The 57,671-nt window shown below is 37.2% G+C and carries 55 protein-coding genes and 2 pseudogenes (2 of these 57 only partly in view); 38 read left to right on the plus strand and 19 right to left on the minus strand.

Annotated elements, in window-relative coordinates; translation table 11 throughout:
- The 3 genes and pseudogenes from QUF94_RS12295 to QUF94_RS12305 form a co-directional block, all read left to right on the plus strand.
- On the plus strand, window positions 1–79 hold the end of the coding sequence (locus tag QUF94_RS12295) for a YolD-like family protein (protein WP_137020992.1). The gene continues 104 nt to the left of window position 1, outside the view; only the last 79 of its 183 coding nucleotides appear in the window; its start codon lies off the left edge, out of view; it ends in the stop codon at window positions 77–79.
- A 427-nt stretch (window positions 80–506) separates the two neighbouring features.
- A pseudogene (locus tag QUF94_RS12300) lies at window positions 507–881 on the plus strand (MFS transporter); the annotation flags it as partial.
- Window positions 882–916: 35 nt separating this feature from the next.
- Window positions 917–1,624: an SDR family oxidoreductase gene (locus QUF94_RS12305; protein ID WP_289316109.1), complete on the plus strand. Its 708-nt coding sequence runs from the start codon at window positions 917–919 to the stop codon at window positions 1,622–1,624.
- Window positions 1,625–2,000: 376 nt separating this feature from the next.
- Here the strand turns inward: QUF94_RS12305 and QUF94_RS12310 are convergent, their stop codons facing one another.
- Window positions 2,001–2,156, minus strand: coding sequence for a hypothetical protein (locus QUF94_RS12310; RefSeq protein ID WP_164468797.1), 156 nt, complete (start codon window positions 2,154–2,156; stop codon window positions 2,001–2,003).
- Between the two features lie 412 nt (window positions 2,157–2,568).
- Between QUF94_RS12310 and QUF94_RS12315 the strand changes: the two genes are divergently transcribed.
- Window positions 2,569–3,957: a M28 family peptidase gene (locus tag QUF94_RS12315; protein WP_289316110.1), complete on the plus strand. Its 1,389-nt coding sequence runs from the start codon at window positions 2,569–2,571 to the stop codon at window positions 3,955–3,957.
- Window positions 3,958–5,575: 1,618 nt separating this feature from the next.
- Window positions 5,576–6,778, plus strand: coding sequence for an IS110 family RNA-guided transposase (locus tag QUF94_RS12320; RefSeq protein ID WP_289314851.1), 1,203 nt, complete (start codon window positions 5,576–5,578; stop codon window positions 6,776–6,778).
- Between the two features lie 284 nt (window positions 6,779–7,062).
- Here the strand turns inward: QUF94_RS12320 and QUF94_RS12325 are convergent, their stop codons facing one another.
- Together QUF94_RS12325 and QUF94_RS12330 are read right to left on the minus strand one after the other, a co-directional pair.
- Window positions 7,063–7,410 (minus strand): hypothetical protein, encoded by a 348-nt coding sequence (locus QUF94_RS12325; RefSeq protein ID WP_289316111.1) that lies wholly within the window; start codon window positions 7,408–7,410, stop codon window positions 7,063–7,065.
- Between the two features lie 342 nt (window positions 7,411–7,752).
- Window positions 7,753–8,520 carry a PhzF family phenazine biosynthesis protein gene (locus QUF94_RS12330; RefSeq protein ID WP_353957753.1) on the minus strand — a complete coding sequence of 256 codons (768 nt, stop codon included), beginning with the start codon at window positions 8,518–8,520 and terminating at the stop codon, window positions 7,753–7,755.
- Here QUF94_RS12330 and pdxR (QUF94_RS12335) point away from each other — a divergent pair.
- The 5 genes from pdxR (QUF94_RS12335) to QUF94_RS12355 all read left to right on the plus strand — a co-directional run bounded on the left by pdxR (QUF94_RS12335) (window position 8,512) and on the right by QUF94_RS12355 (window position 13,217).
- On the plus strand, window positions 8,512–9,990 hold the full coding sequence (gene pdxR, locus QUF94_RS12335) for a MocR-like pyridoxine biosynthesis transcription factor PdxR (protein ID WP_483313685.1): 1,479 nt from the start codon (window positions 8,512–8,514) through the stop codon (window positions 9,988–9,990). The two genes, QUF94_RS12330 and pdxR (QUF94_RS12335), sit on opposite strands and share 9 nt — an antisense overlap.
- Before the next feature lie 231 nt (window positions 9,991–10,221).
- Window positions 10,222–10,797, plus strand: coding sequence for a LysE family translocator (locus QUF94_RS12340; RefSeq protein WP_289316112.1), 576 nt, complete (start codon window positions 10,222–10,224; stop codon window positions 10,795–10,797).
- Between the two features lie 25 nt (window positions 10,798–10,822).
- The gene (locus QUF94_RS12345; RefSeq protein ID WP_289316113.1) at window positions 10,823–11,599 is read left to right on the plus strand and encodes a helix-turn-helix domain-containing protein; all 777 of its coding nucleotides are present in this window, start codon (window positions 10,823–10,825) and stop codon (window positions 11,597–11,599) included.
- A 107-nt stretch (window positions 11,600–11,706) separates the two neighbouring features.
- Window positions 11,707–12,639, plus strand: coding sequence for an MBL fold metallo-hydrolase (locus tag QUF94_RS12350; RefSeq protein WP_289316114.1), 933 nt, complete (start codon window positions 11,707–11,709; stop codon window positions 12,637–12,639).
- A 200-nt stretch (window positions 12,640–12,839) separates the two neighbouring features.
- A complete protein-coding gene (locus QUF94_RS12355) occupies window positions 12,840–13,217 on the plus strand; it encodes a hotdog domain-containing protein (RefSeq protein ID WP_289316115.1) in 378 nt (125 codons plus the stop codon).
- Between the two features lie 250 nt (window positions 13,218–13,467).
- Here QUF94_RS12355 and pdxR (QUF94_RS12360) read toward each other — a convergent pair whose 3' ends face one another.
- Window positions 13,468–14,847 carry a MocR-like pyridoxine biosynthesis transcription factor PdxR gene (gene pdxR / locus QUF94_RS12360; RefSeq protein WP_289316116.1) on the minus strand — a complete coding sequence of 460 codons (1,380 nt, stop codon included), beginning with the start codon at window positions 14,845–14,847 and terminating at the stop codon, window positions 13,468–13,470.
- Between the two features lie 199 nt (window positions 14,848–15,046).
- Here pdxR (QUF94_RS12360) and QUF94_RS12365 point away from each other — a divergent pair, with 199 nt between their 5' ends.
- From QUF94_RS12365 to QUF94_RS12390, 6 genes are all read left to right on the plus strand, one after another.
- Window positions 15,047–15,658 (plus strand): FMN-binding negative transcriptional regulator, encoded by a 612-nt coding sequence (locus QUF94_RS12365; RefSeq protein ID WP_289318360.1) that lies wholly within the window; start codon window positions 15,047–15,049, stop codon window positions 15,656–15,658.
- A 408-nt stretch (window positions 15,659–16,066) separates the two neighbouring features.
- A complete protein-coding gene (locus tag QUF94_RS12370; RefSeq protein WP_289316117.1) occupies window positions 16,067–17,695 on the plus strand; it encodes a bifunctional metallophosphatase/5'-nucleotidase in 1,629 nt (542 codons plus the stop codon).
- Window positions 17,696–17,943: 248 nt separating this feature from the next.
- A complete protein-coding gene (map, locus tag QUF94_RS12375) occupies window positions 17,944–18,684 on the plus strand; it encodes a type I methionyl aminopeptidase (protein WP_289316118.1) in 741 nt (246 codons plus the stop codon).
- A gap of 211 nt (window positions 18,685–18,895) precedes the next feature.
- Window positions 18,896–20,566, plus strand: a complete 1,671-nt coding sequence (locus QUF94_RS12380) for a ribonuclease J (protein ID WP_289316119.1) — start codon at window positions 18,896–18,898, stop codon at window positions 20,564–20,566.
- A 366-nt stretch (window positions 20,567–20,932) separates the two neighbouring features.
- Window positions 20,933–21,571 (plus strand): alpha-helical endospore appendage domain-containing protein, encoded by a 639-nt coding sequence (locus tag QUF94_RS28790; RefSeq protein ID WP_353957754.1) that lies wholly within the window; start codon window positions 20,933–20,935, stop codon window positions 21,569–21,571.
- An 83-nt stretch (window positions 21,572–21,654) separates the two neighbouring features.
- Window positions 21,655–21,870, plus strand: a complete 216-nt coding sequence (locus QUF94_RS12390) for a hypothetical protein (protein WP_289316120.1) — start codon at window positions 21,655–21,657, stop codon at window positions 21,868–21,870.
- A gap of 66 nt (window positions 21,871–21,936) precedes the next feature.
- Here QUF94_RS12390 and QUF94_RS12395 read toward each other — a convergent pair whose 3' ends face one another.
- The gene (locus QUF94_RS12395) at window positions 21,937–22,413 is read right to left on the minus strand and encodes a DUF3574 domain-containing protein (RefSeq protein ID WP_289316121.1); all 477 of its coding nucleotides are present in this window, start codon (window positions 22,411–22,413) and stop codon (window positions 21,937–21,939) included.
- Between the two features lie 850 nt (window positions 22,414–23,263).
- Complete coding sequence (locus QUF94_RS12400) at window positions 23,264–24,136, minus strand: LysR family transcriptional regulator (RefSeq protein ID WP_264639613.1); 873 nt, start codon at window positions 24,134–24,136, stop codon at window positions 23,264–23,266.
- A 107-nt stretch (window positions 24,137–24,243) separates the two neighbouring features.
- Between QUF94_RS12400 and QUF94_RS12405 the strand changes: the two genes are divergently transcribed.
- Together QUF94_RS12405 and QUF94_RS12410 are read left to right on the plus strand one after the other, a co-directional pair.
- On the plus strand, window positions 24,244–24,630 hold the full coding sequence (locus QUF94_RS12405) for a tautomerase family protein (protein WP_289316122.1): 387 nt from the start codon (window positions 24,244–24,246) through the stop codon (window positions 24,628–24,630).
- Window positions 24,631–24,671: 41 nt separating this feature from the next.
- Entirely contained in the window at window positions 24,672–24,998 is a 327-nt protein-coding gene (locus tag QUF94_RS12410; RefSeq protein WP_289316123.1) for a carboxymuconolactone decarboxylase family protein, read from the plus strand.
- Between the two features lie 294 nt (window positions 24,999–25,292).
- Here the strand turns inward: QUF94_RS12410 and QUF94_RS12415 are convergent, their stop codons facing one another.
- Window positions 25,293–25,910, minus strand: a complete 618-nt coding sequence (locus QUF94_RS12415; protein WP_289316124.1) for a TetR/AcrR family transcriptional regulator — start codon at window positions 25,908–25,910, stop codon at window positions 25,293–25,295.
- A 172-nt stretch (window positions 25,911–26,082) separates the two neighbouring features.
- Here QUF94_RS12415 and QUF94_RS12420 point away from each other — a divergent pair, with 172 nt between their 5' ends.
- Complete coding sequence (locus QUF94_RS12420) at window positions 26,083–27,273, plus strand: YhgE/Pip domain-containing protein (RefSeq protein WP_289316125.1); 1,191 nt, start codon at window positions 26,083–26,085, stop codon at window positions 27,271–27,273.
- 467 nt (window positions 27,274–27,740) lie between these two features.
- Window positions 27,741–28,424, plus strand: coding sequence for a C40 family peptidase (locus tag QUF94_RS12425; RefSeq protein WP_289316126.1), 684 nt, complete (start codon window positions 27,741–27,743; stop codon window positions 28,422–28,424).
- 729 nt (window positions 28,425–29,153) lie between these two features.
- Here the strand turns inward: QUF94_RS12425 and QUF94_RS12430 are convergent.
- Window positions 29,154–30,773 carry an ABC-F family ATP-binding cassette domain-containing protein gene (locus QUF94_RS12430; RefSeq protein ID WP_289316127.1) on the minus strand — a complete coding sequence of 540 codons (1,620 nt, stop codon included), beginning with the start codon at window positions 30,771–30,773 and terminating at the stop codon, window positions 29,154–29,156.
- A 344-nt stretch (window positions 30,774–31,117) separates the two neighbouring features.
- Between QUF94_RS12430 and QUF94_RS12435 the strand changes: the two genes are divergently transcribed.
- The gene (locus QUF94_RS12435) at window positions 31,118–31,519 is read left to right on the plus strand and encodes an RDD family protein (RefSeq protein WP_289316128.1); all 402 of its coding nucleotides are present in this window, start codon (window positions 31,118–31,120) and stop codon (window positions 31,517–31,519) included.
- A gap of 334 nt (window positions 31,520–31,853) precedes the next feature.
- Here the strand turns inward: QUF94_RS12435 and QUF94_RS12440 are convergent, their stop codons facing one another.
- Window positions 31,854–32,093: a hypothetical protein gene (locus QUF94_RS12440; protein WP_289316129.1), complete on the minus strand. Its 240-nt coding sequence runs from the start codon at window positions 32,091–32,093 to the stop codon at window positions 31,854–31,856.
- A 355-nt stretch (window positions 32,094–32,448) separates the two neighbouring features.
- Here QUF94_RS12440 and QUF94_RS12445 point away from each other — a divergent pair, with 355 nt between their 5' ends.
- A complete protein-coding gene (locus QUF94_RS12445; RefSeq protein WP_289316130.1) occupies window positions 32,449–34,707 on the plus strand; it encodes a HelD family protein in 2,259 nt (752 codons plus the stop codon).
- 35 nt (window positions 34,708–34,742) lie between these two features.
- On the opposite strand, the gene QUF94_RS12450 is transcribed toward QUF94_RS12445, so the two are convergent.
- Window positions 34,743–35,264, minus strand: coding sequence for a GNAT family N-acetyltransferase (locus QUF94_RS12450; protein WP_289316131.1), 522 nt, complete (start codon window positions 35,262–35,264; stop codon window positions 34,743–34,745).
- A 141-nt stretch (window positions 35,265–35,405) separates the two neighbouring features.
- Here QUF94_RS12450 and QUF94_RS12455 point away from each other — a divergent pair, with 141 nt between their 5' ends.
- Together QUF94_RS12455 and QUF94_RS12460 are read left to right on the plus strand one after the other, a co-directional pair.
- Window positions 35,406–35,597 carry a hypothetical protein gene (locus QUF94_RS12455; RefSeq protein ID WP_289316132.1) on the plus strand — a complete coding sequence of 64 codons (192 nt, stop codon included), beginning with the start codon at window positions 35,406–35,408 and terminating at the stop codon, window positions 35,595–35,597.
- Window positions 35,598–35,677: 80 nt separating this feature from the next.
- Window positions 35,678–36,091, plus strand: coding sequence for a hypothetical protein (locus tag QUF94_RS12460; RefSeq protein WP_289316133.1), 414 nt, complete (start codon window positions 35,678–35,680; stop codon window positions 36,089–36,091).
- A gap of 83 nt (window positions 36,092–36,174) precedes the next feature.
- Here the strand turns inward: QUF94_RS12460 and QUF94_RS12465 are convergent, their stop codons facing one another.
- Window positions 36,175–37,365, minus strand: a complete 1,191-nt coding sequence (locus tag QUF94_RS12465) for an alanyl-tRNA editing protein (protein WP_289316134.1) — start codon at window positions 37,363–37,365, stop codon at window positions 36,175–36,177.
- Between the two features lie 383 nt (window positions 37,366–37,748).
- On the opposite strand from QUF94_RS12465, the gene QUF94_RS12470 reads away from it, so the two are divergent.
- Window positions 37,749–38,621, plus strand: a complete 873-nt coding sequence (locus tag QUF94_RS12470; protein ID WP_289316135.1) for a CvfB family protein — start codon at window positions 37,749–37,751, stop codon at window positions 38,619–38,621.
- 45 nt (window positions 38,622–38,666) lie between these two features.
- On the opposite strand, the gene cotJC is transcribed toward QUF94_RS12470, so the two are convergent.
- Genes cotJC through QUF94_RS12485 form a run of 3 tightly spaced genes read right to left on the minus strand, consistent with a single transcriptional unit; the run spans window position 38,667 to window position 39,749 of the window.
- Entirely contained in the window at window positions 38,667–39,236 is a 570-nt protein-coding gene (gene cotJC, locus QUF94_RS12475; RefSeq protein WP_289316136.1) for a spore coat protein CotJC, read from the minus strand.
- A gap of 12 nt (window positions 39,237–39,248) precedes the next feature.
- A complete protein-coding gene (locus QUF94_RS12480; protein WP_289316137.1) occupies window positions 39,249–39,515 on the minus strand; it encodes a spore coat protein CotJB in 267 nt (88 codons plus the stop codon).
- Window positions 39,516–39,749: a spore coat associated protein CotJA gene (locus tag QUF94_RS12485; protein WP_063234475.1), complete on the minus strand. Its 234-nt coding sequence runs from the start codon at window positions 39,747–39,749 to the stop codon at window positions 39,516–39,518.
- 255 nt (window positions 39,750–40,004) lie between these two features.
- On the opposite strand from QUF94_RS12485, the gene QUF94_RS12490 reads away from it, so the two are divergent.
- The 4 genes from QUF94_RS12490 (at window position 40,005) to QUF94_RS12505 (ending at window position 44,496) form a co-directional block, all read left to right on the plus strand.
- Window positions 40,005–40,820: a 3D domain-containing protein gene (locus QUF94_RS12490; RefSeq protein WP_289316138.1), complete on the plus strand. Its 816-nt coding sequence runs from the start codon at window positions 40,005–40,007 to the stop codon at window positions 40,818–40,820.
- A 156-nt stretch (window positions 40,821–40,976) separates the two neighbouring features.
- A complete protein-coding gene (recQ, locus tag QUF94_RS12495; RefSeq protein ID WP_289316139.1) occupies window positions 40,977–43,100 on the plus strand; it encodes a DNA helicase RecQ in 2,124 nt (707 codons plus the stop codon).
- 132 nt (window positions 43,101–43,232) lie between these two features.
- Entirely contained in the window at window positions 43,233–43,439 is a 207-nt protein-coding gene (locus QUF94_RS12500; protein ID WP_053346482.1) for a cold-inducible protein YdjO-related protein, read from the plus strand.
- An 862-nt stretch (window positions 43,440–44,301) separates the two neighbouring features.
- Entirely contained in the window at window positions 44,302–44,496 is a 195-nt protein-coding gene (locus QUF94_RS12505; protein ID WP_034307294.1) for a cold-shock protein, read from the plus strand.
- 85 nt (window positions 44,497–44,581) lie between these two features.
- Here the strand turns inward: QUF94_RS12505 and QUF94_RS12510 are convergent, their stop codons facing one another.
- On the minus strand, window positions 44,582–45,496 hold the full coding sequence (locus tag QUF94_RS12510; protein WP_289316140.1) for a YitT family protein: 915 nt from the start codon (window positions 45,494–45,496) through the stop codon (window positions 44,582–44,584).
- 1,078 nt (window positions 45,497–46,574) lie between these two features.
- On the opposite strand from QUF94_RS12510, the gene QUF94_RS12515 reads away from it, so the two are divergent.
- The 7 genes and pseudogenes from QUF94_RS12515 to QUF94_RS12545 all read left to right on the plus strand — a co-directional run bounded on the left by QUF94_RS12515 (window position 46,575) and on the right by QUF94_RS12545 (window position 52,490).
- A complete protein-coding gene (locus QUF94_RS12515) occupies window positions 46,575–47,771 on the plus strand; it encodes an MFS transporter (RefSeq protein WP_421155719.1) in 1,197 nt (398 codons plus the stop codon).
- A 217-nt stretch (window positions 47,772–47,988) separates the two neighbouring features.
- Window positions 47,989–48,188: pseudogene (locus QUF94_RS12520) on the plus strand (hypothetical protein); the annotation flags it as partial.
- Window positions 48,189–48,374: 186 nt separating this feature from the next.
- Window positions 48,375–49,166, plus strand: coding sequence for an SGNH/GDSL hydrolase family protein (locus QUF94_RS12525; protein WP_289316142.1), 792 nt, complete (start codon window positions 48,375–48,377; stop codon window positions 49,164–49,166).
- Complete coding sequence (locus QUF94_RS12530; RefSeq protein WP_289316143.1) at window positions 49,163–50,077, plus strand: ABC transporter ATP-binding protein; 915 nt, start codon at window positions 49,163–49,165, stop codon at window positions 50,075–50,077. Before QUF94_RS12525 ends, QUF94_RS12530 begins: the two co-directional genes overlap by 4 nt.
- Window positions 50,070–51,050, plus strand: coding sequence for an ABC transporter permease (locus QUF94_RS12535; RefSeq protein WP_289316144.1), 981 nt, complete (start codon window positions 50,070–50,072; stop codon window positions 51,048–51,050). Before QUF94_RS12530 ends, QUF94_RS12535 begins: the two co-directional genes overlap by 8 nt.
- 91 nt (window positions 51,051–51,141) lie before the next feature.
- Window positions 51,142–51,978: an MBL fold metallo-hydrolase gene (locus QUF94_RS12540; protein WP_289316145.1), complete on the plus strand. Its 837-nt coding sequence runs from the start codon at window positions 51,142–51,144 to the stop codon at window positions 51,976–51,978.
- 80 nt (window positions 51,979–52,058) lie between these two features.
- Window positions 52,059–52,490 carry a CBS domain-containing protein gene (locus tag QUF94_RS12545; RefSeq protein WP_289316146.1) on the plus strand — a complete coding sequence of 144 codons (432 nt, stop codon included), beginning with the start codon at window positions 52,059–52,061 and terminating at the stop codon, window positions 52,488–52,490.
- A 42-nt stretch (window positions 52,491–52,532) separates the two neighbouring features.
- On the opposite strand, the gene QUF94_RS12550 is transcribed toward QUF94_RS12545, so the two are convergent.
- Together QUF94_RS12550 and QUF94_RS12555 are read right to left on the minus strand one after the other, a co-directional pair.
- Window positions 52,533–54,506: a S9 family peptidase gene (locus QUF94_RS12550; RefSeq protein ID WP_289316147.1), complete on the minus strand. Its 1,974-nt coding sequence runs from the start codon at window positions 54,504–54,506 to the stop codon at window positions 52,533–52,535.
- A 170-nt stretch (window positions 54,507–54,676) separates the two neighbouring features.
- Complete coding sequence (locus QUF94_RS12555) at window positions 54,677–54,997, minus strand: YckD family protein (RefSeq protein WP_289316148.1); 321 nt, start codon at window positions 54,995–54,997, stop codon at window positions 54,677–54,679.
- A gap of 251 nt (window positions 54,998–55,248) precedes the next feature.
- Here QUF94_RS12555 and QUF94_RS12560 point away from each other — a divergent pair, with 251 nt between their 5' ends.
- A complete protein-coding gene (locus QUF94_RS12560) occupies window positions 55,249–55,395 on the plus strand; it encodes a lmo0937 family membrane protein (protein ID WP_289316149.1) in 147 nt (48 codons plus the stop codon).
- Window positions 55,396–55,490: 95 nt separating this feature from the next.
- Here the strand turns inward: QUF94_RS12560 and QUF94_RS12565 are convergent, their stop codons facing one another.
- Both QUF94_RS12565 and QUF94_RS12570 read right to left on the minus strand, forming a co-directional pair.
- Entirely contained in the window at window positions 55,491–56,408 is a 918-nt protein-coding gene (locus QUF94_RS12565) for an NAD(P)/FAD-dependent oxidoreductase (protein WP_289316150.1), read from the minus strand.
- A 154-nt stretch (window positions 56,409–56,562) separates the two neighbouring features.
- The gene (locus tag QUF94_RS12570) at window positions 56,563–56,886 is read right to left on the minus strand and encodes a catDE operon transcriptional regulator CatR (protein WP_252281196.1); all 324 of its coding nucleotides are present in this window, start codon (window positions 56,884–56,886) and stop codon (window positions 56,563–56,565) included.
- A 236-nt stretch (window positions 56,887–57,122) separates the two neighbouring features.
- On the opposite strand from QUF94_RS12570, the gene QUF94_RS12575 reads away from it, so the two are divergent.
- Window positions 57,123–57,671 carry the beginning of a nitric oxide synthase oxygenase gene (locus QUF94_RS12575; RefSeq protein WP_289316151.1) on the plus strand. 558 nt of this gene lie beyond the right edge of the window, so only the first 549 of its 1,107 coding nucleotides appear in the window; its start codon is at window positions 57,123–57,125; its stop codon lies beyond the right edge, outside the window.

Genomic DNA, 57,671 nt, shown 5'->3' on the forward strand with positions numbered 1-57,671 from the left:
TGAACAAACCCTTTCCTTAAAGGATGAAAATCAAAAGATTTCCTCTATTCGTTTATCTCGTATTATGGAAATATATTAACTTAATTACTTTCATTTAACTAATTAAAGTTACAATATATTTATTAATCCCGAATCTTTAGTATATTACTAGAGGTTCTTTTTTCATATATGGAAAGCTAAAGGGTCGTTTAGCATTCCTGTAGTTAGTAATTTTTCAGTTTTGAAAAAAATAGGGCTCCTCATTTCCGGATTGATAAATATAGTTTTATTCTTTGTAGATGGTAGTATCCTTTCTTGAATAGACAGTCTCTTATATTTTTCAATGCTTCTTCACTATGGTTTACGAAATAAAATCTTCTGTGGATTAATCAGTATTGATACATAACAAATTTATATTTTTAAGATTCAATTTTAGGTTTAATTTCTCCCAGCAACACTTGGGTTTAATGGATACTCCATACCATATATAAATTCTTTAATTTCTCTCGTAATATATCTCTGTTACAAAGTCTGTAGTATCTTTTCCTTTGTTATTGGGTGCTGTTTACATCATTTTATTCTTCACAGGACAGTTTACCGTACCTATGGCAATAATAACTTTAATTTGGGGAATATTAGCTGGAGGGATAATGGCAAATATTAATCAATATTTGATTGTGTCTTCAGCTCCCGAAGCGCCTGATTTCGCCACTGGCTTATTTATATCATCCTGTAACGTAGGAACAACATTGGGTGCAGCTGTAGGCGGGTTATTTATATCACAAATGGGTACACAATACGTCGTATTAGTGGGAATCCCATCATTGATCCTAAGTTTGATAACTATTTTACTAAGAAACTATATCTATAGTCCTACAGAAAACTTTCTAAATCTGCTCTAGCCCGAGATTAGTAGTCATAGAATGGAGGTTTTAAAATGTCAAAGGATATAAAAGTTGCACTTGTTACCGGTGGGAACCGAGGAATTGGGTATGAACTGGTCAAACAATTGGCTTTGAATGGTTTTAAGGTCATTTTGGCAAGTCGGGATCCAGAAAGGGGTCATGAAGGTGCGCAAAAACTTAAGGAGTTAAATCTGGAGGTTTCGTTTGTGACGTTGGATGTAGATAATCAAGAAAGCGTCAGTCAAGCTGCGATTACAGTAAATGAGCGGTATGGAAGGTTAGACGTATTGATTAATAATGCTGGTGTATATTTGGATGAGAATGAAAAGTTAGTGTCTATGGACCCTTCCATTCTGGAGAAAACAATGGCAACAAATTTCTTTGGAGTTTACCATGTGATCCGTTCCTTCATTCCCCTCATGGAAAAACAGGGCCATGGGAGAATTATTAATGTTTCCTCAGAATATGGGGCGATGAGCGAAATGTCATATCCAGGAGTAGGAGCTTATAAGATGTCTAAATTCACCTTAAATGGATTGACACGATTGGTAGCCGCAGAATTGAATGATGATATCAAAATAAATGCAGTCGATCCGGGATGGGTAAGCTCAGATATGGGAGGACCATCGGCTCCAAGAACACCTAAGCAAGCTGCTGAGTCTATCCTGTGGTTAGCGACGATTGGACCTGAAGGACCTAATGGCGGCTTTTTTAGAGATGGAAAACGAATCGATTGGTAACATTACAATTACTTTGTGTATTTGGGAAATAAATGAGGGTTACACAGAGGTTACCTTGGAAATTCTCACTAGTTTTGTTAGATGGTTAAGGAATTCATTCCAAAGTAATTCAATAACTCCGTTAAAGTCAACAAAAACAGAGAAAACTATTAATCTTATTATTACAGCAGTAACTAATTTCTATGGTTATTTTTCATCGAACCACACTTAAACACAAAGTAAAGAAACAGTATAATATTGTTCAACTAAAATATGCTTTACTTCAATAAGGGAGTTGCTCAGTCAGCTCATTTTCTTACGGAACTAAAGGGGCAGCTTGGTTTCAGAAAATGGTGTTTTTACAATATAGAGAAAAAATAACCCCGAAAGATCGAGGTTATTTTTTATTTACTTGACGTCCACTTTTTTTGGAGCTCTGTGAACTTGTGTTTCCAATTTGAAATTCATTACCTAATTCAACATCATTTCTTTTATCCTGTTTCTCGATTTGCTTTCTCGTTTGATCCTTGTTTTGCATCCCTTGTTTAGACAATACGTATCCATCTCGCTTTCAATGTTATTGTTTTTAATATGCACAAGTATAAGGGAAAATACGTATTATTTATTTAAAAAATAATTCTTGTCTTTAGTAACTTATTATTTAGACCCTGTTGAAATATCAGGTGCGTTAGCTTAGATTAACTGACTGTCTTTTAGGCAGTTTTTTTCTTATGGCACTAACGGGGCAGTTTAGTTTAAGATGAACTTCTATCTCTTCAGACAACGAAAAGTTTTAAATGATATGAATTAATATAGAATTTTAAAGGGAAAGAGAAAAATCGTTCGATTCAAAGAGAGCGGGTGTCAGACACCGATTGATAGTTGGAATTTAAAGACTAATGACTCATTTACAAACTATTCAGTTAAATACATAATTAGGAAGATTATGAAGAAGGAGGGATTATATGTATAGAAAATCACTAACAGTACTATTAGCTGCGGGTATGGTTCTATCAACTGGTACAGTATTTGCACAAACAAACGGGGCAACAAATGCCCAGTCTGACACAGCTTTTGATAACAAAGTTATCAAAAAAATTAGTGCGGACAATATGTATAATACGATTGCCTATCTATCAGAGCAACCGAGGGCTGCTGGTACAGAAGGGGAGCTCCGTGCAGTCAAATACATAGAAAGTCAGTTTAAGAGTCTTGGTTTTGAAACAAAGATTCAGCCTTTTCCCATCTATGATACGGTGCAAAATGTAAAAGTGAAAATTGGTGACAGTGATTTAGGAGGAACACCGCGTGCCATTAGCGGCAGTATCAGCGGGAAGGTAACGGCCGAACTTGTTAATGTTGGAAAAGCAAAGCCAGAGGAAGTTGGAGAAAATGTATCTGGGAAAATTGCACTAGTTGAACGTGGGGACATTACCTTTGTTGAAAAGGTTCAGAATGTCCTAAATAAAGGAGCGGTTGGCGTTTTAATGTACAACAACTCACCATCAGGAAATAATTTCGGACAAGTATCAGCGGGGCAAAATATACCTGCTGTAGCCATTACCCAAGCCCAAGGGTTAGAGTTGGTCGAACAGCTTAAAACTAAACAAATCACGTCCACTCTGGAAGTGGGAAAAGCTGAAAGAATCGAAAAGACATCCTACAATGTAATCGCTTCCCTAAAACCAAAAGCCAATAAGGATAATGGTCAAATCGTGACTGTTGGAGCCCATCATGATTCTGTCCCGGGCGGCCCTGGTGCAAACGATGATGCTTCGGGTGTATCAGCTGTGCTGGAACTGGCAAGGATCCTGGCCAAAACGCCAATTGACACTGAAATTCGCTTCCTCACGTTCGGATCTGAGGAAAGAGGGCTCGTTGGATCATCCTTCTATGCAGATTCCCTTCCCAAAGAGGATGTAGACCGCATGGTGGCTCACTTCCAAATGGATATGATAGGCGGACGTGATGCTGGCGAGGATAATCCTGCAGGTGGTTTGATTATGTATACCATTGATGGAATGAAAAACCTTGTGACGGACCTGGGTTCCTCAGCAGGGGCCAGAACGATGGATGTTGCGATTCCTTATGGACAGCTGGGCAGGAGTGACCACCAACCATTCCATGAGCTTGGCATTCCATCCGCCTTGTTTATCCATTCCCCTGTAGAGCCTTGGTATCACCAGCCTACAGATACACTGGATAAGATATCCAAAGAAAAATTGCAGCAAGCAGCTGAAATTGTCGGTGCCAGTGTGTATCAAATTGCCCGTCCGGAAACTCCGGCATTAACAAATGCACGTGTAGCTCCTAGCACGGTAGACTATGATTTTGATGACCGTCCGGTAGATTAAATACTTCATTGTACAGAATTACGAGATTAATAATGGATCTTGGAGAAAATCAGGAGGGCAGCTGTGTAGTTTACAGATGCTCTCTTCTTTTTATCGGCCAGCGCCTCGTGCTTAATTTTTTCACTATTTCTAAGCTCTAAGTCTAGTGAAAATCCTATATGAAATATGTAATAAAACATACATGCTTATCCAACTCCAATACCATTCCCACTGTAAATACTCAATATTATCAGTGTACCTCTCCAATACTACTTCACAGAAATAATTTCAACAATCAATAGATAGAAATCCAAAAACAGCGCAAACTTTAAAGGGATAGCCTTGTGTAACAAGCTTATTCGAATTCTGTTTTCAATCGGTAAAAAACAATTTACGTTTCAAGAAGACAAGATGTTAAAGGATATCCCTCATATGGCAACATTTGTAGACCATCAAACAGTCGCATAGTTCATTGAATTTTAAGGTTACACGGTCATTTAATTAACACTTATTTAAAAGTGAAGCACGGATTAGTCGGCAAAGCAACTAACGTGAGGACTTAGATCCTGTGGGGCAGCATGACCGACATCCACCTCATGGAAAGGTTGAACGAAGGAATGTGGGAGCATCGACTCTGTGAGAAATGGGAGGGTTGACCTCCATGAGACATGTGGATATCCTAAAGTGCGATCATGACATTGCTTAAACCAATTTTTTCCTCTAATTGGCTAGTTTAGCATGAACTTTTTTCGGTAAATCCCTATTCTTGAGGAGTATTGCCGAGCTTACATAGATAACGGTTAATGATATGGCTATGAAATCCTAAGAATACTCGAGCAATCGTGAGATTGTGTTTAGTTTATTGAGGGAGTTTAGTTGAATAAGCAAATTAAATATTCGAGGTGGAAAATAATGTTAAAATAAGGTTTATATGGAAAATATAAGGGAGTTGAGTGTGAAATAACTTTAGATATGGATAATAATTTGAAAATCATAACTGAGGATAAATTGAATATAGATGCAACATTTGAAGATAATTACAATAGTGGATTTTACTCTAAGATAGTGAAGCCTAACGAATTATTGGATTGTGTAAGTATAGTTCCTTATGGAATTATACAAGAGGAGAAAGTCTAAATTTTAAAGGAAAAGGAAAGCCAATACCAAGTGGCCACAGATTCGTTACTTGTGGGAAGTAATCTAAATCTGACTAGAGTAGATAGAGATACATGGCTTGGGTGGGTATCAAAAAGTAAAGTTACACTAATAGAAGAGAAAACACCGATTAATCCGGAAGACTTATAATCATTGCTCGAAATTTATATCTAGTTTTCCTTATATAAGTAATTAGTTTGCTTTGGGAGAAATGGTGAATGTTCTTAAAGTAACGGGTGCGTTCGTATTATAAGGTTAGCCAGTTTTTACTGGTTGACCTTTTTTTAATAGAATCTATTATATCAGTAGCCAGGGTAGGACGTACGGGTGCGTGGGACTTGATCCCGTGAACTAAACAGTCCGCCCCCTATTTGTAGAAACATGTTTGAGGCTGGTTGGGACGTAGATCTCGTATAACAAGCGAAGCTATGACACTACATGGAGGACTAGGGGTACTGGTAAGTATGTAGAGGAGGGAAAAACAATGAATCCAGTTGTTGGTCTGGATGTGGCAAAAGGAGAGAGTCAAGTTCAGGCATTTTTAGATCAATCTAAACCGTATGGGAAGAGCTTTTCAATGAAGCACATCAAAGAGGAATTAGATCATTTTTTAGACTTTTTAAAAGAGATTGAAGAGGTGACAGGGCAGATGCCTATGGTCATTTTAGAATCTACAGGGCATTACCATACTCCTGTTATTCAATACTTGGAGGAACAAGGGATTCTATATATCTTACTAAATCCGATTATTTCTTATCAGGCAAAGAAGACCAGTTTACGGAAGGTAAAAACAGACGCTATCGATGCGTACCAGTTGTGTGTGCTGTATTACAAAGAGGATTTTGAACCTCATAAAATTAGAGGAATTCAGCTATTAGACCTTCGGAATTTGTCCAGACAACAGGAAATCGTAACGAATATGTATGTGGAAGCTAAACTTCAGTTTCACACCATTTTAGATCAAGTGTTTCCTGAATACCGGAAGGTTTTTGGGGATCTATATTCAAGGGTTTCTTTATTGATATTAAAGGAATATCCCACTTCAGAGGTGGTGTTAACAGCCGGGGAAAGTAAACTAGCAGAGAGTGTTATAGAGTTCTGTCCTAGCCGATCGGGTCAATGGGCATGGAAAAAAGCCAAAAAAATAATGGACTCCGCATCTCGAAATCCATACCAAAAAAATGTGTATCAAAGTCACGTAATCAATCTTCGTATGTATATTGAGTTGCTTTTTCATTACCAGGGACACCTCTCTGATTTGGAAGATCGTATAGTGGCCCTGGCAAATGAAATTGAGGAATATAAGATCATCCAATCGATTCCAGGTATCGGAGAAAAAATCGCAGCCACAATTATTTCTGAAATTGGTGAAATCGATCGGTTTAATCATCCGAAAAGACTGGTTGCCTTCGCTGGAATAGATCCAAGTGTTCACTCATCGGGTAAGTATACGGCAACCATTAATCGTATTACTAAAAGAGGTTCGAGCAGACTACGTCATTCCCTGTATCTTGCCGTGCTATGCGGCATAAGGAGTTCAAGAAACAAAAAGCTTAAAGCTTTCATTGATAAGAAAAAATCAGAAGGAAAGCCAGCCAAAGTGGCGATCGTTGCCTGTATGAATAAACTTCTTCATTGGATTTACGCTTTATTAAAGAGAAAAGAAGCATTCCTAGATTTAGCCTGATTAACGGTTTTGTGAAACAGAGAAAAATCCTTCCAAAAGGGTTTTGGAGGGTTATTTGTCATGAACAAAAATAGTATATCATAAGGGAAATGAAAATTTTAGAGAAAGATATTGACATCCTATTAGCTGGTTTAGTTCAAGAAGGAGTATAAAAAAAGACTGTATCAATGATTACTCGGTAATCTAAGATACAGGTTTTATATTTAGGGAACTAATTGTTCTTATATATATTTAAATAAATTAGGCTTTTCAACTGGATATATAAGAAACAATAAGAACACGCTTTATTCATTTTCTATAGTTAACAATTTATCAAATACCATAGTATAAAAACTCTCAAAATCAGTAATTAACCTAAAACAATCATTCATACTTGTAACAACTCTTTCTGTTACAATAGTTGTATGAATATTTATTTTACCCAATTGACCGTAGTGTTTTTCATCCGGCACACTATAATTATGAGCAAGGATATTACGTAACACTCTCCAACAATCTATATTATTCTTATAGATATTAGATTTTTCAATATCAATATTCAGTAAACTATCTAAATATTTTACTGAAGCAATGATACCTTGCTGCTTCATCATTTTATAACTAATCCCGATTTCTAAACTCTCCTTAACCACATCACATAATACAGTTAAAAGATACTCATATTTGCCGAAAAGAGATATGAGTAATGAATCACTTAAAGTTGTAACTAAATCTACATTTGTAAAACCATGATCCTTTATATGGTGATAATCACTCGATGAAAATTCTTTTCCCTCAGCAACATTAAATTTTAATTTGTCATAAAAATATTGAACTAAAGGCTTATCACTTTCTAAATATTTAACTTTACAAGGCTCTGTTAAATATATGTGTTGATTTGCAGCTAAAATAATAGCTTGGCAAAAAACGCCAAGCTATTATTATTTGTTTGGTTAGAACGTTGGTTTGACTATATTTCATATCTTCCATAGTCATTACCCAATAGTAATATCCCCAATTAAGTAGAGTGCTGCTTTTCCAGCCATCTTTACCCGTGTGTCCTCGTGCTTACAAAAAAGTGTACCGCCTCTATTGGATAACTGTCTTGCTACCATTTCACGTTTCTTTAGTTTCTCTGCCCAAAAGGGCACTAAACCGCAGTGGGCAGAACCGCATACTGGGTCCTCATTTACCTTTAACTTTGGGAAAAATGCTCTTGAAACAAAATCATAATCATTTCCTTTGGCCGTAACAATAACTCCAAGACCCTCTGGCAACTGTTCTAGTTTTGAAAAGTCAGGACTTAGATTTTTCACTGCTTCTTCTGACTCTAATACAAATAACAAATCTCTATTTAGATATGCTTCTATCGGTGTGGTTCCCAAAGCATCAATCATTTGTTCAGTAAGAGGTATCTCCGTTGAAGGGACAGTTGGGAAATCAAGTTCATACAAATCATCTTTTCTATTTACTGTGAGTACCCCACTCATCGTGTCGAATTGAATGGTTTTCAATTGCTTTTCAACATAGTTCATAATGACAAAAGCAGTTGCTAAAGTTGCGTGACCACAAAGGTTGATCTCTCCTCCTGGTGTAAACCATCTAAGTTTATAGTTTTCCGCACCTTTTACTGCAAATGCCGTTTCAGAAAGGTTATTTTCAATAGCAACCTTTTGCATAATGTCATCAGAAATCCATTCATTCAAAACACAAACCCCAGCAGGATTTCCCTCAAAGACCTTTTCTGCAAATGCATCAACCACATAAACAGGAACTCCAATATCCCGATTAATCAACAAATTTATGAGAATATAGCAGATAGAATCAGGTCAGGGGGGTTATCGGAAGATGAACGTTTGCCTTCCGTTAGAGCGTTAGCAAAAGAATTAGGGGTAAGTGTACTTACAGTTGTAAGAGTGTATGCATTGTTAGAAAAAAATGAGTTAATTGAACGGATACAAGGAAAGGGGACATTTGTTAAAGCTAATATTACATCAGAAGATAAAGAAAATAATAAAAAGAACAATTTCGAGTGGCAATTATCCGTTTTAGATTATCTTCCCCGAACTCAATTTGGTACCCATTATGGATCATTTGAAAACTGTATTCAGTTTTCTGTTGCAGCGATTTGTCCATCTTTACTTCCGAATCGTTATCTGGAGAAAGAAATCCATGCAAATTTAGAAAAAAATCCCAGTATTTTATCAAGTTATGGACCTGCACAAGGGGATGAGGAACTTAGAAAAGCTATGAGCGAGTATCTTCGCAAACAAGATTTAAATATTGACCATAAAGATATATTGGTAACTAATGGAACTCAACAAGGAATAGATTTGGTGGCGAAAACTTTTATAGGACCAGGTGATGTTGTGGTTACAGAAGCACCCACTTATCCCAATGCCATTGATACATTTCGTGCTCGTGGGGCTACTATTATTCCTGTTCCATTAGATAAAGAAGGAATGAGAATGGACCTTTTACAAAGAGTTTGCGAAATATATAAACCCAAAATGATATATACCATCCCTAACTTTCAGAATCCAACTGGAAGGGTTTTAAGTCGAAAAAGAAGGGAGCAATTATTAATATTTGCCCAAGAAAATCAAATAATCATTGTAGAAGACGAACCCTGGAGTGAGATATTTTTTGACAAGAAACCTCCATCACCTATAAAGAGTCTTGATAAAAACGGTTTCGTCATTTATCTAAAGGGGCTAAGCAAGACATTGGTTCCTGGTTGCCGGATAGGACTACTGACCGCAAATGGCACTCTGTTTAATCGTTTAGTGGCATCTAAAGTGAATACGGACCTTGGTAGTCCATTATTAACACAAAAGGCAATTCTCCCATTTTTTCATTCGAAAAGGATGGAGGACCATATGGAAAAGCTGAGATTTGCTTTGAAATTAAGAAGGGATAAAGTTATAGAACTCTTCAATTCCCATATGCCAAATGAAGTTCAATGGATTGAACCAACAGGGGGATTAAATATATGGGTATCCATTCCATCAGAGTGGAACACGAACCATTTATTAATCGAATGTCAAAAAGAGAATATTTACTTTCTACCTGGTTCAGCTTGTTTCGCAGGAGAACCGGAAAACCATCATTTAAGGTTAAACTTTTCCTATTTATCGGATAGTGAATTAGAAAATGGAATTTTAAAATTTTGCAATATCACAAGAAAATTTTTATCTTCAAATCAACTATTTAGACAATCCCCCATTATGTAAAGAAAGGCTGCAACAAAAATACTTTCAGATTAAAGTTTGATGGTTGTAAATTGACGTAAAAAGACCCTGGTTTCCTGCTTACGTAAGGAAGTCAGGGTTTTGACGTATCCGCACCCTGAATTTGTAGATTTATCTTTAAAGAAGCAATATATAAGCCTGCAATAACATACTATATGCTTATAAAGTTAGGATGTACAATTACATGAGGATATCTTGAAAGGAGTTTACCTCATGAATATTACATCTTTTGTATTTTACTGTTTTATTGTTACATTTACACCAGGACCTACTAATATAGTCATATTATCCACCGTGCATAACTCTGGTACAAAAAAGGCAATGGAATATACGTATGGAGCAACGATTGCTTTTGGTTTCTTACTTGCTATTTCTGCTATGTTAAATACGATACTTGCAACGATCATACCAAAAATATTAATTGTTATGCAGATAATCGGAAGCTTTTATATGTTATATCTTGCTTATCAAGTTTACAAAATGGATTCATCAAAACCAAATGTAAAACAAACGGGTACCTTTATGTCTGGATTTCTTACGCAGTTTTTAAATCCAAAGGTAGTACTATTTACAATGACTGTCATTCCTACCTATATTATGCCCTATTATGTCTCAATGCCTGCGGTTACAATAAGCGTTATCGCTATAACTGTTATAGGATTCTTAGCATTTATTACATGGGTACTTTTTGGTGCAATCTTCAAGGAGTTTTTACAGAAGCATAAAAAGATTGTTAATATATTGATGGCATTGTTTTTAGTTTATGCTGCAATCATGATATGGATGTAGGTAAGCTACTTAAGAGGTGAATTAAATGGATAAATTTATCTATAAAAAATCGGCAGGTATTACGGCTTTGTCAGCAAGCATTACTGATTTCACATATAAGAAGCACTCTCATAAAGAGTATGCAATAGGAGTCACATTGCGTGGTATTCAACACTATAACTTGGATGGCAGTTTACACTTGTCCTATCAAAATGGCGTTATGCTTTTTAATCCGGAACAGGCACATGACGGAATGGCACATGATGAGACAGGCCTAGATTATGTGATGCTATATATTGAGCCACAATTGCTTCTGGAGGTTATTGAGAAGAAGGATATCATACGCTTTTCAAATCCCATTGTTTATGATTATAGGCTTAAACAAGGAATACTAAGTCTTACGAATGCAATATTAAGCGAAAAAGATGAGGCATTGTGTAGTGAATTACTGTTATCCCTCACAGATAACCTTATTCAAACTGATCTTTCTACAGACTATAAGAAAGATAACACTCTAATTAGAAAAGCGAAGAATATGCTTCACACCAACTTAGAAACTATACCTAAACTTGACGAGATATGTAAAGAGCTTGATTTATCGAAATTTAAGTTTATCCGGTTATTCAAGACTCATACTGGCATTTCACCATATCAATACTTTCTTAACTGCAAGATAGAATATGCAAAGCAGTTAATAGAAAAAAATAGAGATATTCATTCAGCTGTAGCTGAATGTGGTTTTGTTGATTTAACCCATTTAAATAAACACTTTAAAAGCGTATACGGAACAACAGCCTTTGAATATATTTCACTTTTAAATTGATTAGGAATTTGTTGGATTAATATTGGTTTGTCATTGAATTTAAGGAGGAATGGCTTATTAAAAAATCCAGTATTATTTTCTTTGAAAGAAAATTTCCAAGTGCAAACATGATCCTTATTAAGGATCAGCTCCCGGTCCTTATTGATACTGGTTTTGGAAGTGATGCGAAAGATACAGAGCAATTAATTAAAGAAGTAGGCATTTCACCAAAAGAATTACACCTTATTGTGAACACGCACTATCATAGTGACCATGTAGGGGGCAATTTTCATTTTCAAAAAAATTATGGAGTTAGGATTGCTGCTCATAAATGGGAAGCAGATTTAATTAATTCTTGCGACTCAGAAGCCTGTAGTTCAGAATGGTTAGATCAGCCAGTAGAACCTTATCGAGTCGATCTAAAGTTCTCTGATAACGATGATATTAATACAGGAAGCAGAACGTTAAAAATCTTGCACACACCAGGACATACGTTAGGACATATTTCTTTATATGAACCGGAAGGTGAAGTATTAATTTGCGGGGATCTCTTCCACAAAGGTGATATCGGATGGTTAAATATCTTTCGAGAGGGTGTTTCATCTATCCAACGATCGATAGAAAGTTTGGATCGGTTGTCCATGCTTCGAATTCAACAGGCATATTCAGGACATGGACCACAAATAGAGAATCCTTTGGCTGCCATTGATGCAGCAAGGGAACGGTTTGAAAAGTGGCTCAGAATGCCAGAAAAAGTTGCATGGCATGCCTGCAAAAGGATTTTTTCATTCACATTAATCATTAAAAACGGATTGACAAAAGAAGAACTCGATAACTACCTACTAAAGTGTGGTTGGTTCCAAGATTTTGCACGCTACTCTTTCCAACTTCAGCCAGAAGAATTTATCCCGATCCTGCTCTATGAAATGATTCGTTCCGGAGCAGCAAGCTGGCACAATAATCATTTAATTGCCTCCACCCCATACCAAGCACCACAAAAGAAATGGATGAATAAGAACATAAAGCCGAAAGATTGGAAACCTCAAGATTTTCTCACATAAGGATATCTGAAAAACGTTTCTGGTTTCAATGTAGCGTATTTATCTTCCTTTCCTCAGAAAAATATCTTATATCAAAAAGCTTAACCGAAAACAAATTACCAAAACAATACTTCATTGACGCTGTTAGTTATTAAGATATAAAATTCGCGTTTTGTCCGCGGGTATTAATCACCTTCATAAAACCTTCAGGAGGGATTTATATGTCATTAAAAGTAGGAGATATCATTACGTTTGAACGGACTTTTACAGTAAGGGATGTTGAATTATTTACAGAGATTTCAGGTGATGAAGGGAATCATCATATAAACCCAGATGAACAGGGAAGACTTGTAATTCAAGGATTATTAACGGCAACTCTACCAACAAAAGTAGGTGGAGATCATCACGTAATGGCTCGTACTATGAATTTTGAGTTTTTAAGACCTGTGTTTACGGGGGATACAATAATTTGTGAGGTTGAAATTGAAAAATATGAAAGGCAAGAAAATAATAGAACAGCTATTATTGCATTCTTTTTATGTAAAAATCAGAATGAAAAAGAAGTATTAAAAGGGGATTTTTCAGGTATAATACTTTAAATTCTTTATACTTTCCTTAACTAGGTGCTTAGTAAAATGGCTAGGGTCCCATTTTGTAGCTTTTTCATATTTTCCATTTAATCGAGCGCTCCTCTGGAATAACTAAAAGTCCAATTTCTCAATTTTAATGCTGAGAAATTGGGCTTTTTAATATTGTGATTTCCTGGTTAACGTGGTAAATCTGCATTTTCCTGAAGCTATCCCATTTAGTAAAAGAGACATAAGCTACAATTACGGGGGAGGGGGGGGTTTATAACCAAGCCTTTTTTAGGAGCTCCACGCCAAGCTGGATTTCCTCACAAGAAAGATTACTAAAACCAAGTTTAATAATGGGGTTATCGGTATTATTTTTAATAAAGTAGAGTGAGGTAGGATACACTTTAACACCATGAAATGAAGCTCGCTCTATTAGCCATTCTTCTGAACGTTTCAGATGTACTTTGATTAATAAATACAAACCGGACTGCTCACCAATAATTGATATATTTTGATCGAATTGCTTTTTTAATAATGATACCAAGAGCTGCATTTTTCGTTTATAAACAAGACGCATACGTTTAATATGACGATTCCATTCTCCTTCTTCCATAAATTTAGCCATTGTGAGTTGGCTTAGAAGTGAAGTGGTACTCTCGAAATGAAGAAATTGGTCTTTATAATGGTTTAAAAGTGGTTCTGGCAACACCATATAACTTAAACGAATTCCTGGAAGAAAGGACTTTGAGAAATTCCCTAGATAAATGACACTTGCAGAATCAATGGAAGCGAGAGCTGGAAATGGTTGTTGCGTATAGCGAAATTCACTATCATAATCGTCTTCGATAATATACCCTTGCATCTTGTTAGCCCAATGAATAAGCGTTTGCCGTTGTTGAATGGACATGCTTACCCCATATGGACTGTGATGGGAAGGCGTTACATAGATTAATCGTGATTTCATTTGTTCCAATTGTGAAAAATCAGCACCTGCTTCATAAACTGGTAAAGTTTCAATCGTAAAACAATGGAATTGAAAAGCTTCCCTAGCGCCATCATATCCAGGGTCTTCTACTGTAACGCTTGGAAAATCATTCTTCAGTATATGTCCAAGATTGACAAGCATTTGTTGGGTACTACTGCCGATAATAATGGCATTTGCATCTGTTTTCACCCCACGGGATTGGAGTAAGTATGTGGCAATTTGTTCACGTAGACACACCTCACCAAAGGGTTCCCCATATTTAAAGCTCTCCTGTAACGTTAATACGTGATTGGCAATCCTCCTCCAAATTTTAAGGGGGAAATGTGTTTGATCTACGGCACCTGCTCGGAAATCAATGAGGGTAGGTGTCACTGACTCTCTTTGCTTTTTATTATGAGGAATTAACTCTGCTTGGGATAAAAGTGGCTCTAATTCATTTGCAAAATAACCTTTTCTCCCTTCTCCACGAATATATCCTTCAGCTACAAGTTGATCATAAGCCATTAATGTCGTATTGCGACTTACTTGAAGAGAATCCGCAAGTTGACGAATGGAAGGCAATTGTTCATCAGCAAGTATGTCACCCCGATCAATATATAACTTAAACTGCTCGTAAATTTGTTTGTATTTGGAAGAATCATCCTTAAAAGCAAAAATGGTATTTATCATTTACGACCTCCTTTGACATGTTTGTTTATTTACAATTGTACCTTTTTATATGTCAGTTTGTATAATACTATATTTCTTAGATGACGTACTCGATTATTCAAGATAGAAATGAGAATAGAAAAAGTTGCTATGATCGTGAATAAATAATATTTACGAATCAATGTTTAAAAGTTTATATCAGTTGGAAAGGAGATTTTTTATGTATATCCCCAAGCAATTTGAAATAAAAGAATTAGCAGTAGCCTACGATGTAATACAGGAGAATGGTTTTGCAACATTGTGTTCAATGCATGAAGGCATACCTTTTGCTACACATTTACCACTGCTTTTGAATAAGGAGAAAAACTATTTGTATGGTCATTTTGCTCGTCCGAACCCTCAATGGAAAGATATTGAAAATCAAACAGTCTTAGCAGTTTTTCATGGTCCTCACTGTTATATCTCTTCCTCTTGGTATGAGACGAATCAAGCAGTACCAACATGGAATTATGTGACTGTTCATGTATACGGTGAAGCCGAACTTATTGAGGATGAACAGGAGTTAACGGATTCCTTGCATGACATGGTATTGAAGTATGAAGCCCCTGATAGCTCATACAAATTGCAAGATTTAGACGCTAATTTTCTCGCTGGAATGAACAAAGGAATTCAAGGCTTCAAAATAAAAATCAAAAAGATAGAGGGAAAAGCGAAGTTAAGTCAAAACCATTCAATACATCGACAAGAGCTAGTAATTAATCACCTGGAACAGATCCAATATACAGATGAGCAAAAAATTTCCTTTTTAATGAAGGAAAACCTAAAAAAATAACGTTGAATGTTACTGCACTAACGGGAGTGTTGATCCAATAAGGATTTACACTCTTTTTGTTTAACTTCTTTTTACTAATGGAGCAGATTTCAATAATAAGGAACACTTAGAACGTTTTTACACAAGTGCAGAGAAAATCTTAGCAGCAACGTTTTTTTTCACTATCAGGTTAATGGAAGAAAAATTGGAGCCTTTTTAAATAATGTTGCATGTTATTTCCATTAAGCTAGTCAAAATCTTAACAGATTTCTAAATGTTAAGCTGTATGAGTATTTTTAAAAAGATATGCATGCACTGGATTAATTTAATAATTGATATATAAAATATAACAAAAAATCACGGTCCCTTTATACGGATATAAAAGTCCAGAGTTATTCTTAATTTACATCTAGAGGGAGGGATCGGAAGTTGTCAAAATTTCAGGCCATATCTTCTTTGTTCATCTTGGTATTTATCATCATTTTTGTAACTTATAAAATCACAGCATTCTCATCCAATCATTCCACAACGAATCATTCCACATCAAACCGCTACATTCAAGTACAATTGTTAGGCGTTAATGATTTTCACGGCCAACTAAACAAATATCAAATGGTTTCAGGAACCATGGCAGGGGGTGCTGAATACCTGGCTGCCTATTTAAAAAAATATATACAAAAAAACCAAAATACACTACTTGTTCATGCTGGTGATATGGTAGGAGGAAGTCCTCCAATCTCTTCTCAATTTAAAGACGAACCCACGATTGAACTTTTAAACCTCCTGCACTTTGATGTCGGGACACCTGGAAATCATGAATTAGACCAAGGCGTAAATGAAATGAAACGTCTTATTTATGGAGGATTCAATAAAAAAACAGGTTATTTTCAAGGTGCCAATACTTCTTACATTTCTGCAAACATCATCGATAGAAAGTCGGGTACTCCCATGTTACCACCGTATGTTATTAAACAAATTGACGGAATTAATATTGGATTTATCGGTGTGGTCACAAAAGAGACCAATCTGTATGTGGCACCTGAAAATCGAAAAGAAGTAGAAATTACGGATGAAGTTTCAGCTATTAACGGAACCGTTAAGCATTTAAAGGAAAAAGGGATCAAAGTAATTGTTGTACTGGCACATGATTCAGCTCAATCAGATCAGACAGGAGCAAACTCCAGTGGAGTTTTAGTGGAGATGGCTCCAAAAATCGATGATGAGGTGGATGTCATTTTTGCCGGTCACAGCCATGAATATGCCAATACCGTTGTAGCCGGTAAACTGATCGTTCAAGCTTATTCTAATGGGAAAGCCTTTTCTCAAGTAAATCTTGAAATTGACCCACATACTAAAAATATTGTTAAGAAACAAGCAAAGGTTATTGTCACTTCACATCATCAAATAAAACCAGATAAAGAAACGGTTGCTCTTCTAAATAAATATAGAAAAAGATTGGGGAGCTACTTTAATCAGATAATAGGAGAAATGCCAGAAGAAATCACACGAAAACAAGATGCAAACGGTGAATCCCCATTAGCGAAAATGATTGCAGAATCTGAACGGGAAGCCATGGGGGTAGATATAGCTTTTGTCCATCAAGGCGAAATGCGGAAAAGTTTAAAAAAAGGGTATATCACTGTAGAAGAACTTTATACAGACATGCCTTTTGGTCATCGTGTCAGTAAGTTAATCTTAACAGGAGACCAAATAAAACTTGCTTTAGAACAGCAGTGGGCGAAAGATTATGAAAATAGGTTACAAACGGTTGGTTTAACGTATAATTGGGACCCCAATGCTCCAATTGGCAACCGCATTGTTGAGCTGAAAGACATGAAGGGTCAAGAGATTCAGCCAAACAACGAATATGAAGTAGCGGTTAGTAATTATTTAGCTTCAGGCGGTGATAACTTCACTGCATTTGAACAAGGTAGACTCGTGGAATCCGGTCCACAAGTTGTCACTGCACTTATACACTATATCCAACAGAAGTATCCCCACGAAATTTTTCTCCATTCATTGAAGAATGAAGGGGAAAAATACAAGGACTTGCATTAGTGGCAGCTCTTTTTCTTATAAAGCTAAAAGGGCAGGTTAGTTCAATAAGGAAAGTGGAAGGTAAATCCAATTAATAGTATAGTTATATGTACTAGATGCTTTTTGTGGTCTATTTCATGATCGAAGAAAAATTCACCTGAGGGGTATTGTACCAAATAATATACATTGCTTTTATTTTTCGAGAAAATAAAGGTACAATTAATACTTATAAAGTTTATTGATGATAAAAGATAATGAGGTAGGAAAAAATGATTGCAAAAACAGAAGAAGATTTTAATGGTTTGAAGGAAATTGGCAAAATTATTGCCTCCATTAGAGATGAATTGGTACAAAGAACAATTCCTGGCATAACGACCAAAGAACTTGATGATATAGCCGGAGAACTTTTAGAAAAAGCAGGTGCAGTTTCAGCTCCAAAAGGTGAATATGATTTTCCTGGCTATACTTGCATTAGTCTTAATGAAGAAGTGGCACATGGTATTCCGGGTCATCGGGTTATTCATGAAGGGGATCTAGTGAATATAGATGTATCTGCTTCAAAGAACGGTTATTTCGCAGATACAGGAATCTCATTTGTAGTAGGAGCAGGAGAAGAAGTATTAACGAAATTATGCGACGTTGCTAAAAAGGCATTTGAAGCAGGTCTTAAGAAAGCAAAACCCGGTTCCAAAAAAAGCAGAATCGGAAAAGCTGTATTTGAAACAGCGAGACAGCATGGATTCACTGTTATCAAAAACCTTACAGGACATGGTGTTGGACGTAGAATACACGAAGCACCTGACCATATTTTAAATTATAATGATCCATGGGATAATGAAATATTAAAGGAAGGGATGGTTATCGCATTCGAACCATTTATCTCAACCTTTGAGGAAGAAGTATTCCAAAAAGAAGACGGTTGGACCTATGCTACAGAAAAAAGCTATGTAGCTCAATTAGAACATACGATTATCCTTACTAAAAATGGTCCGATTATTGTCACACTTTAATTCAAGCAATGAAGTCTCTAAAATTATAAGCCCTTATTTAGACTTTGTGAATTGTGAATAAATGTACTTAAACTCCCTCAGATAGATATGTATATCTCTTAAATGCTCACTAATTCGCAGGATTTCATTACCCTTGGTATCCTAATATATGATTAATGAAGGAAACCCAAAGGGCATACTAAGATTATATTTAAAGTGGGAGGATATAAATTTGAGTCCAAAAGAGAATGCATTATCTATCTTCGCCTTAGGCGGCTTGAATGAAATCGGGAAAAATATGTATGCAATCGAATATTCAAACGATATCGTGATTATCGACTGTGGCAATAAGTTTCCAGGTGAAAGTTTATTAGGAATTGATTTGATTATCCCTGATATAGCTTACTTAGTAGAAAATAAAGATAAAGTCAGGGCTTTAATTGTCACACATGGACATGAAGATCATATCGGGGGGATCCCGTTCTTCTTAAAAAAATTAAATGTACCCGTTTATGCCACACGCTTCACACTAGGATTAATTGAAATCAAATTAAAAGAACATAAACTTCTAAGAGAAAGCGAACTTGTTGAAATCAACTCAAACTCAAACTTGAAAATCGGAGAAATGAGCGTAAGCTTTTTCAAAGTGACCCATAGTATTCCTGATTGCTTGGGAATGGTCTTTCACACACCAGAGGGTAATATTGTACATACGGGGGACTTCAAGTTTGATTTAACCCCTGCGAATAATGAGCATTCGGATATTCATAAAATGGCTGAAATCGGCAAAGAAGGGGTCTTGCTTCTTTTGTCTGAGAGTACCAATGCAGAACGTCCTGGTTTGACCCCATCGGAACAAATGGTAGGAGAACATGTGGAAACAACTTTCATGAAAGCCGAACGTAAAGTTATTCTTTCTGCCTTTGCTTCAAATATTAGTCGCGTTCAGCAAGTCGTGGATGCAGCGCAAAAAACAAATCGAAAACTTGCGTTGCTTGGACGAAGTATGGTTAAGGTCGTAGCGGTTGCTATGGAACGTGGTTATTTAACAGTTCCTGATGGAATGTTAATTGACCCACATGAAATCAATGAAATGGCTCCTGAAAAGGTAGCTATTTTATGCACGGGGAGTCAAGGAGAACCATTGGCTGCTCTTGCCCGCCTGTCCACTGGAAACTTTCGCGGTGTCGACATTTTACCTGAAGATACGGTTATCTTTGCAGCAGGTCCAATACCCGGGAATGAACGAAATGTCACGAGTATCGTAGACAACTTATTTGCACTTGGAGCCAAAGTGATTTATGGATCAGGAAGTACATCCGGAATGCATGTTTCCGGCCATGGTTATCAAGAAGATTTAAAACTAATGCTTACATTAATGAAACCAAAATATTTTATTCCCATTCACGGTGAATTTAGAATGTTACACCATCACCGTTTGTTAGCTGAATCCGTTGGAGTAGAGAAAGGAAACACGTTTATCATTAATAATGGCGATGTCGTCGATATTGAACATACCATTGCCCGTCAGACCCGGAAAATACCGGTTGGGAATACCTACGTAGACGGGGGGGATGTCGGTAATGTTGGGGAATTTGTGTTACGAGACCGCAAACAGCTTTCAGAGGATGGAATACTCATGATTGTTTTAACTATGAGTAAAGCGGAAGGAAAACTGATTTCTGAACCCGATACCATTTCTCGTGGATTTGTGGATAGAGATTTCTCGGAACTCCGAAGAGACGTTAATCGACTTACTACAAAAACTGTTAACGAGCTACAAGAAGCAAATAGAAACCAATGGAATGTAATGAAAAAACAAATAAAAAAATCAATACGACAATATGTATATACACATACTAAGAAAAAGCCAATGATCGTTCCTATACTTATTGAAATTTAATAGGGGGGAAGTTCTTAAAAAAATGAATTAATTGATCTTCAACAATCGGGCGCGATTCTTTAATAAGAGTCGCTTTTCTTAATGAACTAACGGGTGCTTTACTTCAATTAGAGAGTTGCTTTGGCAACTCTTTTTCTTATGGAACTATCGGGGCAGGTTACTTGAATGGGCACAATAGAATCACATTGTGTTGAATCCTCATCCATACGGATATTATAAGTTTTTGGGGGACAACACATTTATTAGTTTTTCAGAATAATAGGGCAAAAACATAATCTCTTTAAAATGCTGTGGCATAAAATGAAATAGAACAAAAGCAGTACAAGCCTTGTTCTTTCATATTAACTATCAAAGAGGTGAATTATAATGTCTTTTCCAAATATACCCAATATCACACCACTCATCTCAGTCACAACTGCACAAACAATTCCTTTGCTATTAGCTTCCGTGGCTTTTGAGGAGTTGGCTCTAGCTCATATCATGAATGCTGAAGCAGAAAAGCTGCAGCTCGTTTTAGGAACATTACCTGGCGGAACTCCGCTTTCTCCTCCAGTGGTTTCATTAACGGATCTTCTGGATGTTGATAGAAGTGTTCAAAGAACTCTTCGTGACGTCATCAAGAAAGAAATGTTGCTTGAGTTCAAATTTGAAAACATTCTAGATTTGATCGGACTTAATACGGTAACAACAGTTACCTTGGCTAGTGATGAATCTGATATAGGTACAACAAATTGCCCTCCTGATACTGTTATCTCCGCGACTCTTAGTGGGCAAGTGTTGGTGAATGGAAGTCCTCCTCCAGCAGGTACACCGGTTTTCTTTACAATCGATGATCCTACTCTTGGTACTATAACTCCTAACCCAGCATTTACAGATGCATCTGGCAATTTTTCGGCTACTTACAATAGTACTGCAGTAGCTGGGGTAGCAATGATTACCGCTACTGCTTTGGGACAAAACAGCAATACTGTTACTATTACTAGTCGTGATTGTGTGGGCCTATAACAGTTACCTTGAGTTCTCAGGCAACTATACCATGTACTCCGGGAACAGGTCCTAGTAGTACAATTCTTAGTGGGCAAGTGTTGGTGAATGGAAGTCCTCCTCCAGCAGGTACACCGGTTTTCTTTACAATCGATCCTGCTCTCGGTACTGTAACTCCGGCATCTACAGATGCATCTGGCTTTTATATGGCTACTTTCACTGTTACTACTGCTACACCTGGGACAGTGATGAGTACAGCTGCTGCCTTGGGAATTGACAGCAATACCGTTATTATTGACATTGAAAACTGCATAGGTTAACATAATACAAATTAAAGGTATGCTTTTCAGTGAGCATACCTTTAAATAATTTTTTTTATAGATCTTTTATTTAATAAAATACATTTTTCCATTTACTTCAATAGATACCGAAGACTGTTTCATTTCTTTTTTAAGATTTTTTGCATAAGCTACAACTTCATTAATTTTATTCTTATCTAACTTTTCAGTGAAGCTATAAACAATGGTTACTTTTTCTTTAACTAATTTTTCATTGTCTCCTATCCAAGCACCTGTTCCATCGTAAGAAGTAGCACCTCCAAACATATTAGAGAACTTCTCTAAAGACTGGTCAACATATTTGCTGTTATCAATAGGTTGATCAATATTGTAGGTAGATGGAACATAAATTTTTACAACATTGTCAAGATGGAATTGTCCTTTCAAAACATTTGATTGTTGTTCTTGAGTTGTTGATGTTTGTTTAGATGGGAGTTCAACATATACTGTATAAACAAATAACCCAATTAACATAAAGAATGCTAATACTTTAATTACTACTTTATTCTTCTTCAGTTTTATCACTTCCCCTTATTTAATAATTCCTACTCAAAAATAACAAATATAGGAAATTTATCTTTATAATACCAAAAAGGTATATTGACGTATATATACTTTTTTGTCGTTTTTTAGGTTACATATGGTATGCAAAGCTAGCTAAGATACACTCTTTAAGGAATCTATCAAAAATAAACCCCCTTGGTAGCCAAGTGGGTTTCTCATCTTCGAAATTATCGTTTATGCTGTAGCTTCGAAACAAAGTTTGATCATTTTTGTGTTCCTTAATCAACTAACGCACCCGTTAGCTTAAGTACAAATCTTCACAATCTTGTTTAGAAAATATAGAACATACGTAGGCCATTGTTAACCTTTTCCTCATTGGTAAGAAATTATCTACATATTTGAAATCCTGAATAAACAATAAAAAATAGAAACGCCAATCCTTTGATAGATATTGGAATGGCGTTAATTTGCATTATGGTAACTAAGTTTTACATATAACCGTTTGATCATTAAAGATGTAGTTTTAAAATAAAGTCGTACCGTTTTGAATAAAGTTTAATCGTTTATAAAAATGATAAACCGAAATCAATACTTGATTTTGGTTTTCCTTAATGAACTAACGGGGCAGTTTAGTTCATTAAGGTTTATGAATCCTACGATAACAAGATTTATTGCAGATACAATATTATTGAAGTTAAAATAACGGTTAATCCACTAACGATGTTGGTTCGATTTCTTTGAGGGGTGCCAACATCTCGGAAATTTTGTACGCTAAGCAAATTCTAACCTCAAAAACCGATTCCTTCTATTTATAAGGAATCGATTTTATTTTTCTTACTCAACAACTCACAGTTAGCCCATTATATATATTCTATTCCCTATCAAAAGAATCTCTTATTAAGTCTAGGAATAACTTCTTTATATTAGAAAGGTACTTATTATCCTTCTTTTGTATTATCCCAATAGGAATGAAAGGATTCTTCAATTCTAAGGGCACTTTAACGATATTATCAGAAAGCTTTGAAGATGATAAGACTACACCAATGGAAGGAAAGTTATGAATATATAAAGGTATGGATAGTATCTGACTAACTGTGTAATAAAAGGGTTTCGAATCTAAATGTGAAAGCTCTTCTTCAAACTTTGTATAGTATAAACAATTTTCCCCACCAATAAAAACAGGGTATTCAGTTATATCATGCAACGATTGGATGGTAATAGGATCTTGATAATATTTTTTGGAAAATATTACGGATATTTCTTCTTCATATAAATGGATGAATGAATATCCATTTTCTTTGTACGGTTTTCCACCTATTGCAAAGTCGATCATACCACTATCTAAAAGATTTATTAGAGTGTCTGTATTTCCTACAGTAATATTACAAGTCACATTAGGTTTTATTTCCCGAAACTGGCTTATAGTGGATGGCAAAACTGTTGCTGCTGTTTCAATTGCCCCGATATTTATTGTGCCAACTTCTTCTTTTTCTATTGCTTTTGATTGCTCTAAAACAAAATCCCAATGTTTAATCAGAGAATGAATCTCCTTAGCGAAAATTTCTCCGGATTCTGTTAATTTTGCTTCCCATCCTCGTTCGAATAACTTAAATCCAATTTCATTTTCTAGTTTTTGTATATGGCTCGTTATAGTTGATTGTGCATAGTTTAATTTTTGAGCTGCTTTTGAAAATGTCCCTTCCCTTAAAATTGCTTGGAATGTCTTAACTTCTTTTAAATCCATATCCAGTAATCTCCATTCGTTTTTATGAACTTTTCATTCGATTATTTCAATTATACAAATAACATTAGTGGAGGTAAAATTAACTTGTTATCAAAAGGAGGGGGAAAATGCCATTCGTTCAAATTAGTTATTTGGAAAATGAATATAATCACAAAGATTTACAGCAAATCAGTAGAAATGTTATGGCCGCACTTATTGAAGAATTTCATGTACCCAAAAAGGATTATTTTCAAATTTTCCAGTCGCATAAGGTGGATGAGTTTTATTTTGATCCGAATTATCTTATTAGTAGTAAAAGAACAAACCAACTGCTTTACATCTTAATCACATGCGGTCCAGGCAGATCTAAACAGCAAAAAGAATTACTGTATAAGAGTATTGCTAACAAATTGCACAATAATTGTAATGTAGTTAAAGAAAATGTATTTATAATTCTATCGGAAACAAATCTTGAAAACTGGTCATTTGGAGACGGAATTGCTCAAATGATTTAGTGTTTTAATATCATACTTAATAATCGAGAGGAGCAAGAGATATGAACAAACCCATTACTCCTACTGTAAGAAATTCATTAGGGCATTTTGCACCAGATTTTGTTAGATACTCTGAAGACATACTTTTCGGAGATTTATGGAGACGAGATAATTTAAATTTAAGAGACCGAAGCCTAATTACTGTTACAGCGCTAGTAACTGGAGAAAGCCTAAATCAGCTTCCATATCATTTAGAACTTGCGAAACAAAACGGTCTAACAGAGGAGGAACTTATAGAGACTATTACTCATTTAAGTTTTTACGTTGGATGGCCGCGATCCGCATCAGCATTAGAAGTAGCTAAGGAAACATTCGGAAGAGGAAAGTAGTAAACCGTATGAACGGCTAAGAAGGTAATAAATCAATTTCGTTTCAAGTGATTACCTCCTTTTTCTTTAATTGAGTAAATTTTACCAGACTCTAAAGAAGAAGTAACCAACTCTCTAGATTTTGAGGTCTCGATTGACCTTAATAAACTAACAGGTGCATTAGCTGAAGATTGGGCAGTCTTTTAGGCAGCTTATTCTTATGGAACTAACGGGGCAGTTTAGTTGTCTAAGCATATTAATAATAAAGGGACAGTACCTATTTTTCATGGTATTGTCTCTTTATCCCTGTGTAAGTTATTTTTTCAAACCAGCTGCAAAGAAGGGACCATTAACTGTAATGGTTGAAAGGATACGAGCCATTTCTTGAGGGGATTCTTTCCTGCCACTATCCAACCATTGTTGAATTACTCCTATATGTGCAGATGCAACGTAAGAAGCAAAATATTGTCCTGGAACAAGTAAATTTTCCTCCTTAATAAGTGCGTTTGGATTATTTCCAAACAGTGTTTTCCACATAAATTCTTTCAGTCTTGTTTGAAATGATAAATCTCCTTTTGGACCTAACACAGCTTTCATAAATCCACTATTTTCATTAAAATACTCAAATATTGAAACTGAGAGTGTAAATGGTGCTAAAGTTGGAGAGTCGGTTCCAAGTGCGGCAATAACACCTGGAAAGTTCTGTTTTGCAATTCTGGACATTTCAAGCATGATTTCTTCTTCGTATTTAGTCATTAAATCAAATTTGTCTTGATAGTGTGCATAAAATGTGCCTCTATTAATTTTTGCTCTGGTTGTTATGTCTTTAACCGTAATTGCTTTGAACCCTTTTTCATCGATTAATTCTACTAGTGCATTTCGGATGGACTCTTTTGTCCGAATGATCCGTAAATCCGTATTACTATCTAGCAAGTTAATTCCTCCTTGATTTTATCCAACACATTTATAAAAGGTGTTCCGTAACCAACACATGTGACATTTTTGATTATTGAAACAGAACTAGTCCCCAAATTATAATTTGAATGTAGTAAATAAAACAACAGGTTGTTCTTTATTATAAACCCAAACCAAGGAGGGGCAAAATATGTTTAAAAATAAACTGGTATTGGTTTCACCTATCATCGCATTTGCAGTTATTTTTATTTTTTCACTGACATTATTTCCATCGGTTCAATCACAACCGAAAAATCTGCCGATTGCAATCGTAAATGAGGATGAAGGAGTGGAAATTCCTAATCAACCAAAGATGAACATGGGGCAAACGATTGTTGAAATGATACAAAAGTCTTCAGCATCAACAAAGGATAAAGACCCTACTGTAAAATGGGTGGAAGTAGACAGTATTGAGGCAGTCCAAAAAGGTTTAGATAATCAAAAGTATTACGCGGCTTTAGTTATTCCCAAAGATTTTAGTCCAAAGCAAGCATCATTACGGACATCAGCACCTTCTGCACCTGAAGTACAAATATTTATTAATCAGGGAATGAATACGGCTGCTTCAACGATGGCAGGACAGGTCTTGAATGGAGTAGTTGACAACATGAACAACACTGTCCGAAAACAACTACTTGATGGTTTTGAAAAACAAGGAGCAACATTGACTGCAAAACAGGCAGCAAGCCTTGCAGTTCCAATCGCTAAGAAAGTCACAAATGTCAATGAAATCGGCATGAATAGTGCGAATGGAAATGCTCCTGTTTCCTTATTCCAGCCATTATGGATGGCTAGTTTGGCAAGTGCTGCGATAATCTTTATTTCCATTAGCAAAATGCCGATCCGCACTAGAAAAGAAAACCTTGTCACAAGGATAGGGCAAATTATTATGGGTGCGGTTGTAGCTCTGGTAATTGGATTTGGCATAACCTGGATAGCAGATGGTATGGTTGGTTTAAATATCCCGAATTTCATGGATACGGCTTTATTTTTATCAATTACATCCTTTAGCTTTTTTCTAATGATATTAGCTGTACTTTCACTATTGGGGCTTAAAGGTATGCCTATTTTTATCTTAATGCTTTTCTTTGGTGCACCATTGCTTGCAATGGCTCCAGAAATGATGTCTCCATTTTATCACGATTGGGTTTATTCTTGGTTGCCAATGCGATTTATGGTAGAAGGGCTTCGAGGATTTTTCTTCTTTGGGGAAGGCTTAACCTGGAATACGCCTGTTTCTGTTCTTGTTTGGATTGGATTAGTAAGCATGATTGTGATACTGAGTACTGCTTTAAAACGCAATGGAGTGAAGGAAGTAGTATCGGATTCTCGAAATATATAAAACATGGATACAACGTTGGTCAATTTACTGCCATGTTTACCAAAAGAGTCGTTTCTCTTATAGGGAAAACGACTCTTTTTATTGATCATGTGAAAAAATGTACTTAAACAAACGGGTGCGTTAGCTGAAGATAGGAGCTGTATTTAAGGCAGCCTTTTTCATTTACTCTTAAGTACTACACAATAATATCTACTACCTATTGTTTATTTTTTTACCCTAATTCCAGAAAAATCTATTAGGGACCTATAAGAAGTAGAGTATATGTGGTTCGAAAAAAAGAAACTATTTTAGGATGATCCATAGTCCATAGCCTTAACACCTTTCGGGAACGTTAGGGATATTTTAGTTATTTTGTATTTTATGCACACTTTATGCACAAATTTGTAATGATAATGTAAAATTAGGTAAATATGTGTGTCACTTAAAGATGATAAACTTATAAAAAAGAGATTTTATCGGGGGAGAAAATGAAAAAAATTATAGCATCTTTTGTAGTGTCTGGTTTGTTACTATCAAATCCGTTGGTTAGTAATGCTGCATTGGGCGATCGTACATTAAAAAGTGGAATGACTCATACAGAAGTAAAACAATTACAAGAGGTTCTAAAGAAAAAAGCATATTTTAAGAGTAATAATACAACTACATATTTTGGGACCGTTACTAAAAGTGCAGTCGTAAAGTTCCAAAAAAGTAAAGGCTTAAAAGCTGATGGTATTGTAGGTCCGAATACATATAAAGCTTTGGGGGTGAAAAAGCAGACATCCAACGTAGCTAATATAAATAAAACAAGCAATAAATCTTCTGCGATAGTGAATGAAGCAAAAAAACATTTGAATGTACGGTATGTATGGGGTGGAACTACACCAAAAGGTTTTGATTGCAGCGGATTCCTAAAATACGCTTTCGATAAAGGTGCAGATGTCACTTTACCAAGAACGGTATCGGAAATCTATAAAAAGGGGACAAAGGTGTCCAAACCAAAAGTTGGAGATTTGGTCTTTTATGAAACCTATAAACCTGGTGCCTCACATGCTGGTATTTATATAGGTGGAAATCAATTCATACACAGCTCCTCATCAAATGGTGTAAGCATTTCCTCTATGGATAATAGTTATTGGAAGAAAAGATATTTAGGAGCAAAAAGAATGTAAATGAACTTTTTAAAAGCGCGTCCAGGGAGACCCCGCAGGCGCAAAGGCGCCGAGGAGGCTCCCGGACCGCCCGCGGAAAGCGAGTGCCTGGAGCGGAAATTAACGTCTAAATTGTACACCCATAAAAAAACTGTAGGCAAACTCGATTTTCATCGAGTTTGCCTACAGTCTGAGGTAAGAGCGCTAATATGCTCTTACCTTTTTTGAATCGTGTATGTTTTAAGAAAAGGTCGGATCAGTTTACCTGGCCTTTTGTAATTAACAAATATGTTCATCATACTCGGTTTTCAAGAAATTTAACAAATTTTGTTTTTGGTGGGAATAATGAAAACAATTAAAGTAAAAGGAAAAGTCGTCAAAAAAGAGTGGATTTTTATCCTCGAAGCCATAAGTATTTAAAAAATCCGAAATTATTTTTTCTTGATCCACTAAGTCGAACAATCCGGATACATAAAATTGATAACTGAATTTATCATATAAAAAAAGGTATCCTGTATCCTCAAAAATATTTTTCACTGTATGACCATCCAATTCTAACTCACTCCTTCCTTACCAATATACCTTTTTAACCATGAAATTATTCAGTACCCATCTTTCAGGGAATATTATTATATTTATTGCAGAGTGTTTTTTATACCTTCAATGCATTGGATGAATGAAACAAATGCAGGTAGGGAGAATCAGGAACCAAAAAAAAGCACATCCAATAAGGATGTGCTTTCATAAATCTTATTTGTACATTTCAGCCACTTGTTTTTGTAATTGGCTATTTTCAAGGTATTCATCATAGCTAATTTGCTTATCAACTGTACCTTTTGGTGTAAGTTCAATGATTCGATTCGCTATAGTTTGGATGAACTGATGATCATGAGAAGAGAAGATCATCGATCCTTTAAAGCTGATCAAACCGTTGTTCAATGCCGTAATTGACTCTAAGTCTAGATGGTTAGTAGGTTCATCAAGCATTAGCACGTTCGAACCGCTTAACATCATTTTAGAAAGCATACAGCGGACTTTTTCGCCCCCTGAAAGAACACTTGCCTTTTTCGTGACTTCATCGCCAGAGAATAACATTCTGCCCAAGAAACCGCGCAGGAAGCTTTCGCTCTGGTCATTAGGAGAATATTGACGGAGCCAATCGACAAGAGTTAAATCGACACCTTCAAAGAACTCGGCATTATCTTTAGGGAAGTATGCCTGAGAGGTCGTAACGCCCCATTTGAATGAGCCGCTATCCGGTTCAATTTCACCTGCCAAGATTTTGAACATTGTTGTTTTGGCAATCTCATCTTTACCGACAAAAGCGATCTTGTCACCCTTATTCATTGTGAAGCTGACATTATCCAATATTTTTATGCCATCGATCGTTTTCGAGATTCCATCTACACGAAGGAGGTCATTCCCGATTTCACGCTCAGGTGAAAAGCCGACATATGGATAGCGGCGAGAAGAAGGCTGTATGTCATCCAAGCTGATTTTGTCCAATAATTTCTTACGGGATGTCGCCTGGCTTGATTTGGATGCATTGGCACTGAATCGAGCGATGAAATTTTGAAGCTCTTTGATTTTTTCTTCTTTTTTCTTGTTGGCATCTTGAGTCAATTTAAGGGCAAGCTGGCTTGATTCATACCAGAAGTCATAGTTACCGATATAAACTTTGATTTTACCGAAATCGAGATCCGCAATATGTGTACAAACTTTGTTAAGGAAGTAACGGTCATGGGAAACTACGATAACTGTGTTTTCAAAGTTGATCAAGAACTCTTCCAGCCATTTGATCGCTTTTAAGTCCAAGTGGTTGGTAGGCTCATCCAGTAATAGAACATCCGGCTTACCGAATAGTGCCTGGGCAAGCAATACTTTAACTTTGTCGCCACCGTTCAATTCTGCCATTTTCTTTGTATGCAGGTCTTCTGCAATACCAAGGCCTTTTAAGAGAATGGAGGCTTCAGGTTCAGCTTCCCAACCATTTAATTCGGCAAATTCACCTTCAAGTTCGGCCGCTTTCATTCCGTCTTCGTCCGTGAAGTTTTCTTTCATATAGATGGCATCTTTTTCTTGCATGACTTCATATAATCTCTCGTGTCCCATAATGACAACTTTAAGGACCTCTTCTTCTTCAAAAGCGAAGTGATCTTGTTTTAGAACGGCAAGGCGTTCACCAGGCCCCATATGGACATCACCGGATTGTGCTTCAATTTCACCGGAAAGGATTTTTAGGAACGTGGATTTACCCGCACCATTTGCACCTATCAGACCGTAGCAGTTACCAGGTGTGAATTTTATATTAACATCTTCAAACAGTTTACGATCGCCATAACGTAAACCAACATTATTTACTGTAATCATTTATTTACATTCCTCCAAAATACTTTTGTTTCAACGTGTCCAACACTTTGTTTCACTAGTTTTACGCTGATTCACACAAACAGCAGTTTATGTCCATTAATTTTTAAACTATGCCGCTCGTTAAATTGTATCTTATTTCTTAGGAAAATTAAAGTTAGATTAGTAAAAACAAACGTTTATAAGCAAAAATTACACAGGTATTTAATTTTGATGAAAAATTATCTCCTCTAATCTAAGTTTTAATTTTTTGTCGAACAAAATTTACGGGTAAAAAGACTTATTACGCATTAACTTTTTAATTGGTAATATAGGTAAGTGTAACTAATATAACAGGAGGAACACATATGAGCGATTCTGTAGGTTTTTGGAAACGTCTTTTCGCAGGATTTTTGGATGGCATAATTGTATCAGCACCATTAGCGATAATTTTCGGGCTGATTACAGGTGATTGGGAAAATGAAAATTTTTCAACGTTTTTTAACTTTCTCTACATGATGATTGTCCCGATACTATGGTATGGCTATACAGTGGGTAAAAGGATTGTGGGTATACGCATAGTAAGGTTAGACGGTAAAAAATTAGGCATAGGCACAATGCTATTGAGGTATTTAGTTGCTGCTTTAGTTTATGCCATTACATTAGGGATAGGGTTTATTGTTAGTGCATTCATGGTTGGCATAAGAAAAGATCATAGAGCCATACATGATTTCATAGCTGGTACATACGTGACATCAAATAAACCATGAATAATTGATAAGCAGTTTAATAACTGCTTTTTTTTATGCCAAATTACAAATTCAAACGGAAAAAGGAAATTCATCAAATTCAGAAAGTTAAATGGAAGCGGGATTTACTGAATACTGCATTGGTGCTAATAACATGATAAAGAATGAATATTATATTGGAAACCACGGTAGAATATCTAGCCTTATAAAACATAATGGCAGTTAAGTGTTTTTAATGACATTGGAATGGAAACAGAAAAAATGCTGTAATTGCATGGCTTAGGCAGAGAGGTATTCAGGTAGCGTTCATGGGTTTGTAAATGTGAAGAACCAAAAAGCACTTAACCTATTATGGTCAAGTGCTTTGTTTATTCAAAACTTCTTTATTTTGATTAATGATGATTTTATTTCTTAAAATCATTTCCTTATTATTAAGACCAACATTTAGTTCTTTAGTATTATTCACCTTTTCTAGCAGTGATACAACAGATATTTCTAATAATTCAGGGATGGACATATTTGTTTTAGATGATAAAACTTCAAGTTCATGGATTAATTTAGGGGATAGCATTGGTTGTCTTTCATTTATTTCCATGACAGTACCCACTTTCTCAGAAAAATAATTAATTGTAATTTAAGTATATATGTAAGATTTCCATAGAAACATTAAATTAGCGTTTTTTATGTTAAGAATTGATGACAATTGTAGAAGAAAGGCATAACCAGGCATTTTGAATGTTCCTGCATAAGTCAACATACTATAGCTAAATCCAATCTGGAATATATAGTGTATTCTTCGAATTATATGAAATATTAGGGAAGGTAAATTACAACTATATAATTCTATGTCTCCAGATTTGTCAACCATTGGCTTTTCTGATAGTATAAATGTCCATTTCGTCTTAGCATCGGCATTTTAATAAGTTTGATAAATACACAAGGAAGGGGAAGTGATTTTATTGGGTAATCACCCTGATTTCGAACATGAACGACAGCGGCTGGATTTTACCAAACGTTATATGGATGTAGTCATCAAAACATCAGAAACAAGCAAAGATCAATTTCAGCGGAATATGCAAGAAGCTTTTGGAGATGCCGATTGGTCTGAATCCGCCTTATATTCTCAGTTGCTGACTACAGCCAACTTTTTTGAAATGTCCAAAACTGAACTTGAAAGTTTACGCAAAGCCAGTAAAAAGCCTTACTTTGCAAGAGTGGATTTTGAAAGGAATGATGGTGAAAGTGGCGAAGTGCTTTATTTCGGAAAAACATCCCTTTATCAGAGGGAAAGCCAGGAACAGATCATCGTCGATTGGCGATCACCAATTGCAAACCTTTATTATGAGGGGCGGATTGGTGAAATTGAATATGAAGCGGAAGGGGAAACATTTTGCGGGAACATCACTTTAAAGAGGCAACTAATGATAGAAGAAGGTGTCTTGGAAGAGGTAAGGGATATTGATTTAACAACAACGGATGAATTGTTGCAGGAATCCCTTTCTAAAAGTTCCAGTAATCGATTGACAGATATCATTACCACGATTCAGGAAGAACAAAATAAAATCATTCGTGCAGATTTGAACAAGCCAATCATAGTCCAGGGCGCAGCTGGCAGTGGTAAAACAACAATTGCTTTACATAGAATCTCATATTTCATTTACCATTATAAAGACTTGTTCGATCCGCGACAATTAATGATTCTTGCACCGAGCAGGGTGTTCATTGATTACATATCTGAAGCATTACCAGAATTGGGTGTTGAAAAAGTAAAACAATTCACATTTTCCGAATATGTTCAAGTAGCGATAGGTAAGCAAGTGAAGCTTGTAGCGGATGATAAATTAACCCGATTGCTGGAAAAGGATGATGAAGAAATAAAAACCGCTGTCTGGATATCAGGTCTAAAGGGCTCCCCTGCATTTAAATATATTTTGGACGAATATGTAAAGGATATTTTCCAGGGGTTTCATCCGGATACAGATTTTTATTGTGATAAATATCGCCTCTATTCGGCTAAGAAGTTCATAAGGTTATTGGAAGAGGATTATTGGTATTTACCGTTATATAGCAGGCTGGACAAACTGAAGGCCATTTTACAAAATGAAGTGAAATTGAAAAAGAAAATAATGCTTGAACGTGCTGTTGGTTTTTATGAGGCCAAAATCGAGAAGGCTCTCTATAAGAATATCGATCCAGTCGTACGTAAGGAATTTGTTACAAAATGCCTCGATAAAAAAGAAGAAAGGATCGGGCAGATCAAAAAGGCGGTCCGTTCTTCCGTAAAAGGCTATTTTAAGCAATTCAAAAAGAAGGATCTTCTCCAATACTATCAGGAATTATATCAAGATCCGGAGCGGCTCGCCTCGTACAGTAACGGTAAACTTACTGTTGAAGATGCCAATGCTTTATGTGAGTATAATCAAAAACATTTTTCTGATAAATGTTACGAAATGGAGGACTTAGGTGCATTATTATACCTTCAGGAGCGGCTTTTTGGTGTCGACAAAGAAAACAAAGCAAAAAATGTCGTCATTGATGAGGCTCAGGATTATAGTTTCATGCAGTTACAGGCACTCAAAACCGCAGTGGATACTGACATGTTCACACTCGTAGGTGACCTTGCACAAGGCATCCATTCATATCGCGGACTTCAGACATGGGAGGAAGTTCACCATCGTATTTTCCCGCGGGCTACGTATACTGAATTACAAAAAAGTTATAGAACCACTGTTGAAATAATGAAACAAGCTAACCGCATTCTTCAGTTGTTAACATACGATTTCCCGGAAGTTGAACCTGTAGTCCGTCATGGCCGGAATCCGGAATTCATTTCCATAGAAAAGGAAGGCTGGGAAGAAAAACTGATCGAACTTATTGAAGGGCTTAAAAGGGAAGGTTTCAAAACGTTTGCCGTCATTGCAAAAACGATGAAAGATTGCAAACTGGCAAACGAGAAACTTAGTGGATTCCATCAAGGCTTTCATTTAATAAATGAGGCGGGAAACATCCCCAAGGATAAGACGTTAATTGTTCCTTCTTATCAAGCCAAAGGTCTGGAATTCGATGTCGTATTTGCAATATCCCTGGAAGAAGCATATTGCCGTGAAAATGAGCTTGATATCAAACTGCTATATGTAACAATGACAAGGCCATTGCACCGGCTTTATTTTTTAGGTAATGAGAAAAATGCTTTCCTTATCGAGACATGAGAGGAGGGTAAATGTAACCATCCTCCAGGTTACGCTCACAAATGAAAAAGGATATCCTGAATATCTTTCCACCCAAAACCGACTTCGATGAGCTCGATGCCAGCCATTCTAACGGTTTTTTCAGCAATGACTCGACCGCCGAGCGCCTTGTAAAAACCGCATGAAGGATTATCCTTCAATGCCCAGATTATTAAATTCTTATGTTCCATTTTAATGAGCTCATGTATGACCGCTTTTATCATTTTTCGGCCAAATCCCTGTCGTTGATATTCTTTTAAAAAATAGACAGCATATACTTCCCCTTGAATATGCGGATCATTCGTTTGTTCAGGCCCTGCGGCAGCGAAACCGATGATTTCCCCATTGGCATTTTCCGCAACAAAGGTGGCATTATGCAGCATCTTTAAATTTCTTTGCCAATTTTTCTTTCTGGCTTCCAGATTCAAGGAAGACAAGTATTGATCCGGGAGAATCCCTTTATATGTCGTTTGCCAGCTGTTTATATGTACATTTGCTATTCCATTTACATCTTCTTCTCTCGCTTTCCTGATTTTCATCAAAAACACCTTCTTTTTTTGTGGTTTTCCCTAGAATATCATGGGAAAAGTGAATAAGCATTTTATTTATGTTTATAACTGCATTAGAAAGGATAAGAAATAAAAGAGAGATTCAACCAGATGAAGGGAAGGATGAGAAGGATGAAATTGAAAGTTGGTTTTTATTTTCCGGGCGGCAAAGAATTAGAGCATGAGGTAGAGGGCGATGACTCCACTCAAATGATTTCAAATATTCAAAAGCACCGTTATTATAATATGGTTAAAGGCGATTGCCATTATGTTGTAGATACGGAAAAAGCAGCTTATTTTTCTGTAACGGAAATAATGGATTGAGAATGAACCGCATTGGACTTTTGTTCCATTGCGGTTTATTCTTTTTGATGTAAGGAAACCGGAAAAGGAGTTAATGGACAATGAAGATCAATTTTACCAAGAAACAATATGAAACATTATTCAAAATGGTTCAGTACGGATATTGGGTTGCTTCCGATACTGAAAATAATAAAGAATTCAGTGAGATGGAACAGTATCTTAATTCCTTTGCCAAAGATTTCGGCATGGAAGGAGTACAGTATGTGAAGGAATATGAAATATATGATTTAAGCAGGGAACTGGAGGATCAACTGCATGAAGTCATAGATGAGTATGAAGAAGGCGTGTTCAGGGATAAGCTGGCCTATCATATGGCAAGAAAAGAATTTGCCGAGGAATCGGATAACCATGAATATAATCAGGAGAAAGCATTTAAACGTATCATGGAGCTTGAAGAAAAATATCATCTTCATATTGAAAAAGAAGGGTTACAGAAATTGAAAATAGAAGAATAAGAAGATAGAGGACTTTATCTGTCCTCTTCTTCTTATTTAGGTAAAATAAATCACGAGTTGGCATGGACTATTTCGCAGAAGTTTTATTCACCAGGATTTTGGCCTAATTTTTCAACTGTGTATTGGTAAAATGCCATTAGGTCACTTTGTGATGCAAAACCTGCTTGTGCTGTCTGTTCGTTCCCTCCGCCTTTCCCATTATAAGAACTGAGTTCTGCTTTAAAATATTGTCCACAATGTAAGGGGAAGGACCCATTGTGCGAAAGAATAACCTTTTGCTCCTTACGTGATGCTAATAATACGATGACCTTTTCCTTTTTTACAATCGTACCTGAAAGGTAAAGCAGTTCTTTCATTGAGCTATCTTCGAAAATATGAGAGATGAATCCCCCTACATTTTCAGCAAGCAGGGTGTCAGCAAGATACTTGGCATTTTCAAGTTTTAAGTTTTCATTTGCCGATAGCAGCTGCTTGTAGTCATTTTCCAGTTTCTCCACCCTATTAAGTATCTCTGTACGTCCGGTATTGAATTTAGTCGATAAGGCTGAAAGAATTCCAAGACTCTCGGAAAAATCGTCCAACGCCCTGAAGCCACACTTAAAATAGAGGCGGGTATGTTCTTTCTGCTTCTCCGTTTTGAAAATTTTTATTAAGCCAATCTCCCCGGTTCTTTCTACATGGGTTCCACCGCAAGGGTTATACTCAATTCCTTCTATTTCAACAATACGGATATTCTCAGACACTTTAGGCATTTTGACGACAGGAAGTGTCTGTAATTGCTCTTTTGTCACGTAATATATCAGTATTTCTCGATTCTCAATGATATATTGATTAACTTGCTTTTCAACTGCAGCCGTATGTACTTCAGTCCATTTAGATCCGGATGTAATATCGATCGTTAAATATTCCTTTCCAAGATGAAAGCTGACCGTATTAGCGTCAAACAATTCCCGACAGACTGCAGAGAGTAAATGCTGGCCGCTATGCTGTTGCATATGATCGAAACGGCGGGACCAATCAATTTCACAGTGAACCATCTCTGAACCTGGCCGTTTTTCAGTCTTATGAAGAATCCTTCCATCATTGCTTTTTATAACGTCAAGAACGGTGATTCCTTCTATTTTTCCAGTATCTGCAGGCTGGCCGCCCCCTTCGGGATAAAAGGCGGTTTCTTCAAGAGTGATGTAGTAAAAGCCATTTTCTTCAAAGGTCTCCCGGATTTGGGTTTCCCATTGGGAAGTCTTGGTGGACGTATAATACAATTTTTTTGTCATGAGTGATTTCTTTTTCCTTTCAGTTAATCGTTAAATTATATCATCGAAATACCTAAGATTGAAATTGCAGGATCAGAAGATCGGTCAGGTAGATAAGTATCGATCGCACTTGATGAAAGGGAAAAGGGAATCTCCTTGGGAGCTAAGATTATTTATTTAAACCATATAAACCGAGCCAATTATCCAAAGTGATCATGCATAGTAATGGTAAACAAGGAAAGATTCTGGTTCCTCAGGCTTTAGATGAAGACGGCAAGGGTGAAAAATAAAAAACCGTAATAGGTATACAGAACAAGAAAAAAATGATAAATTCAAATATGATGGTAAAATAAATAATTGGGTACAATTGTAGGTAAAGGTAAGTCACAGGAGGATTTAAATACATGCAAAAAATTCAGGCCGGTTTGGCTGTAGAGTTAGAAGTGGAACGTAAGGCTGATTTCGGATGGTTTTTAACTGACGGTTCAGAAGATGTCTTACTTCATCATAATGAAATGAATGAAGGAACGGAACTTGAACTTGGAGATGAAGTAACTGTCTTCATCTACCATGATAAACAAGCAAGGCTAACAGCGACAATGAAGATCCCCGAAATTCAGATTGATCAGTATGGCTGGGCGGAAGTTGTCAATGTGAAAAGGAAACTTGGTGTTTTTGTGAACATCGGCCTTTCCAAAGATATTCTTGTATCTCTGGACGACCTTCCGAATATTGATCGTTTATGGCCTGAGGTTGGTGACCGTCTATATGTATCCCTAAAGACAGATCGTAATGACCGTCTGTTTGGTAAACTTGCAACGGAAGATGTAATCCAGGAGATTGCAGTAAAAGCTCCTTTAAAAGGAGTCCGTAACACCACTGTTAAGGGAAATGTCTATCGTTTGCTTATGGTTGGGTCTTTCTTTGTTTCCCAAGAAGGATACCGCTGTTTCATTCACGAAAGTGAACGCAAGGAGGAGCCCCGCCTTGGTGAATTAGTTGAAGGGCGCGTCATTGATAGTAAAGAAGATGGAACGCTTAACGTTTCTTTAATTCCCTTTAAACAAGATTTAATGGGGGAAGATGCTGATGTCATCTTCACTTATTTAATGAATCGTGGCGGTGCCATGCCATATGGCGACAAAACGCCACCTGATGATATCCAGTTTAACTTCGGTTTAAGCAAGGGAGCGTTCAAACGTGCTCTGGGCAAACTGATGAAAGAAGAAAAGGTTTACCAGGAAGATGGATGGACATATTCCTCAGACCGTAAATGAAAAAAGCAGCGGATTTTTATCCGCTGCTTTTTTCATGTGGTTTCATTAAAAAAACTTCTTTTTACCTTTTTCTTCTTTTAAAATCTCCACAGCTTCCCTGAACCTCATCGAATGGATAATTTCCCTCTCACGCAAAAACCTGAGTGAATCATTGATATCAGGATCATCCGAGATGTCGATCAACCACTGATAGGTTGCTCTGGCCTTCTCTTCAGCGGCGATGTCTTCATATAAATCTGCAATGGGATCGCCTTTGGCTTGGATATATGTGGCAGTAAATGGATTTCCTGCCGCGTCATGATAAAAAAGGGCACTATCATGATTGGCATAATGGTCACCTAGCCCGGCTGCAACCATCTGCTGAGGGGTGGCGTCTTTTGTAAGCTTATAAATCATCGTGGCGATCATTTCCAGATGGGCAAATTCTTCCGTTCCGATATCCGTCAGCAGGCCAATCACTTTATCAGGAATTGTATATCGTTGATTTAAGTATCGGAGTGCTGCAGCCAACTCACCATCAGCACCCCCGTATTGTTCTATTAAATATTTTGCCAATCGAGGATTACAGTCTCTTACTTTAACTGGATATTGCAGTTTCTTTTCATAAACCCACATAGTTATCTCTCCTTATACCTGCCATGGCCAAGGGCCTTGGCCCCATTCCCATTTATTTTCACCGCCTGGACTGTTTCCAAAACCCAATAACGGACCATATTTAGGCTCAAAAACCGATTTCAATTGTTTGGAGTATTCATGAAATTGATTGAATTGCTGTAATGCTTGCTGATCGTTAGGATGTGTATCCAAATAAAGAGTCAACTCGACAAGTACGAAATCCGCAGCCTGTATTTGTTCAAGCAACTGATAATATTCATCATCCAGTTTCTGATTCATTTATGTCTCCCTTTCCCGATATGGATTATCATAAAAATCATAAAAGAATTTCCAAAGTGTACCGTATTTCAAAGCTTCCTCAGGTGTGAACTGCTCCAAATTCGGCGGTTGAAAATTAATATACAAATTAGGAGGTGTCCTGTAGTACTTCCTCCCAATCGGCGGGCAAGGATCGAATTTACTATGGAAAGGTTTATATGACTTAACTAAGGTAAAAGTCTTTTCGCGCGTCAAAAAAATACCTCCTTTGTAAAGATATAGCCTCTAATTATTATGATTAGGCAATACATAATATGACTCAACTGGTTGGGAAAGGAAAGAGGTAGGAAATAATATATTTTCAGAATATTAAAATAACTTGTTATAGTGCCGTTATCTTCCTGTGATGTTTGTCATCTATTCTTTATCTGTTTGTTCTTTGTATAGAAAAAAGTTATGTTAAGATTGAACTCGTAGCTTATAAAGCAGCTCACAAGGAGGTAACAACATATGAAAAAATCAATCTTATCGTTAGCGGCAGCGGCTGCAATATCCGGTGCATTCACAATTCCGGTACAAGCAGAAGATGTCAAAGTGAAAGATGGAGACACATTATGGGGGATATCTCAAACATATAAAGTATCAATAGAAGATATTAAGTCTTGGAATGATTTGTCTTCAGACGCGATTTATGTAGGGGAAACTATACATATTTCTCAAGAAAAGCATTATAAAGTCAAGTCAGGTGACACATTATCGGACATTGCAGACAAATATGATGTAGCTGTAAATGATATTAAATCTTGGAACGGTTTAAATTCAGATACTATCCATCCGAAACAGGAACTAATCATTAAACCAGCGGCTAACAAAGTCGAAGCGGCGAGTGTAGAGCCTGCGCAGAAATCTGAACAAGCGGCATTAGTTGAACAATCAAAACCAGTTGAACAATCGGAACCAGTTGAACAATCAGAACCAGTTGAACAATCGGAACCAGCAGACACAAACAATGAATCCCAAGATCAAGCGGAATCTGGAAAAGAGATTACTGTTAGTGCAACCGCCTATACGGCTGATTGTCAAGGCTGCAGCGGAACAACAGCCACAGGAGTGGACTTGAAAGCTAATCCTGATGCAAAAGTGATTGCCGTGGACCCTTCAGTCATTCCATTAGGATCAAAGGTTTATGTTGAAGGTTATGGCTACGCAACGGCAGCCGATACAGGCAGTGCCATCAAGGGAAATAGAGTGGACATATTTGTTCCAAACGAACAGGATGCCGTGAATTGGGGCGTTAAAAACGTTAAAGTGCAAATCCTGAATTAACTTAACCATGCAAAACATGTTTATATATTGAAAAAAGTAGACACAGAGATTTAATGTGTCTACTTTTTTTGTCCTTTTGGTTCATGGGAAAAGCAGGTACAATGAAAGTAATAGATCCTTATAAATCCTTGCAAGGTAAATAGGAGGAGTAGTGAATTGATGGAAAAAGCACGTGAGTATTTACAAGAATATTTTGGTTATGAGTCATTCAGAAAAGGTCAGGAACAGATTATCGAACAGGTGTTGGGAGGAATAAACACCGCGGGAATCATGCCTACTGGCGGAGGTAAATCGATATGTTACCAAATTCCAGCCCTTTTGTTACCTGGTATAACACTCGTGATATCCCCACTTATTTCCTTGATGAAGGACCAAGTAGATGCCCTCGAACAAAACGGGATTGATGCCACATTTCTTAATAGCTCCATTTCTGGGTTAGAATCATCCAATAGAATGAACGATATTAAGCAAGGAAGATATAAATTGGTTTATGTGGCACCGGAACGCTTGGAAAATCCTGCATTTCAACAGGATTTATTTAATGTGGACATTTCAATGGTAGCCATTGATGAAGCCCACTGTATATCTCAATGGGGTCATGACTTCAGACCAAGCTATTTAAAAATCAAAACCTTATTGAAAAACATGCCATCATCTCCGACTGTACTGGCATTAACGGCAACAGCCACTCCAAATGTGACCGATGATATTTGTCAGTCGCTCGGAATATCAGGGGAACATACAGTATCAACGGGATTTTCCAGAGATAACTTGTTCTTTTCCGTTGTAAAAGAAGAAAATCGCGGACGGTTTTTAATGCGCTATTTAGAGAAAAACAAAAATGAATCGGGTATCATATATGCAGCTACTAGGAAAGAAGTCGATTCTTTGTATGCCAAGCTTAATAAAGCCGGATTCAAGACAGGCCGTTACCATGCCGGGATGAATGAACAGGACCGTTCGGAACAGCAGGACCAATTCATTAGGGATGACATTCCCTTGATGGTAGCGACATCTGCCTTTGGGATGGGAATCGATAAGTCGAATGTTAGATACGTCATCCATTACCAAACTCCTAAGAACATGGAGAGTTATTATCAGGAAGCGGGCCGTGCAGGGAGGGATGGTTTGGATAGTGAATGTATCCTTTTGTATTCCCCCCAGGATATGCAGATACAGCGTTTCTTGATTGATCAATCAAACCCTTCGCAGGAGTGGCAATCCCAGGAATTGAAGAAGTTGAACAGAATGAAAGATTATTGTTTTACCGAAGGGTGTTTGCAAGCCTTCATTCTTCGATACTTTGGAGATGAAAACCCTGAAGATTGCGGTCATTGCGAAAATTGTACAGATAAACGGGATTCCGTTGATGTAACTACTCAGGCTCAGATGGTCCTTTCATGCATGTTGCGAATGGGTGAGCGATTCGGTAAAACGATGATTTCCCAAGTCCTCACGGGTTCACGCAATAAGAAAATTGAAGAGTTCGGTTTTCAAAAGCTTTCTACCTATGGAATCATCAATAATCAATCTGCAAAGGATGTAGGTGATTTCATTGATTTCCTGACAGCAAAACAGTATATCGAAATGACGGGCGGCCAATTTCCAGTCCTTAAAGTAACCAATGCTGGCAGGGAAGTGCTGTTGGGGCAGAAAAAAGTCCTCCGTAAAGAAATAAAAAAAGTAAACAGCATCAGTGTGGATCATGGGTTGTTCGAAGAGTTGAGACAGTTAAGAAAAGAATTGGCTAGTAAGGAGAATGTACCTCCTTTCATTATTTTTTCCGATGCATCATTGAAAGATATGGCAGTGAAACTGCCGAGGACAGAAGAGGAATTCCTAGAAGTTAAAGGGGTAGGGACCCAGAAATTCGAACGCTTCGGTGCCGTGTTCATAAAAGGTATTTCCCATTATGTACAGGCACATCCTGAACTAGAAAAGAATACACTGGTTACTAAGGAAACGATAAAAAGAAGTACTAAACCATCTCATTTAGAAAGCTATCTCTTATATCAGGAAGGCAAATCAATCAAGGAAATTGCGACATCCAGAGGGCTGTCTTCCATTTCAATTGAAAATCATTTATTAAAGTGTGCTGAAGAACACATGGATATCAAATGGGAAGAGATTTTCACGGATGAAGAGTTTGAACTTGTTTTGGATACTGCGAAACAATTGGATTCTGAAAAACTGAAACCACTAAAAGAAGCCCTGCCTGAGAATATTTCCTACTATATGATTAAAGCGATCTTGGTTAAAGCAGGTTTGGGAAACACGTAGGTGTTAAGGTTTTTGGATAATTTCATCTTTGAATAAATAAGAATTTGGTTTAATGCGTATACTAGGAATGATAAAAAGGTGAAATTTCGCACCTTTAATCAGAGTCTTTATATAAAAAAGAGGAGGTTGCTCATGTATTTTGGTAAAAAGAATTCAGAGGAACCAGAAATCATTATGGAAGATACGATAGTATATGCGTGCGGATCAGCAGATTGTAATGGTTGGATGAGAAAAGATTTTGCCTCGGAAAACTATGATTGCCCAATGTGTGGAAGTCAATTGGTCGAGGAAGTCAGGGAACTTCCAAAAATTGAAAATGAATATAATGCGTTTAAATAAAAGAGGTGAATCATAGCCTCTTTATTTTTTATTATATGAAGGGAAGTATAACGGAGTGATTTTATTTTAGATTAATACTTTACACATATAAATAAATGTGGTAAGATTAAATTTCAGTGTTATGAAAAGAAAGCACTGGAGGGTAATTTAAAGTAACATTTTTATTAATGAAATAATTTTCCATCATTTTTCATGATGGAGTAGAAACAAGTTAAACACATCTAGAAAAAAGAAATACATGTAATCACCAAGTATTTTCCTCGATCCATTTCTGTTCTTCATTAACTTACTTCTATGTACCATTTATCTTTTGGAATTTACTTTTTCCCAATTGGAATTACGGACGGTTTTAATTAATAAACATGTACTTACAAGCTTTTATCTGATTCTCGCAGGCACGGTCTAGGAACCGTATGGATGGGAGAGAGGCAGGGCTTTCATTGTTTTAGGTTTTGGCACTAAAATTACTCTCATGCTCGATTCGCTTTGAATTTTTCATCCGAACGAGCAGGAAGAACCATATGGAATGGATTCTTAAACGGCGCAGTCTCGATTATCTTGAAGGGTAAGTCAGAGACTGTGTTTCATTTTTTGATTAGGAAAACCGACATCTTTAGAATCTTTACTCAAATATATAAAGCATATATATGATATAATGGTTACTGAGATATTAAAAATTCATGTCGTAATCTCAAGTTCCTACCACTAAAAAAAGTTTGGGTGTAAGAACAAGAATTAAATCTTAGATTTGCGAATGAGTATTTACTCACAATTTAGATTAGCCATCTATTCTTCTTTTATCTTTATGGCTTGTGATCTGTTATGCAGTACGGAGTCAATTCAATTCTAAGGAGTGAGATATATGTATAGAAGAAATAATACGGAAGAAATCATTCCTGAAGAAACAAAGGTGTGGGAATGTACATCAGAAGATTGCAAAGGTTGGATTCGCGATAACTTTACAAGTAATGATGAACACGTTTGTCCGTTATGTAGCAGCGAGATGAAACCCGGCACCAGAATGCTTCAAGCAATCAACAATCCTAGAAATTATTAAGTCTGTATAAAAAAAGCTGAAGGGAATCTCCCTTCAGCTTTTTTTATCTTTTTTTCAATTTGATTTAGCAAAAAGCAAGTGATGATTAGTGAATATCTTTTTTCTTGAAGCGACCGCCTCGAACTTCCGCGATATCCCCTACGGCAAGAAATGCAGAAGGATCGAAGCTTTTGACTATATCTTTAAGTTTAGCTTCCTCAAGCCTGTTTATTACACAAAAGATGACTTTTTTATGATCACCGGAATAAGCACCTTCGCCCGCTAAATAGGTTACGCCGCGACCAAGGCGATTCATTATGGCGTCGCCGATATCATCAAATTCATCACTTATAATCCAAACAAATTTGGATTCGTCCAAACCAGCGATGACGATATCCATCGTTTTATAAGCCACGAAGTAAGCTATGATCGAATACATGGCGCGATCCCATGAGAAAACGAAGCCCGCACTGCCAAGGATGAATAAATTAAAAAACATGACGATCTCCCCAACGGAAAAAGGGAGCTTTTTGCTAGCGAGTATAGCAAGTATTTCTGTACCATCCAATGAGCCGCCATATCGAATGACCATTCCAACACCAATGCCAAGAATCATTCCGCCGAAAGCGGACGCTAGGAGGATATCTTGAGTGAAAGCTGGTACGTGATGAAGCAATGTAGTGGTAATGGAAAGGACTAATATCCCATACAGAGTAGATAATGCGAAGGTTTTTCCAATTTGTTTATAACCGATAAAAAAGAAAGGAAGATTCAATACGAAAAGAAAGATACCGAGTTTCCATCCAGTGATGTAAGATAACATAATCGATATTCCCGTTATGCCTCCGTCGATTACGTTATTCGGTACTAAAAAAATCTCGAGGCCGACAGCCATTAAAACTGCACCGATTGTTATTAAAAGACCTCTCTGTAATATTTGTCTTAGTGTTAATTTTTTATGCTGGGTCTTCTTTTGCATAATTTCTGTTGTACTTGCACCTGCCAGGTCTGACATAATCATGCCCCCCACTCCTTCTCTCTATAAAAGTTCTATTTAATTATAAACCTATAGGTATAATTAAATAAAGAAATTAACATTCTTAATTAATATATTCTTGAATAATTATTTTTGTTTTTGATAATGACCTGCAAGATGAAGCAGGTGTGAATGCTTGTCAATATCATGTATTTCTATTCTACTCTATACAAAAGAATAGTATTTCTCATTTTATTGATTTTATGAAAGAAACCTACATTTACTTGAGATATGGGGCTGAATGGGGGTGGGAATAAAAAACCTTTTAGGTTCTACGATTTTCCATTACAATAAAGGAGAATGGAACGGTAGAGGTAGTCAAGGAAAAAAATGGAACACTCAATTGCGACTTCAAATACCTGTCCACTTCATGATTACAGTACTTTTGACGATAATGGCGTCGTATACGGCGTTGGATTTACTAACAACGTTATTTATACGATCGAGAAGTATTAACGCCTATAATATAGGGAGCTGCCGCTCTAAGGGATTGGCTACTTGGACACTTGATTTTGTAGACATATTCAATCCCGATAATTCAATATTGACGGCATACAACTTTTCTACAATAATTTTTTGTTAGCATTAGCGATTGCTCTTGCAGGGTTTGGTTTTTTTCCATATCGTATAAAACAACACATGTACTGCAAATGTCTTTTTGCGGTTTCATGTTTTCGATGGATATATTATCATTAAACACAGTTTGAAATTGAGCCCATTGTTGATAAGTCGGTACGCTTTTCAATATCTTTAGTTTACTGTACTTAGAGGGGAAAAGTGCAAGTATCCTTAACCGAAAAAGGAATTGGGATGCCACCAGAGCAGCTTAAGAGACTGGGAGAACATTTATTACAACGAAAAAATCTGGTAATGTATCAGGTCTCGTGATCAGCTTTAAAATTATAGAAAGCCACCTTGGAAATGTCTTTGTCGAGAGCAGGTTTAAAAAAGGTACTGTCTTTAATCGTGCTACCTATGAATTGGGAAGCATGAAAAAAAATCCGGAGTTCGTTGAGATATAAGAAAACTTGAGGTAGAAGATGACTGCATGGGGGAACAGGATTTGGAAAAACAAAAGCATACAAATATTATAAGCTTGAAGGTATTTTACTTATTTTCATTTTTTGCAGTGGGAAGTTTAACACCGCTATTAAGCGTTTATTTAGCCAATGAGGCAGGTTTGTCTGGTATTGAAATAGGTACGATTATGTCTGTTGGACCGATAGTGATGATCGTTTTTCAACCTTTTTGGGGAATTGTCTGTGATTGGAGTGGGAGACCAGCAAAAATACTTGCAATGACATCGTTGCTTGCTGGTATATTCGGATTAAGTTACTTGCTGTTTGATCACTATTTACTTATAGTATCCGTGGCAATAGCTTTGGCTATCTTTCAAAGTGCCATAATACCAGTATCAGATAGCATCACCCTTCAATATACAACAAGAATCAAAGCGAATTATGGAAAAATCCGTTTATTCGGTTCACTTGGTTACGGTGTAGCCGTTTTTGTTATGGGGAAATTATCGGAATCCTTCATTGGTCCTTCCGTTATATTTTATGCCTTTTTCTTCGGTCTATTGATCGCGGCTCTTCTAGCTCTCCGTTTGCCCGAAGAGCCTCCTCGAGAAAAGGCAAAACTTTTCGGTGGAATGAAAGAATTGATCACAATGAAACGTTTCCTTATCTTTCTTGCTATAACGTTCTTGATTTTTGGTCCTAATCTTGCAAATAATGTATACTATGGTTTGTTTGTAGAGGCAAGAGGCGGGACATATACAGGAATTGGCATTGCGTTCCTTTTAGCAGTACTATCAGAAATTCCATTTATGAGAATGGCAGGTACCTGGATTCATAAAATAGGCCTTCTGCCAATTACCTTATTGGCTGGAACGGCTTCATTGATCCGCTGGGTTTTGTACTATACCGAGCCAAGTTTGACTACCGTATATGTGACTTCGATCATTCAAGGGTTTTCACTTGGCTTATTCATTCCGGCAGCTTTACAATATATCCGGGAAGTCGTCCCAGCCCGTATAACAGTTACGGCAATAACGCTTTATTCCGCCATTGGAAATGGATTGGGAAACTGGTTCAGTACATTCAGTGGCGGGATAATCTTGGATAAATCAGGGATATATGCGGTGTATTTATTTTACGGTTCACTCACACTGATTGGGATGTTGCTCACAGTATGGCTGATGAGGTTAGATAAAAACATAAAAGTAATGGGGAAAACCCCAGGTATATTAGAAAAATGATTTGAAAATATAACTATTAAAAATTTTTTCTTATTGAAAGCAAGAGACCTCTTCACCTTCCATGGTGAAGGGGTCTTTTTTAATCGTCCCTTTAAATGGATTGTTCCTTACATATACAGTTTGCTTGGAATAATAATGTTTGGGATGGGTCTCACTCTCTCGTTTAGTGATTTTAAAGCTGTTTTGAAGCAGCACAAATCCATACGAAGATCAATAAGCGATTTCAATTGAAGTGGGCATGCAAAACTCAGGTTTAGGTGCTACATTAGCGACAGCTCATTTTTCTCCACTAGCGGCCGTCCCGAGTGCCATCTTAGTGTTTGGCATAATATTTCCGGGCCATTGCTAGCGAAATACTGTCTAAAAAAGAGCAGACAAAATCAAAAGGAATTCCATGGTGGGACAGGAAACGATTAAACAGTAATTCAATAAAAGGCAGAATGGGTTTAGCTCGCTTTCTGCCTTTTTTATTGATAAGAGCGGCAGATTGGTGATTAGGATGATGGGGAGTACTATTTTTCGTATCAAGAGCAATCAGTTTTTTGTTTTTGGAAATAATATGATTTAATGGAAGATAGAGAATGGATGGAAGGATGAGTGTTATTGAGCAAACCAAAAGTGTTGGCCGCTACCATTGTATCAACTCTTATCGGATTGTTTTTTTTATTTTGCCTTGGATGGGCGATTATTGACCATTATGGAAAAAGGACTTCTGATATGGAAGCAATTGAAGAACCCCCCGTTAAAAAAGATCTGCCTGATGATTTTACCGTAGTAGCATTAGGTGATTCATTGACACGTGGTACAGGTGATGAAACAGGTAAAGGCTACGTTGGACTTGTTGTGGAAGATTTAAAGAGTGAATACGATAAAAAACCGCTCATTCATAACCTCGGAATTAATGGACAAGTGTCTAAAGAATTGGTACAGCAAGTGAAACAACCGGAAGTGAAGCGCCAAATACAGGCAGCTGATGTTATTTTAGTTACAATCGGAGGCAACGATTTATTTCAAAAAGGCCAGACCCTGCTTGATTATGATAGTGGAGCTATATCTGAATCACAAAAGAATTACTTGGTAAATTTACATGAAATTTTTAAAGATATCAATAATGTCAATGATACAGCTACCATTTTATTGCTTGGCCTGTATAATCCATTTATAGATTTGGATGAGGACTTTGATACGAACCGGATCGTGCGGGACTGGAATAATGAAACGGCAGAAGTCGTGGCTCTTTATAAAAATGCTATTTTCGTTCCAACGTTTGATTTATTTCAATTGTCGGTAAATGAGTATTTGTATTCAGATAAATTTCACCCAAATAAGAAGGGATATCGGTTAATTGCTGATAGGGTTGCTCCTTTAATAAAATGGGAGGATGAGGAACGATGAAACAAGTGACATTATCCGTTAAGGGCTTGAAAAAAAAGATTGGCAAAAGGGAAATTATAAAAGGAATAGATTTTGAGCTGATTGAAGGTGAAGTTTTCGGTTTTTTAGGACCGAATGGAGCCGGTAAGACGACGACGATCCGCATGTTGGTTGGTTTGATTAAGCCATCCTCCGGTTCCATCCATATATGCGGGTATGATGTTCGTCAGGAATTTACGAAGGCAATGAAGCAAATGGGCTGCATCGTTGAAAATCCAGAGTTATACCCATTTTTGAGCGGGTGGGATAATTTGCTCCACTTTGCAAGGATGTTACCTGAAGTTGATGAAACAAGAATGATCGAGGTAATAGAACTCGTGGGTCTGCAAGCGAGAATTCATGATAAAGTGAAGACCTATTCCTTAGGTATGAGGCAGCGACTAGGAATCGCGCAGGCAATGCTGAATAGCCCTAAACTGTTGATTTTGGATGAACCAACCAACGGTCTAGATCCTGCTGGAATCCGTGAAATGCGACAATTCATTAGAAAGTTGGCTGAAGAAGAAGGTATGAGTGTTCTGGTTTCTTCACACTTGTTAGGTGAAATACAGCAACTTTGTGACCGGGTCGCAATTATTAAAAGTGGGGAAATTATTAAAACGGATACAGTGGAAAGCCTATTATCCACGCAAGAGCGGATGATTTGGAGGCTGGAGCCTATACAAAAGGGAGCGGAAATCCTTAGCGGTTTCACCGATATAACCTTAGATCAGGAGTATATCATTACAGCATATGACGAAATCAAAACACCCGAATGGAATGCTGCACTTAACCAAGCAGGGGTGAGGGTGCATGAAATGAATCGGAAGCTCCCGGGATTGGAAGAGTTATTTTTACAAGTTACCGGTGTCGGAGGTGCAGGTATTGAATAACCTGATTCAAAATGAAATGATGAAGTTGCTGGCAAAGAAACGGTTAATCATAATAGGTATCATCGTCGGAATTTTAGTGTTGATGTTTACATATGCCCAATACAAGCAAGTGGAAGAGCAGCGTGAGAAGTTGGGAACTGATGATTGGCGTGCCTCCCTTCAGCAGCAAATCATCGATACCCAAAATCGGTTGGGCTCAAATAGGATGCTGGATGAGTGGCGGGAACAACTGGAAGTAAGTCTGAAACAGCAGCAATATTACCTGGATCATGACATCAACCCCTCAGAACCAGGCGCAGCTACTTTTACACGCATGTTTTTGGAAAATGCAATTGATTTATTCATTCCGCTGTTGATTATGATCGTGGCAAGTGATTTGGTTTCTTCCGAAAATAGTCAAGGTACGATCAAACTTCTGCTGACACGGCCAGTGGAGCGCTGGAAAATCTTATTGAGCAAATATGTAACATTATTATTGTCGGTTTCAATTATCGTGGCGATGACAGCCATATTGTCGTATTTGTTATCAGGAATAGTTTTTGGGTATCAAGGGTGGGGGGCACCCGTAATAACCGGATTCGAATTGAAGGGTGCTGATGTGGATGTCAGTCAAGTAAGGTTAGTTGAACAATGGAAATTCCTATTGATGGATTTGGGACTTGTCTGGCTGGTGGCAGTAGTTGTAGGGACCCTTTCTTTCATGCTCTCGGTTTTAGTGCGAAGCACCCCTGCAGGCATGGGCATCATGCTGGCTGCATTGATTTCCGGGGCAATATTGAACAATATGGTGTCATCATGGGAATCAGCTAAATATTTCTTCATGGTGAATTTGAAATTGACCGCTTATATTAGCGGGACGGCTCCACCGATAGAAGGGATGACCTTATTATCCTCCGTCATTACTTTGCTCGTTTGGTGGGTGGTTGCATTAATTGTATCTTTTTCAGTATTTACCCGAAGGGATGTATTCTAATAGGCAGCCTATATAATATATAGGTTGTTTTTTATTTTCTTTTACAGGGTATCCTTTAAAAAACAGTATGTTCAAATTAGGAGGATCATTAATGGATGATAATCATTTGAATGAAAAATTCCTGCCAATGACTTCAGTTTCCAGTGGAGATGTCCAGATTGTAAAAGAGGATATTTATTGTCTTTCCGTCCAAATCGTTAATGTAATTTTTGTAGGCTCACCCAAAGATGAAAAATGGGTATTGATAGATGCAGGGATGCCCCGTTCAGCAGAGGTAATAAAGAAAGCTGCTGAAGATATCTACGGGCCAGATCATCCACCTGCTGCCATTATTTTGACACATGGACATTTCGATCATGTTGGTACATTGATTGAGTTAATGGAGTACTGGAATGCTCCTGTTTATGCCCACATTAAAGAAATGCCTTATTTAACGGGACAGGAAAATTATCCTGAACCAGATTCCACTGTTGAAGGGGGGATGGTTGCCAAGATTTCTTGGATATTTCCGAATGAGGGAATCAACCTGGATGAAAAAGTTCAGCCATTGCCTGAGGATCATAGTGTTCCCGAGCTTTCCGGTTGGAAATGGGTTCACACCCCGGGCCATTCTAAAGGACATATTTCACTTTTCCGGGAAAGTGACCGAAGTCTGATTGCTGGAGATGCTTTTGTGAATGTCAGGCAAGATTCACTATATAAGGTCATTACTCAGGAGAAAGAAATAGCAGGCCCGCCACGGTATTTGACAACAGATTGGGAGGCTGCCAAGGAATCGGTAAGGTTGTTGGATAGTCTTAAACCGGCTGTCGCTGTAACGGGTCACGGGTATCCTGTTGAAGGGGAAGAACTGGAAATGGGTTTATCAAGGCTTGCAAATGAATTCGATTCATTGGCTAAACCGGATCACGGGAAATATGTGGAATGAATCGTGTTTGTGTTTGATGAATAATTTCGCTTGAGAAGTCAAAAATAAACAAGCAACTTATGAAAAATGGAGGGATATCCTTGACTACATTAAGAGATATTATGACAACAGACGTGGACTGTTGCACTGTAGAAGATAATATATATGAAGCAGCAGTCAAAATGAAGGATGATGATGTTGGTGTCATTCCTGTATTGGAGAATAACCATTTAGTTGGTGTCATTACAGACAGGGATATCGTTATCCGCTGTGTTGCCGAGAAAAAGCCGAATTCGACTAGAATTACCGATGTTATTTCTACGGATCTTGTAACAGGCACCCCTGATATGTCAGTGGAGCAAGCTGAGGAGTTAATGAGTACTGAACAAATCAGAAGGCTTCCTATAATTGAAAATGACAAGCTGGTCGGAGTCGTGGCATTAGGTGACCTAGCTGTACACAATCAGACTAATTCAATGGCGGGAAATGCACTAAGCTCAATTTCCGAGGACAGAGATCAAATCCAACACTAAAAACGAAACTCTGTTAGCCAAGGCTAACAGAGTTTCGTTTTTTTAAAAATATTTATTGAACCATCCTTTTATTTCTTCTACATGTTGCAAGCGCATTTTTGGGGATCCGCTTCGGGATACTTCATGAGTTTCATCCGGGAAGGAAACAAGTACCGCTTCTTTATTTTGCCGTTTTAAAGCGACAAAAAATTGCTCGCTCTGTTCAATGGGACAACGGAAATCCTTTTCACCGTGAAGTAAAAGTAAAGGGGTGTTCACATTGGCAATATATTTTAAAGGTGAGTGCTGCCACAATTTTTCAGCAGAGTTAACGATATCGCCGCCTATTTCCCACTCGGTAAAATAATAGCCAATGTCGCTGACACCATAAAAACTTAGCCAGTTACTAATGCAACGCTGAGTCACAGCAGCCTTGAAACGGTTGGTATGACCGATGATCCAATTTGTCATGAACCCTCCATAACTGCCACCGCATACCCCCAAATCTTCATGCTCAATAAAATCATACGTTGCTAAAACATGGTCAACTCCAGCCATTAAGTCCTTATAGTCCATGCCTCCATAATCGCCCCGGCATGCATTTACGAAATCTTGACCATATCCCACACTCCCACGCGGATTAGTGAACAACACAGTGTACCCTTCATTAGCCAAGGTCTGGAATTCGTGAACATAGGTATTGGCATACATCGCATGCGGCCCGCCGTGGATTTCTAAAATGAGTGGATATTTTTGATTTTCATTAAAATCGGTCGGTCTCATGATCCAGCCATGGATGGTAAGTCCATCAACAGATGGAAAAGTAATGGGTTCAGCGATGGACAAATGTTTTTCCTTTAAAAAATCTTCATTAACAAAACTGATTTGTTCTTTTTCCCCATTAGTAAGGTTATAGGCAAAGAGGTCACCGGGATGAACAGGTGTACTAATCGCCACGACGGCACGATGGCTTTCGGGATCTATAGTCAGTCCGTATATATGCTGCGGATCAAGTATGGATGGATACATTGCTCCTTCAATGGAACCATAATATACTCCAGTATTTCCGTAATCGCTTATTAAAAAGTAAAAGCCTTGGCTATCGTTTGTCCATAAAATGCCTGGGTCGACTGCTCCGATTTGGAAATCCCCAATTGCGGAATCTCCAATTTGAACATCCCAACCATCGGTTAAACACTGAATCGATTGATCCAATATGGAGTACAACCAAATATTTGAAAAGGTGGCACCGGCAAAATCTTTATTATGGCCAATGAAGGAAAGGTATTCGCCATTTGGAGACCACTTCGGATCTCTAAAGAAACCTGTACTATCCGTTATCTTCTGAAGAGAGTTCGTTTCAAGGGCCATGATGAAAATATCAGAAAATAGTTCAACATCACTTTTTTCTGCATCCCCGCTTATGAATGCAATATGTTGACCGTCAGGGGACCATGCGTTCGGATGGTGATCCAAATTGTTTTCCGTTAGCAATATGGATTCGTCATTAAAAACATCCACTATTACGAGCTGCTGATATAATTGATCGAAATAACCTCTACCATCCCATTTGTACTTAATCCGGTCATACCTATGAACTTCATTGGACAAATCATTTTCCTTAACCGTATTAAGGTTTTCGCCCTCTTTTAGCCCGGTAGAAAGCAAAAGCTTGGTGGAACAAGGAGACCAAATAGGTTTGGTTACTCCGTTAACGAAATGGGTCAGCTGGCGAGCTTCCCCACCAATGCTCCCAATGATGTGGACTTGCTTTTTCCCAGATCTGTCTGATATAAAGGCGATATGTTTGCCGTCCGGGGACCAGGCAGGTGATGTATCACGATTATCTCCAAACGTCCATTGCTTTGTTTCATTCGTAATCAGGCTGAACATAAATAGATTGGAAATGTATTTTTCCGTTTTTTCATCAATTCTAGTTTGGACAAAAACCGCCATGCTGCCATCCGGTGATAGCTTTGGGTCGGTCACTGATTTCAAGTGAAATAAGTCTCTTGCTGTAATACCTATTTTGTTCATCCTTTTCACCCTTTCATTTCTCATAGTTATGTATTTCGCTATAGGGAAATATAAATCCTTTAGTAAATGGTAAACGCGTAAGGTTTATTTATCAAGGACGAAAGAAATGAAAAAAAATCCGGCCATTTTATTGGACGGATTATCATGCTATATAGGTAAAGAACATAGAATCACTTATGCATGTGTCGTGTATGTGGACGGTGCGGAGGAATTTGAAAATTATGTTCTTCCATCATTTTATAATGTTTTTCAAAATGTGAAACCATTTTATCGGCTTCTTCTTTCGAAAGCGCGCCATACTCCACATATTTTTCAATCAATTTCTTTTTGTCCGCGAGTATCTGCTTTTGGATCTTGGCGATTTCCGATTTTTGAGCATCAGTGAATTGTACACTTTCCGGCTTTGTTTTATTTTCCTGTGCAGACGGGTGATCCAGGTTAACTAAGAATAGGGAACAGGCTGTTAAACAGATGACTAAAAACTTTTTCATGAATGATCGACTCCTTCTTTAGTTTTTGCCTAACTTCAAAGATCTGTAGTTCTTCCTTAAGGGGTTATCAATTGGAAGATTCCTTAATTATTTATTATCATTTACAGCATTTACAGTTTTATGTAATATTTTTGGGTTCACCCACTAAAGGGTTTGTTGCAGAAAGATATGGGTAATTTAAATATAAGCTGAAAATTTTGAAGGAACTTCTCATTATGAAAGATCGAATATGAGAAGGGAAGGAGATTATTATGCTTTGGACAATTATTGGTGCAATAATATTATTATGGGTTCTTGGTTTAGTCTTTAAAGTGGCTGCAGGGTTTATACATATCTTGCTTATCATCGCGGTCATTCTCATTCTGGTCAATGTTTTTAAAGGTAGGAAACGAATGTAGATTAATAAAAGAAGGCTTAGACAAAAAAGTTTATTAATATGAATTCAAAAGGCGGCCTGGTAAACAGGTCGCCCTTTGAATTTTCCAATAGGTTGTTAATCATAAGGAAGTGGCTGTCCCATCAGTCTCTTATGAATCCAAATAGCTGCTTGGGTCCCGTCCCCCATCGATATGGTGACTTGTTCGGAATGGGCAACAAGGTCGCCGCCAGCCCAGACTCCTTTAATATTCGTTTCTTTAGTGCGGGGATGAATCACGACATGATTGTTTTCGTTTACTTGCACACCTAATTGTAGGGCGAGGCCATTATTGAGTTTGTTCCCTTTAAATGCCGTGAATGCCTTTTCAGCTTCAATTATTTTACCAGAAACTAATTGTATTGCGGTTAACTGCTGTTTGGCATCTACATGAACCTCTTCGACTTCCTCTTCAAATACGGGAATCTGGTTTTCCTTTAACTTTTCCCGATACTTATCATCGATTTTTGATTTCAAGTGATTTACGTAAATGATATCTTTTGACCAATATAGTAGTGTAAGGGCCATACCTGCACCTGTATTTCCGCCACCTAGGACCACGGTTTGCTTATCCATGATCTCATACCCATCACAGTCAGGGCATATATAAGTGGATGTCCCAAGAGTTGGATAGATGTTTTTGATTGGAGGGATGTTATCGGTGATGCCAGTACCGAGAAAAATCATTTTTGCTTGATATTCCATGTCATTCTTTGTTTGGATAAAAAACTTGTCCTGCTTTTTTTCAAGTGATGTCACAGTATCATCGAAGAATTCAACACCGAATTTTTCTGCGTGCTGTCTGCCCAGAGTCCTTAATTGTTTGCCGCTTACCCCGTCTGGCCACCCAAGAATGTTATGGTAAGCCTTTGCTATGGAAGAGCGGCCTTGAGCAGAATCAATGACGATAATATCATGTTTATATCTACCGAGCTGGATGGCTGCCTGAATACCGGCTATACCGCCACCAATAATAATGCAATCTGCTTGCTTCATGAATTCACCGCCCATACAATTTGGAATAACCCTAGTGTTATTCTATCTGTAAAAAATATACCACTTGTAGCAGGCGCTTAAACAAATGCACGATATAAAAAAAGGGAAAGTTCGCCAGCTGGCGACCTTTCCCCCTTTTCTTCAAATGCCTATTTCATTGATTCTGTATTGGTTCGAGCCATTCTTGTGCCCATTTTTGGATTTCGTTCATTACCGGTGCAAGAGCCTTGCCTTTTTCAGTTAAAGAATATTCAATCCTGACCGGTGTCTCTGGATATACGTCCCTTTTTACAATACCTTCAATTTCCAAGTCCTTTAAACGTTCAGAAAGAATCCTGCCGCTGATCGGGAAGGCAGATTCAATATTACAAAACCGTTGAGGGCCATTAAGCAATTGATTGACAATCAATCCAGTCCAGCGTTTACTCAAGATTTGCATTCCTTTTTCAAAGCGTGGACAAAGTGTCGTATTATTCATCATATCACCCCATTATTATTATATTATAATGCATTTACCTCTTAGGTAACAACTTTACCGATTATTATTTAGTTACTAGAGATGTTATGGTATAAGAAATTTATAAGCTTACTTTAAGTATTAACAAAAAAATTCTGCCTCGGAATTGCCACATTTTAAAAAGATATGCTCTTTAAAAATGTGTTCATTTAGAGATACTATGAAAAATATGTTACTTTATTATGGAAGTCAAAGTTATGCAAATGGAAGGATCCGTGGGAAAGATGAGTGATTTACTGCAGGAGGCCGTATCCTTTATCAGGACAAGCTATCCGGAATTGTTGAAAACGGAAGAGGAAATAAATGACAGGGTTGAACAAATCAAAAGGGAAATTAATGAAACAGACAGATATGAACATACATATGAAGAATTAGTATATGGTGCTAAATTAGCTTGGCGTAATAGTAATCGCTGCATCGGTCGCTTTTTTTGGGAGTCGCTGAGGGTGATTGATAAAAGGATGATTCAAAGCGAACAAGAAATTGTATCGGCTTTATTTGACCATATCGAATTCGCTACGAATAATGGAAACATCAGGCCAGTGATTACAATTTTCAAACAGAAAGATCATGAAGGGAAATTGGATATTTGGAATCATCAGCTTATTCGTTATGCTGGATATGAGACGGAAAATGGTGTAATTGGCGATTCAAGTTCAATAGAATTCACCAAGAAATGTATGGCATTGGGATGGGAAGGGAAATTTGGACCTTTCGATATATTACCCATTGTAGTCCAATTGGAA

Source organism: Peribacillus sp. NJ4, assembly GCF_030348345.1.
GTDB lineage: Bacteria > Bacillota > Bacilli > Bacillales > DSM-1321 > Peribacillus.

Bases quoted from the DNA above. Each gene is read 5' to 3' on its own strand.
- QUF94_RS12305 (WP_289316109.1), top strand. From the start codon at position 917: ATGTCAAAGGATATAAAAGTTGCACTTGTTACCGGTGGGAACCGAGGA.
- QUF94_RS12315 (WP_289316110.1), top strand. From the start codon at position 2,569: ATGTATAGAAAATCACTAACAGTACTATTAGCTGCGGGTATGGTTCTA.
- QUF94_RS12320 (WP_289314851.1), top strand. From the start codon at position 5,576: ATGAATCCAGTTGTTGGTCTGGATGTGGCAAAAGGAGAGAGTCAAGTT.
- QUF94_RS12340 (WP_289316112.1), top strand. From the start codon at position 10,222: ATGAATATTACATCTTTTGTATTTTACTGTTTTATTGTTACATTTACA.
- QUF94_RS12345 (WP_289316113.1), top strand. From the start codon at position 10,823: ATGGATAAATTTATCTATAAAAAATCGGCAGGTATTACGGCTTTGTCA.
- QUF94_RS12350 (WP_289316114.1), top strand. From the start codon at position 11,707: ATGATCCTTATTAAGGATCAGCTCCCGGTCCTTATTGATACTGGTTTT.
- QUF94_RS12355 (WP_289316115.1), top strand. From the start codon at position 12,840: ATGTCATTAAAAGTAGGAGATATCATTACGTTTGAACGGACTTTTACA.
- pdxR (WP_289316116.1), bottom strand. From the start codon at position 14,847: ATGATAAATACCATTTTTGCTTTTAAGGATGATTCTTCCAAATACAAA.
- QUF94_RS12365 (WP_289318360.1), top strand. From the start codon at position 15,047: ATGTATATCCCCAAGCAATTTGAAATAAAAGAATTAGCAGTAGCCTAC.
- map (WP_289316118.1), top strand. From the start codon at position 17,944: ATGATTGCAAAAACAGAAGAAGATTTTAATGGTTTGAAGGAAATTGGC.
- QUF94_RS28790 (WP_353957754.1), top strand. From the start codon at position 20,933: ATGTCTTTTCCAAATATACCCAATATCACACCACTCATCTCAGTCACA.
- QUF94_RS12400 (WP_264639613.1), bottom strand. From the start codon at position 24,136: ATGGATTTAAAAGAAGTTAAGACATTCCAAGCAATTTTAAGGGAAGGG.
- QUF94_RS12405 (WP_289316122.1), top strand. From the start codon at position 24,244: ATGCCATTCGTTCAAATTAGTTATTTGGAAAATGAATATAATCACAAA.
- QUF94_RS12410 (WP_289316123.1), top strand. From the start codon at position 24,672: ATGAACAAACCCATTACTCCTACTGTAAGAAATTCATTAGGGCATTTT.
- QUF94_RS12420 (WP_289316125.1), top strand. From the start codon at position 26,083: ATGTTTAAAAATAAACTGGTATTGGTTTCACCTATCATCGCATTTGCA.
- QUF94_RS12425 (WP_289316126.1), top strand. From the start codon at position 27,741: ATGAAAAAAATTATAGCATCTTTTGTAGTGTCTGGTTTGTTACTATCA.
- QUF94_RS12430 (WP_289316127.1), bottom strand. From the start codon at position 30,773: ATGATTACAGTAAATAATGTTGGTTTACGTTATGGCGATCGTAAACTG.
- QUF94_RS12435 (WP_289316128.1), top strand. From the start codon at position 31,118: ATGAGCGATTCTGTAGGTTTTTGGAAACGTCTTTTCGCAGGATTTTTG.
- QUF94_RS12440 (WP_289316129.1), bottom strand. From the start codon at position 32,093: ATGGAAATAAATGAAAGACAACCAATGCTATCCCCTAAATTAATCCAT.
- QUF94_RS12450 (WP_289316131.1), bottom strand. From the start codon at position 35,264: ATGAAAATCAGGAAAGCGAGAGAAGAAGATGTAAATGGAATAGCAAAT.
- QUF94_RS12455 (WP_289316132.1), top strand. From the start codon at position 35,406: ATGAAATTGAAAGTTGGTTTTTATTTTCCGGGCGGCAAAGAATTAGAG.
- QUF94_RS12460 (WP_289316133.1), top strand. From the start codon at position 35,678: ATGAAGATCAATTTTACCAAGAAACAATATGAAACATTATTCAAAATG.
- QUF94_RS12465 (WP_289316134.1), bottom strand. From the start codon at position 37,365: ATGACAAAAAAATTGTATTATACGTCCACCAAGACTTCCCAATGGGAA.
- QUF94_RS12470 (WP_289316135.1), top strand. From the start codon at position 37,749: ATGCAAAAAATTCAGGCCGGTTTGGCTGTAGAGTTAGAAGTGGAACGT.
- cotJC (WP_289316136.1), bottom strand. From the start codon at position 39,236: ATGTGGGTTTATGAAAAGAAACTGCAATATCCAGTTAAAGTAAGAGAC.
- QUF94_RS12480 (WP_289316137.1), bottom strand. From the start codon at position 39,515: ATGAATCAGAAACTGGATGATGAATATTATCAGTTGCTTGAACAAATA.
- QUF94_RS12490 (WP_289316138.1), top strand. From the start codon at position 40,005: ATGAAAAAATCAATCTTATCGTTAGCGGCAGCGGCTGCAATATCCGGT.
- QUF94_RS12500 (WP_053346482.1), top strand. From the start codon at position 43,233: ATGTATTTTGGTAAAAAGAATTCAGAGGAACCAGAAATCATTATGGAA.
- QUF94_RS12505 (WP_034307294.1), top strand. From the start codon at position 44,302: ATGTATAGAAGAAATAATACGGAAGAAATCATTCCTGAAGAAACAAAG.
- QUF94_RS12510 (WP_289316140.1), bottom strand. From the start codon at position 45,496: ATGATTATGTCAGACCTGGCAGGTGCAAGTACAACAGAAATTATGCAA.
- QUF94_RS12530 (WP_289316143.1), top strand. From the start codon at position 49,163: ATGAAACAAGTGACATTATCCGTTAAGGGCTTGAAAAAAAAGATTGGC.
- QUF94_RS12540 (WP_289316145.1), top strand. From the start codon at position 51,142: ATGGATGATAATCATTTGAATGAAAAATTCCTGCCAATGACTTCAGTT.
- QUF94_RS12550 (WP_289316147.1), bottom strand. From the start codon at position 54,506: ATGAACAAAATAGGTATTACAGCAAGAGACTTATTTCACTTGAAATCA.
- QUF94_RS12555 (WP_289316148.1), bottom strand. From the start codon at position 54,997: ATGAAAAAGTTTTTAGTCATCTGTTTAACAGCCTGTTCCCTATTCTTA.
- QUF94_RS12560 (WP_289316149.1), top strand. From the start codon at position 55,249: ATGCTTTGGACAATTATTGGTGCAATAATATTATTATGGGTTCTTGGT.
- QUF94_RS12565 (WP_289316150.1), bottom strand. From the start codon at position 56,408: ATGAAGCAAGCAGATTGCATTATTATTGGTGGCGGTATAGCCGGTATT.
- QUF94_RS12570 (WP_252281196.1), bottom strand. From the start codon at position 56,886: ATGAATAATACGACACTTTGTCCACGCTTTGAAAAAGGAATGCAAATC.